This is a genomic window from Thalassococcus halodurans (assembly GCF_900108225.1).
Taxonomy (GTDB): Bacteria; Pseudomonadota; Alphaproteobacteria; order Rhodobacterales; family Rhodobacteraceae; genus Thalassococcus; species Thalassococcus halodurans.
In genome coordinates this window covers 1-56592 of sequence record NZ_FNUZ01000008.1, presented here as the reverse complement: position 1 = coordinate 56592, position 56592 = coordinate 1, and the positions used below count along the sequence as shown (strand labels likewise).

58 protein-coding genes (1 of these 58 only partly in view) are annotated in these 56592 nt (G+C 57.7%); 27 read left to right on the top strand and 31 right to left on the bottom strand.

Going from position 1 to position 56592, the window contains the following annotated elements:
- On the top strand, positions 1–865 hold the 3' portion of the coding sequence (gene purU, locus C4S59_RS18315; RefSeq protein WP_103911849.1) for a formyltetrahydrofolate deformylase. It extends 20 nt beyond the left edge of the window; the window shows 865 of its 885 coding nt (coding positions 21–885); its start codon lies off the left edge, out of view; its stop codon occupies positions 863–865.
- Between the two features lie 41 nt (positions 866–906).
- Here purU and C4S59_RS18310 read toward each other — a convergent pair whose 3' ends face one another.
- The 6 genes from C4S59_RS18310 to C4S59_RS18290 all read right to left on the bottom strand — a co-directional run bounded on the left by C4S59_RS18310 (position 907) and on the right by C4S59_RS18290 (position 5017).
- On the bottom strand, positions 907–1440 hold the full coding sequence (locus C4S59_RS18310; protein ID WP_103911848.1) for a DUF1007 family protein: 534 nt from the start codon (positions 1438–1440) through the stop codon (positions 907–909).
- Positions 1437–2534, bottom strand: a complete 1098-nt coding sequence (locus C4S59_RS18305) for a DUF3500 domain-containing protein (protein ID WP_103911847.1) — start codon at positions 2532–2534, stop codon at positions 1437–1439. The genes C4S59_RS18310 and C4S59_RS18305 overlap by 4 nt, the downstream gene beginning before the upstream one ends.
- Before the next feature lie 22 nt (positions 2535–2556).
- Entirely contained in the window at positions 2557–2691 is a 135-nt protein-coding gene (locus C4S59_RS19875) for a hypothetical protein (protein WP_268810638.1), read from the bottom strand.
- Between the two features lie 11 nt (positions 2692–2702).
- Positions 2703–2924, bottom strand: a complete 222-nt coding sequence (locus C4S59_RS18300; RefSeq protein ID WP_103911846.1) for a hypothetical protein — start codon at positions 2922–2924, stop codon at positions 2703–2705.
- Between the two features lie 100 nt (positions 2925–3024).
- Positions 3025–4356, bottom strand: a complete 1332-nt coding sequence (locus C4S59_RS18295; RefSeq protein ID WP_103911845.1) for a sensor histidine kinase — start codon at positions 4354–4356, stop codon at positions 3025–3027.
- Positions 4337–5017: a response regulator transcription factor gene (locus tag C4S59_RS18290; protein WP_103911844.1), complete on the bottom strand. Its 681-nt coding sequence runs from the start codon at positions 5015–5017 to the stop codon at positions 4337–4339. Before C4S59_RS18290 ends, C4S59_RS18295 begins: the two co-directional genes overlap by 20 nt.
- A gap of 353 nt (positions 5018–5370) precedes the next feature.
- Here C4S59_RS18290 and C4S59_RS18285 point away from each other — a divergent pair, with 353 nt between their 5' ends.
- From C4S59_RS18285 to C4S59_RS18190, 20 genes are all read left to right on the top strand, one after another.
- Positions 5371–5895 carry a tetratricopeptide repeat protein gene (locus C4S59_RS18285; RefSeq protein WP_103911886.1) on the top strand — a complete coding sequence of 175 codons (525 nt, stop codon included), beginning with the start codon at positions 5371–5373 and terminating at the stop codon, positions 5893–5895.
- 10 nt (positions 5896–5905) lie between these two features.
- The gene (locus C4S59_RS18280; protein ID WP_160006953.1) at positions 5906–6376 is read left to right on the top strand and encodes a prepilin peptidase; all 471 of its coding nucleotides are present in this window, start codon (positions 5906–5908) and stop codon (positions 6374–6376) included.
- A 93-nt stretch (positions 6377–6469) separates the two neighbouring features.
- Positions 6470–8143 carry a TadE/TadG family type IV pilus assembly protein gene (locus tag C4S59_RS18275; protein WP_103911842.1) on the top strand — a complete coding sequence of 558 codons (1674 nt, stop codon included), beginning with the start codon at positions 6470–6472 and terminating at the stop codon, positions 8141–8143.
- Between the two features lie 323 nt (positions 8144–8466).
- Positions 8467–8781 carry a Flp family type IVb pilin gene (locus C4S59_RS18270; protein WP_103911841.1) on the top strand — a complete coding sequence of 105 codons (315 nt, stop codon included), beginning with the start codon at positions 8467–8469 and terminating at the stop codon, positions 8779–8781.
- Between the two features lie 207 nt (positions 8782–8988).
- The gene (gene cpaB / locus C4S59_RS18265) at positions 8989–10113 is read left to right on the top strand and encodes a Flp pilus assembly protein CpaB (protein WP_103911840.1); all 1125 of its coding nucleotides are present in this window, start codon (positions 8989–8991) and stop codon (positions 10111–10113) included.
- Positions 10114–10134: 21 nt separating this feature from the next.
- Positions 10135–11583, top strand: a complete 1449-nt coding sequence (locus C4S59_RS18260; protein WP_103911839.1) for a type II and III secretion system protein family protein — start codon at positions 10135–10137, stop codon at positions 11581–11583.
- A 292-nt stretch (positions 11584–11875) separates the two neighbouring features.
- Positions 11876–12346, top strand: coding sequence for a TadE/TadG family type IV pilus assembly protein (locus C4S59_RS18255; RefSeq protein ID WP_103911838.1), 471 nt, complete (start codon positions 11876–11878; stop codon positions 12344–12346).
- Positions 12340–12972, top strand: a complete 633-nt coding sequence (locus C4S59_RS18250; protein WP_103911837.1) for a TadE/TadG family type IV pilus assembly protein — start codon at positions 12340–12342, stop codon at positions 12970–12972. The genes C4S59_RS18255 and C4S59_RS18250 overlap by 7 nt, the downstream gene beginning before the upstream one ends.
- A gap of 30 nt (positions 12973–13002) precedes the next feature.
- The gene (locus C4S59_RS18245; RefSeq protein ID WP_103911836.1) at positions 13003–14148 is read left to right on the top strand and encodes an AAA family ATPase; all 1146 of its coding nucleotides are present in this window, start codon (positions 13003–13005) and stop codon (positions 14146–14148) included.
- Positions 14145–14720 carry a L,D-transpeptidase gene (locus C4S59_RS18240; protein WP_103911835.1) on the top strand — a complete coding sequence of 192 codons (576 nt, stop codon included), beginning with the start codon at positions 14145–14147 and terminating at the stop codon, positions 14718–14720. Before C4S59_RS18245 ends, C4S59_RS18240 begins: the two co-directional genes overlap by 4 nt.
- Positions 14721–14736: 16 nt before the next feature.
- Positions 14737–16149 (top strand): CpaF family protein, encoded by a 1413-nt coding sequence (locus tag C4S59_RS18235; protein WP_103911834.1) that lies wholly within the window; start codon positions 14737–14739, stop codon positions 16147–16149.
- A 3-nt stretch (positions 16150–16152) separates the two neighbouring features.
- Complete coding sequence (locus C4S59_RS18230; RefSeq protein WP_103911833.1) at positions 16153–17115, top strand: type II secretion system F family protein; 963 nt, start codon at positions 16153–16155, stop codon at positions 17113–17115.
- Between the two features lie 30 nt (positions 17116–17145).
- Entirely contained in the window at positions 17146–18069 is a 924-nt protein-coding gene (locus tag C4S59_RS18225; protein WP_103911832.1) for a type II secretion system F family protein, read from the top strand.
- Positions 18070–18348: 279 nt separating this feature from the next.
- Positions 18349–19620 carry a P-loop NTPase family protein gene (locus C4S59_RS18220; protein WP_103911831.1) on the top strand — a complete coding sequence of 424 codons (1272 nt, stop codon included), beginning with the start codon at positions 18349–18351 and terminating at the stop codon, positions 19618–19620.
- A gap of 273 nt (positions 19621–19893) precedes the next feature.
- On the top strand, positions 19894–21246 hold the full coding sequence (gene hmgA, locus C4S59_RS18215) for a homogentisate 1,2-dioxygenase (protein ID WP_103911885.1): 1353 nt from the start codon (positions 19894–19896) through the stop codon (positions 21244–21246).
- Positions 21246–21875: a maleylacetoacetate isomerase gene (maiA, locus tag C4S59_RS18210; protein ID WP_103911830.1), complete on the top strand. Its 630-nt coding sequence runs from the start codon at positions 21246–21248 to the stop codon at positions 21873–21875. Before hmgA ends, maiA begins: the two co-directional genes overlap by 1 nt.
- 9 nt (positions 21876–21884) lie before the next feature.
- Entirely contained in the window at positions 21885–23144 is a 1260-nt protein-coding gene (gene fahA / locus C4S59_RS18205; protein WP_103911829.1) for a fumarylacetoacetase, read from the top strand.
- A 77-nt stretch (positions 23145–23221) separates the two neighbouring features.
- Positions 23222–24172, top strand: a complete 951-nt coding sequence (locus tag C4S59_RS18200; RefSeq protein WP_103911828.1) for an MBL fold metallo-hydrolase — start codon at positions 23222–23224, stop codon at positions 24170–24172.
- An 88-nt stretch (positions 24173–24260) separates the two neighbouring features.
- Positions 24261–25883 (top strand): FAD-dependent oxidoreductase, encoded by a 1623-nt coding sequence (locus tag C4S59_RS18195; protein ID WP_103911827.1) that lies wholly within the window; start codon positions 24261–24263, stop codon positions 25881–25883.
- Positions 25884–25887: 4 nt separating this feature from the next.
- Positions 25888–26079 carry a DUF2783 domain-containing protein gene (locus tag C4S59_RS18190; protein ID WP_103911826.1) on the top strand — a complete coding sequence of 64 codons (192 nt, stop codon included), beginning with the start codon at positions 25888–25890 and terminating at the stop codon, positions 26077–26079.
- On the opposite strand, the gene C4S59_RS18185 is transcribed toward C4S59_RS18190, so the two are convergent.
- Complete coding sequence (locus C4S59_RS18185) at positions 26076–26996, bottom strand: LysR family transcriptional regulator (protein WP_103911825.1); 921 nt, start codon at positions 26994–26996, stop codon at positions 26076–26078. The two genes, C4S59_RS18190 and C4S59_RS18185, sit on opposite strands and share 4 nt — an antisense overlap.
- A gap of 101 nt (positions 26997–27097) precedes the next feature.
- On the opposite strand from C4S59_RS18185, the gene C4S59_RS18180 reads away from it, so the two are divergent.
- The 5 genes from C4S59_RS18180 (at position 27098) to C4S59_RS18160 (ending at position 33483) form a co-directional block, all read left to right on the top strand.
- A complete protein-coding gene (locus tag C4S59_RS18180) occupies positions 27098–28747 on the top strand; it encodes an ABC transporter substrate-binding protein (RefSeq protein WP_103911824.1) in 1650 nt (549 codons plus the stop codon).
- Positions 28748–28786: 39 nt separating this feature from the next.
- Positions 28787–30307, top strand: coding sequence for a choline-sulfatase (gene betC, locus C4S59_RS18175; protein ID WP_103911823.1), 1521 nt, complete (start codon positions 28787–28789; stop codon positions 30305–30307).
- 45 nt (positions 30308–30352) lie between these two features.
- On the top strand, positions 30353–31321 hold the full coding sequence (locus tag C4S59_RS18170; protein ID WP_103911822.1) for an ABC transporter substrate-binding protein: 969 nt from the start codon (positions 30353–30355) through the stop codon (positions 31319–31321).
- Between the two features lie 69 nt (positions 31322–31390).
- Positions 31391–32425, top strand: a complete 1035-nt coding sequence (locus C4S59_RS18165) for an ABC transporter permease (RefSeq protein ID WP_103911821.1) — start codon at positions 31391–31393, stop codon at positions 32423–32425.
- Entirely contained in the window at positions 32422–33483 is a 1062-nt protein-coding gene (locus tag C4S59_RS18160) for a quaternary amine ABC transporter ATP-binding protein (protein ID WP_103911820.1), read from the top strand. Before C4S59_RS18165 ends, C4S59_RS18160 begins: the two co-directional genes overlap by 4 nt.
- A gap of 139 nt (positions 33484–33622) precedes the next feature.
- On the opposite strand, the gene C4S59_RS18155 is transcribed toward C4S59_RS18160, so the two are convergent.
- From C4S59_RS18155 to C4S59_RS18040, 24 genes are all read right to left on the bottom strand, one after another.
- Entirely contained in the window at positions 33623–34066 is a 444-nt protein-coding gene (locus C4S59_RS18155; protein ID WP_103911819.1) for a hypothetical protein, read from the bottom strand.
- Positions 34067–34118: 52 nt separating this feature from the next.
- Complete coding sequence (locus C4S59_RS18150) at positions 34119–34526, bottom strand: hypothetical protein (protein ID WP_103911818.1); 408 nt, start codon at positions 34524–34526, stop codon at positions 34119–34121.
- Between the two features lie 163 nt (positions 34527–34689).
- Positions 34690–35706, bottom strand: a complete 1017-nt coding sequence (hypE, locus tag C4S59_RS18145; RefSeq protein ID WP_103911817.1) for a hydrogenase expression/formation protein HypE — start codon at positions 35704–35706, stop codon at positions 34690–34692.
- 24 nt (positions 35707–35730) lie between these two features.
- Positions 35731–36873, bottom strand: coding sequence for a hydrogenase formation protein HypD (gene hypD / locus C4S59_RS18140; protein WP_103911816.1), 1143 nt, complete (start codon positions 36871–36873; stop codon positions 35731–35733).
- A complete protein-coding gene (hypC, locus tag C4S59_RS18135; RefSeq protein ID WP_103911815.1) occupies positions 36870–37160 on the bottom strand; it encodes a HypC/HybG/HupF family hydrogenase formation chaperone in 291 nt (96 codons plus the stop codon). Before hypC ends, hypD begins: the two co-directional genes overlap by 4 nt.
- 3 nt (positions 37161–37163) lie before the next feature.
- A complete protein-coding gene (locus C4S59_RS18130; RefSeq protein ID WP_103911814.1) occupies positions 37164–38648 on the bottom strand; it encodes a sigma-54-dependent transcriptional regulator in 1485 nt (494 codons plus the stop codon).
- 4 nt (positions 38649–38652) lie between these two features.
- Positions 38653–39561, bottom strand: coding sequence for a hydrogenase nickel incorporation protein HypB (hypB, locus tag C4S59_RS18125; RefSeq protein WP_103911813.1), 909 nt, complete (start codon positions 39559–39561; stop codon positions 38653–38655).
- Positions 39561–39902, bottom strand: a complete 342-nt coding sequence (gene hypA, locus C4S59_RS18120) for a hydrogenase maturation nickel metallochaperone HypA (RefSeq protein ID WP_103911812.1) — start codon at positions 39900–39902, stop codon at positions 39561–39563. Before hypA ends, hypB begins: the two co-directional genes overlap by 1 nt.
- Positions 39895–40776: a hydrogenase expression/formation protein HupK gene (locus C4S59_RS18115; protein ID WP_103911811.1), complete on the bottom strand. Its 882-nt coding sequence runs from the start codon at positions 40774–40776 to the stop codon at positions 39895–39897. Before C4S59_RS18115 ends, hypA begins: the two co-directional genes overlap by 8 nt.
- Positions 40777–40778: 2 nt before the next feature.
- Positions 40779–41591: a [NiFe]-hydrogenase assembly chaperone HybE gene (locus C4S59_RS18110; protein WP_103911810.1), complete on the bottom strand. Its 813-nt coding sequence runs from the start codon at positions 41589–41591 to the stop codon at positions 40779–40781.
- Positions 41588–42427 carry a hydrogenase expression/formation protein gene (locus C4S59_RS18105; RefSeq protein ID WP_103911809.1) on the bottom strand — a complete coding sequence of 280 codons (840 nt, stop codon included), beginning with the start codon at positions 42425–42427 and terminating at the stop codon, positions 41588–41590. The genes C4S59_RS18110 and C4S59_RS18105 overlap by 4 nt, the downstream gene beginning before the upstream one ends.
- 11 nt (positions 42428–42438) lie before the next feature.
- Complete coding sequence (locus C4S59_RS18100) at positions 42439–42822, bottom strand: thioredoxin domain-containing protein (RefSeq protein ID WP_103911808.1); 384 nt, start codon at positions 42820–42822, stop codon at positions 42439–42441.
- Between the two features lie 16 nt (positions 42823–42838).
- Positions 42839–43159: a HypC/HybG/HupF family hydrogenase formation chaperone gene (locus C4S59_RS18095; protein WP_103911807.1), complete on the bottom strand. Its 321-nt coding sequence runs from the start codon at positions 43157–43159 to the stop codon at positions 42839–42841.
- 4 nt (positions 43160–43163) lie between these two features.
- Positions 43164–43772 (bottom strand): HyaD/HybD family hydrogenase maturation endopeptidase, encoded by a 609-nt coding sequence (locus tag C4S59_RS18090; protein WP_103911806.1) that lies wholly within the window; start codon positions 43770–43772, stop codon positions 43164–43166.
- Positions 43773–44071: 299 nt separating this feature from the next.
- Positions 44072–44812, bottom strand: a complete 741-nt coding sequence (gene cybH / locus C4S59_RS18085; RefSeq protein ID WP_103911805.1) for a Ni/Fe-hydrogenase, b-type cytochrome subunit — start codon at positions 44810–44812, stop codon at positions 44072–44074.
- Between the two features lie 11 nt (positions 44813–44823).
- A complete protein-coding gene (locus C4S59_RS18080) occupies positions 44824–45027 on the bottom strand; it encodes a hypothetical protein (protein WP_103911804.1) in 204 nt (67 codons plus the stop codon).
- Between the two features lie 13 nt (positions 45028–45040).
- Positions 45041–46831 carry a nickel-dependent hydrogenase large subunit gene (locus C4S59_RS18075; RefSeq protein ID WP_103911803.1) on the bottom strand — a complete coding sequence of 597 codons (1791 nt, stop codon included), beginning with the start codon at positions 46829–46831 and terminating at the stop codon, positions 45041–45043.
- Positions 46832–46834: 3 nt separating this feature from the next.
- Positions 46835–47923 (bottom strand): hydrogenase small subunit, encoded by a 1089-nt coding sequence (locus C4S59_RS18070; RefSeq protein ID WP_103911802.1) that lies wholly within the window; start codon positions 47921–47923, stop codon positions 46835–46837.
- Between the two features lie 223 nt (positions 47924–48146).
- Positions 48147–50396 (bottom strand): carbamoyltransferase HypF, encoded by a 2250-nt coding sequence (gene hypF / locus C4S59_RS18065; RefSeq protein ID WP_103911801.1) that lies wholly within the window; start codon positions 50394–50396, stop codon positions 48147–48149.
- Entirely contained in the window at positions 50393–51823 is a 1431-nt protein-coding gene (locus C4S59_RS18060; RefSeq protein ID WP_103911800.1) for a nickel-dependent hydrogenase large subunit, read from the bottom strand. Before C4S59_RS18060 ends, hypF begins: the two co-directional genes overlap by 4 nt.
- Positions 51820–52812: an NADH-quinone oxidoreductase subunit B family protein gene (locus C4S59_RS18055; RefSeq protein ID WP_103911799.1), complete on the bottom strand. Its 993-nt coding sequence runs from the start codon at positions 52810–52812 to the stop codon at positions 51820–51822. The genes C4S59_RS18060 and C4S59_RS18055 overlap by 4 nt, the downstream gene beginning before the upstream one ends.
- Positions 52809–54122, bottom strand: a complete 1314-nt coding sequence (locus C4S59_RS18050) for a PAS domain-containing sensor histidine kinase (RefSeq protein WP_103911798.1) — start codon at positions 54120–54122, stop codon at positions 52809–52811. Before C4S59_RS18050 ends, C4S59_RS18055 begins: the two co-directional genes overlap by 4 nt.
- Before the next feature lie 78 nt (positions 54123–54200).
- A complete protein-coding gene (locus tag C4S59_RS18045) occupies positions 54201–54521 on the bottom strand; it encodes a type II toxin-antitoxin system RelE/ParE family toxin (protein ID WP_103911797.1) in 321 nt (106 codons plus the stop codon).
- Positions 54518–54775, bottom strand: a complete 258-nt coding sequence (locus tag C4S59_RS18040) for a type II toxin-antitoxin system ParD family antitoxin (RefSeq protein WP_103911796.1) — start codon at positions 54773–54775, stop codon at positions 54518–54520. The genes C4S59_RS18045 and C4S59_RS18040 overlap by 4 nt, the downstream gene beginning before the upstream one ends.
- Positions 54776–54920: 145 nt before the next feature.
- Here C4S59_RS18040 and C4S59_RS18035 point away from each other — a divergent pair.
- Positions 54921–56592 (top strand): 4Fe-4S binding protein (locus C4S59_RS18035; protein ID WP_103911795.1); only part of this gene is annotated, 1672 nt, incomplete at its 3' end.

Here is a 56592-nt window from a genome sequence, read left to right as displayed (position 1 = left end):
CGTCACCTGTAATTCCACCCGCGGGATCGTTGCAGCGATCTCGGGCTTTCTGACCGATCACGGCTGCAACATCACCGATAGCGCCCAGTTCGACGACCCAGAAACGGGCAAGTTCTTTATGCGCGTCAGTTTCGTATCCGAAGAGGGCGCGACGCTGGATGCGCTTCAGGCCGATTTCACGCCTGTCGCTTCGCCTTTCGGCATGGACTATGCGTTCCACGACGAAGCGGTGAAGATGAAGGTCGTGATCATGGTGTCGCGCTTTGGCCACTGCCTGAACGATCTGCTGTATCGCTGGCGCATTGGTGCCCTGCCGATTGATATCGTTGCGGTCATCTCGAACCACACCGAATATCAGAAGGTCGTCGAAAACCACGATCTGCCGTTCCACCACATCCCCGTGACCAAGGAAAACAAACCTGTGGCCGAGGGCGAGATCATGGACGTGGTGCGCGACACCGGTGCCGAACTGATCGTGCTGGCGCGGTACATGCAGATCCTGTCGGATGAGATGTGCCAGAAGATGTCGGGCCGGATCATCAACATCCACCATTCCTTCTTGCCGTCGTTCAAGGGCGCGAACCCCTACAAGCAGGCGTTCCAGCGTGGTGTGAAACTGATCGGTGCGACAGCGCATTACGTGACCGCCGATCTGGACGAAGGCCCGATCATCGAACAGGACATCGTGCGCATCACCCACGCGCAAAGCGCGGCGGATTACGTGTCGCTGGGCCGTGATGTCGAAGCACAGGTATTCGCCCGCGCAATCCACGCGCACATCCACCACCGGGTATTCCAGAACGGGAACAAGACCATCGTCTTCCCGGCCAGCCCCGGTGGCTTTGCGTCCGAGCGTATGGGCTAACGATTTGCCCCCGGCCTCCACATCGGACGCCGGGGGTTTTCTTATAAACCGGCCAGAGTGACGGTGATTTCCGTGTCACTGATCCGGTCGATGCTCGGCTGTTGATCCATCGGGAAATCCGCTGGGTTCAGCCAAGGTTGCACGAACCAGTCATGTGAAATCGCGTCATAGCCGATAGCGAACTGAACGGGCGTTTCCGTGGTCAGGTTTGCATCCGTGCTGGCCGCGATGATGATCTGGCCACCACCGGCCGCCATCGTCTCTCGGTCCGGCACACTTGCGTTGATCTGATCCCAAACCTGCGTGGTTGTGCCGTCTTTCAGAATGGCAGTTTGCAGGACGTCGTTCGCGAAGTGGTTGGCTTCGGTATCAGAGACTGTTCCGTCCTGATCGCGATCAATCATGTCGAAGATATCCGCGCCCGACACGTAGGACGGCACGATAGTGATCGCCATATCCACATGATCCGGCGCGACGGTCAGCGCCACTTGTTGGTCGACATCCTTATGGGGATGGGCGGCCAGTGGGGCAGCGGCCAAGGCGGCGATGGTGGTCAGGATAACGATGCGTTTCATTGGCCCGCCAACCATGCTGCGCCGTAGTCATTGGTCGGATCGCGATACATGTTGTGCGCGTGGTCCGTCGGGTCGCCATCAAGGTCCTGCGGCGCGTATTCCAGAATAAGGTTGGGACCCGTGATCCGGAAATAGGCCGCGCCCATCGGTGCCTCGGGGCCCCACCAACCAAAGTACGTGTCGTCCAGCGCCGCGCGGATCGGCGCCATGTTGGCGGCAAAATCATCGTCATTGATAAAGCCCAATCGTGCCGCGATCACATCCAGCAACAGCGCCTGCTGCGCGTCGGACAGATCGCTGCCCTTGATGCCTTCATTGGCTGGAACCACGCCGTTTTCACCCGGGCCAGTCAAAAGCTGGATCGCTTTGCTGCCGCGAATGGCGGTGGTCAGCTGGTCGTCGCTCAGGCTGTCCATCAAGGTCGCCGCTGCGGTCAGTTCCTTTTCGGTGATGAACACCTGATCGCCGTCATAGTCGATCTTCAAAGGCTCACCCCCCGTCAGCATGGGCGAGAACGCGGCATCGTCGCCATAGAACGTCACGTTGATCGCCAGATGGTGCCCACCGAATTGCAGCATCCACGGCTGGGTTTCAGACGGGGTGCCGACAAAGGACAGAAAATAATATTCGTCACCAAACAACGCCCGCCCGCTTGTTCCGCGATCCAGCGTTTCTTCAGCGGCAAGCTGGTACTTGATGTTGTTGTAACCGTCCGCGCTCATGACCTCGGCCAACAGGGCGTCCATCGCGGCGTTCTGATCATCGGTCAGATTGCCCCGCATGACACCGCCCCGCTGTACGGGACCGGTGGGAAAATTCGACCAGTTGGCACGCTGTGTGTTGTCGGTCAGATCGTAAACGGTCAGGGCGCGTTCTTCGTCGCTTAGCGTGGCTAGAAACGCATTTGCAGCGGCGACGATGGCCTGTGTCTTGGCATCGGTTGCCGCGTCTTCAAAGCTGTCGCTGACGGCAATGTCGACGGCGGGTGTTTGCAGGCTGCCTTGGGCAAACCCCATCGAGCCAAGCGCGTTGTAGCCTGCAGTGGCGGCACCCAAAACAGCAAGGGCGGTGCCCCCCAAAACAGTGCGGTTCATATCAGTGGTCCTTTAGTGAAATCTAGGTGATCGGGGCGGCCTGTGTGGCCGTCCCCGTGCCGATGGTTTGGTCGCTGTGCGCCGTGACCAAGGCCAGGGCGATCAATGTCAGCATGACCGCGCCAAATCCGGCTGGTATCAGCGTGCTTTCCGTCATCGGTCCGCTGGTTATGCAGGTTGCGCTTCTGCGGTGGCGTCCGTGTCGACCGGCTGCTCTTCTGTGTCGCGGCTCTGGCTCCAGACGCGGGCGGCGACACCGCCGGTGACCAGCGCGGCCAGACCGATAGACAGGCCAAGGATGGTCAGGCCGAACAGCGCGATGACAGGCGTCAGGACCAGCGCCACCAAAGCGCCGCCGACCAGTTTCAGGGTGTCTTGGAAATTCTTCATTTTACGTGCCTTTCGCATCAAGTGATGAGACACATGTGAGCCGCCGGATTTACGCCTGCTTGGCGCTAAACTTACACTTTTGTCAGTTTGGGATTGTGCGTTATTTCGCAGGCCAGACCATGCGCACGAACAGGCCATGATCGCCAGTATCAGGCTCTGATAAACGCAATTCGGCCTTGTGGCGCTGCGCAATCGTCCGCGCCAGCGCAAGGCCAAGACCCGCGCCTTCGGTACTGCGGCTGCGATCCAGCCGGTACATCGGTTTCACCACGTTATCGCGCTGGTCTTCGGGAACGCCGGGGCCAGTGTCGGCCAGCCCGAAAACTCCCTTTCGCACGACGATTGTCAGCGCCGTTCCCTTGGGCGTATGGCGCAGGGCGTTCTGGATCAGGTTGGTCAGGAACTGGCCCAGCAGCACCGGATCACCGTTTAGCGTCGCGTCCGAGATGTCGGTCGTCAGGCTACGACCGCTGTCTTCAATCACAGGGCCATAGGTTTCTGCAATGTCATTGGCCAAGGCGGCCAGATCGACAGGTTCAAACCGCCGCTCCAACGCGCCGCTTTCCAGTTTGGACAGGCGCAGGAAGGCATCAAAAATGGCGATGGCCTTGTCCACCTCTTCCAGCGCCGCGCCGATTTCCTCTTCACGGTCGCCGTCTGACATCAACGCGCTTTCCAGACGTATGCGCAGACGGGTGAGGGGGGTTTTCAGATCATGCGCGATGCTGGCCGAAAAACCCTTTGCCTGATCCAGCGCGGCGGCAATCCGGCCGATAGCGTCGTTAACCTGATGGCCAAGCTGATCAAGGTCATCGCGGTCCTGATCCTGTGCAACGCGCGCGGACAGATCGCCACTGGCGGCGCGGTCTAGAACGGCGGTGACCCTGGATAACCGCAACTGCGTGCGCCACCCCAGAAACAGACCGACCGCCAAAGCCACCAAAAGCGTGATCCAGCCGATGCTGACCAGCGCTTCCATCAGGACGTCATCAAAGATCGACAGCTCGCCCACGTTCTGACCGACGATCAGCCAGCCATCCCCCGCAGGGCCTCCCAGAAACAGCCAGGGTTCGTCCGGGTATCTACCGCGAAACAGGCGGTCCGGTGCCAGATCATCATCCAGAAAGGTGCCGCGCCTGCCAAAAAGCGGAGAGTCCTTTTCATCGGGGGCCAGATAGATCACCTGTTCCAGCCCGACGTATTGCGGTGCGTTGGTGTCGAATGTGCCGTTGGCGATGTCGGCACGGATCATTTCGAACCGTGCTTCCAGCCGGTTGTCGACACGCCGGTCAATGGCGTCGCGCATTTCGAAAACGGCATAAACAGCAGAGCCGATGACCGCGATCCAGAACAGCGCTGTCAGCAACAGCGCCTGCCGCAACGCCGACATACGCCACAGCCGTTTGGGTAGGCTAAGAAGCGTCGACAACATAGCCGGCCCCGCGAATGGTGCGGATGAACGTATCGCCAAAGGGTTTTTCGATCTTCGACCGCAGGCGGCTCATGTGCGTTTCAACGACGCTGGTGGTCGGGTCAAAGTTCATATCCCAGACCTTTTCCAACAGCATGTTGCGGGTCTGGATACGGCCCTTGGCCCGCATCAGCGCCTCAAGCAGGCGGAATTCCTTGCCGTTCAGTTCAATGGGCTGGCCACGACGGGTGCAGGTCTGTTTCAGCAGATCCAGCGTCACATCGCCGACCGTCAGCTTGGTCACCTCCGGCGTCGCGCTGGGGGTCGCACGGCGGCCAAGGGCGGCAACGCGTGCCTCAAGTTCAGTCATGGCAAAGGGTTTCGATAGGTAATCATCCGCGCCCGATTGCAGCCCTTCAACGCGATCATCGATATCGGAAAGCGCCGTCAGGAAAATCACGGGCGTGGTGTTCTGCGCGGCGCGGATGGCTTTCAGAACGGACAGGCCATCAAGTTCGGGCACCATGCGATCAAGGATCAACACATCAAAGTCGCGCGTCGTGGCTGCGACCAGCGCGTCTTTGCCATTGGTGACCAAATCCACCGTATGGCCCGCGCGGGTCAATCCGTCGCGCACCCATTCCCCGATGTCCTTGTCGTCTTCCAGCACCAAAAGCTTCATGGGGTTATCCTATCGACCTCACTGCCATTTTGACCAGCAGGGTTCTGCCGCCAGACCGTTAGATATGCGCCGAAACCCGTCACCCGGTTTCCCGTAGCTTAAATCTTTGTAAGGTTGGCTGAGTTGCTAGGCTATGAAATCGGTCTTCATTAAGTCATCGCTTGCGGTCGCCAGAGCTCTTAGCAACCGCGTTGTTCTAATGCTCTCAATTTACCCAAGTGTATCAAAATGATCGCATCTGCTGTCCGGCATGTGTTTTTGGGTCTTCAAATGACCTCTTGGTTGTGCGATTTGTGTCAGGACTAAGAAATTTGATCGTTTTAATTCAGGCGTTTTGCCAGTTTGAGGTTCACATGCTTAGATACGTGACCGCTGCAGTAATTACTTTGACCCTAACGGGTTGCGAAGCCGTGCCGATCGGAGAGTTTTCTGCGTTCTCCAACAGTGCAGCGTCGGCTAGCGACACTTCCAATCGTGAATATTACAAAAGCGATGACCCGATTATCGTAGGTCAGCTTCTGTTCAAGGACCAAGCCTATGGCCGGTCCTACAACAAGTTCAAAGCCGCGCTGAACGCGACACCGGAAGATCCGGTTGCGCTTCTGGGGTTTGCTGCGTCTGCAGACATGCTTGGTCGCTTTGACCAGTCGAACCCGGCCTACGCCAAGCTGCGCCGGATTATCGGAAACCGGATCGAGTATCACAACAACCGCGGTTATTCGCTGTTGCTTCAGGGTGATCTGATCGGTGCGCGTTCGCATTTCCTGAAAGCGTATGAAATCGATCCGTCGAACGAATGGGCAGCTAACAACCTCGAGTTGCTGCGTAACTCGGTCAACTATCCGCGTCGTGCGTCCGGCGATCTGAAATCTTTGTGATCTGCCGCCCGTGCTGAATAGTCTTTCCGCGCTGGTTATCATCAGCGTTGTCGCTGTTTTGGTATGGGTTGTGCGGATCGATTACAGATCGCTTCGGATTCCCAATAAGATGGTTTTGCTGCTTTTGGCGCAATACTTTGTCTGGGCATCTCTGACGGGTTTTGCGACCATCATCGGCGATTTGGTCGCAGGAACCGTTCTCTTTCTTATAGCTCTTATTTCATGGCTTTTCAGAATGATGGGGGCTGGGGACGTCAAGCTTTATGTCGCTTTGGGGATGTTCATTGGATTTGATCACTTGTCTCTTTATGTCGTTCTTCTGTTTTTGATTTCGGTGGTTTTTGTTGTACTTATTCGACTGAGCAAGTTTGTTAACTTGGGTCCTCGTATGAATGAGATCAGGACAAGCGGGAAAGCCCCTTATGCGGTTCCTATGTGCTTTGCGGCTATTCCGGCGATCCTTGTTCGGACTTTTGCCTAAGCTTGCAATTTAACATGACCTATGGGACGATTTTGCAGGGTTGACTAAATTTTACACCCTTCGATTTGTTAAACTTTGATTTGAGGTGGTGGGATGAAACGCTTGTTTCGCTCGGAAAAAGGTTACGTTCTGGTTTTTTCCCTACTGGTGTTGCCAGTGTTCGTGGGCTTCGGGCTTTTGATTATCGATGCTGGTCGCGGGAACAACGCGCATGGCGATCTTCAAGCCGCTGTAGACTCAGTTGCACTTGCTGGTGCGCGGGAACTTGATGGGGGATACAATGCCATCGCCCGTGCCAAAGTTGCGATGGGCCGGGTCGAGAATACTGTAGGGATGTTGTCGCCTAGTGGCGGAAACGCCGACCGGCTGATCTACCAAGATGCAACAGGCAATGAATACAAGGTTATCTTCCTGACAGAAATTCCGGACAGCGACTCCACTCTGATCGATACTGAGTGGGTGACCGCCAATCAAACGACAGATGATGCTGACGCGCAGTATGTTTATGTGCGCGGTCAGTCCCGTGATCTTCTAACGACCTTCTTCAATCCGGTGAACTACCTAAGGGAGTCGGTGCCCATTGCTGCTGTTGCGGTTGCCAAAAGCGTGGCGGCAGCCTGCGATATCACTCCGCTCTATATCTGTAATCCGTTCGAATATGACGCCAGCGGCAACTATGTCGGCGACCAGCTCCAGCAAGAATTCAACGCAGGCAGCCTGCATGGTCGCATGATCCGCCTTCATCCGCCGGGCAACGAGACCGAGGCTCCTGGCAACTTCGGGTTCCTGAGGGTTGATAAGCCAGGCACGAAAGAGTTGAACGATTATTTTGCCGGTGCTCGGACCGCGGCATGCTATTCGTCCGAGCGTGTGCAAACCCAGACGGGCGCTGCGACGTCGCTGCAAGCTGGGATTAACACGCGCTTTGATATTTATGAAGGCAACTACGCGAACTCCTCTGATTTTGAGCCGCTGCCGGCGGAGAATGTTCGCAAGGGGGCAATTCCGAAAGCTCCCGGCAACGGCAACGGCAACGGCGCGATCGATCATTGCGTCAAAACCGTCGCACCAACTGGAAATGCACCCCACGTAAGTTTGGGGGATGACCATGTGTATGACATTGCGACCGGCACGTGGAACTATAATGGAGAAGATGACTTCGCCTACGGCTTCCCTGATAACACCACAATGTCGACCCCAGTGCGTGGTGGATTGGGCGCGTCGATTGGAGGGAGTTCGGATTGGGATATTAACCGGTATTTCCAAGTCAACTACGGCGCGGATACATCTGAAGAATCCCCACCGGCCGGTACCGCGCATCCTCGAAATGTCACCACCTCGTTCCCTGGCCTGACACCGTCACGGTACGATGTATATCGTGCGGAGATTGAGAATAACTGGCATCTTTTGCAAGCTCCGGGTGGGACCGACGCAGATGGTAATCCGGTTCTGGGTGAATATGGTTCGGCTCAGTGTGGCGAAGAGATGGGCCGCACTGCACTCCCAACAACTGGTGAGAATCCCAATCCAGACCGTCGCATCATTATGGGCGCTGTAATTGACTGCGGCGAGCAGGAGTCAGAAGGGGGCGGTACGAACTCATATACGGTGAATTCCTATGTGTCGATGTTCCTGACGCGTCCGGTTTTCCCGTATCGGTCTGGCGGCGATTTGACGATTGATGTCGAGATTGTCGATGTCACCGGACCCGGCGGGAACGGCACGTTGGATGAGTTTATTCGCGCCGAAGCGATTCTGGTTCGATAATAACATCATTAAATCAGTATGTTTGCCTGCGAATCGCATGCCGAATCGCGGCAAAAGCTGGGCAGGCATACAACCCGAAGTTTAATTGATTTTTTTGGAAAATTCTTAAGGCGTGTGTTGTGATTGGATAATATCCGTTTTTTCAAATGATTGTGCTCAAAAAGCTTACGAATTGGTAAAAAAATCTAAGATGATTTTGACTCGTGGTATCTTTGTGGCAAAAGTATGAACCGTTAGATCACTGAATATATCTTAAGTTTTTGACCAATTAAAAAAGCTGCCGGATTTCAGTGTGAGTTTTTGACAAGCATTTGGAGCTTAAAATGTACAAGATCGCACTAAACTATATTTTCAATGTCAAGCGTCGCCTCGTCCGCGAAGAAGATGGTCTGGCTTTGACCGAATACCTGATCCTCTTGGCCCTCTTGACTGGTGCAGTCGTTGGATCTGTCCTTGCTTTCGGTGACACATTGGACGCGGGTTGGAGTACATGGTCCACTTGGCTGGAAGGCCTGCCTGAGCCGGATCCGATCGTGGACGGTGGCGGCACCACTGATGGTGGCACCACTGATGGTGGTACCACTGATGGCGGCACCACTGATGGCGGCACAACCGATGGCGGCACCACTGCTGGGTAACTCCAAGCCGTTGGATCGAATGGCTTGATAAAAAAGCTACAAATGATCCAACCTTATCGGTTGGGTCATTTTTTTTGCATTTGGAATATGTTAACTAACTATGGACACGCGCAGAACATACGTTTGCCAGATTTCCAGAGGCGGCGGGGTTGGGTCCAAATTCGGGCCTTTGTGTCACTAAATGTTTGAATTTGAAGGAATGTTATAATGCGATTTTCGACGATTCTCAGTTTGTTGATCGCACTTCTACTTGCTGGTGCGGCGGTAATTGGGACGCGCACTTACCTGTCGTCCGAGCGTCAGGACCTATTGGCGTCTTTCCAGCAACAGGCGGCCGAGCAGGCTGCCGCGGCAGCTGCGGCTGCTGCAGAAGCGGCGGCGAAGGCTGAACAGGAACCTAAAGAGACAATTGTTGTTGCGGCAGAAGCGATCCAGTTCGGTGAATTGATTTCGAAATCCACCGTCCGTGAAATCGAGTGGTCCGCTTCGGTTCGTCCCGAAGGGAGTTACCGCACAATCGAAGACCTTGTCGTTGGAGAAGGCGAGCAAGAGGCGCGCTATGCCCTGACGACGGTCGCGGTCGGCGAGCCGATTTTGAAAACCAAGGTGACCGAACCCGGTCAGCGGGCGAAACTTTCGACGGCCCTGATGCCGGGCATGAAAGCGGTTTCTATCCGTGTGAACGATGTTTTGGGTGTGGCCGGTTTCGTTTTGCCTGGCGACCGTGTGGACGTCATGCTGACGCGCAGCAATGTGGTCGACGTTTTGCTTCAGGGCGTCAAAGTCCTTGCGATCGACCAAATCGCCGATCAACGTCAGGATAATCCCAGTGTTGTGCGTACGGTGACATTCGAAGTGAGCACTCTGGAGGCACAGAAGCTGGTTCTTGGTGGAACCGTCGGTACATTGTCTTTGGCCCTTCGTAACGTTGCCTCGACCGATATCGAACCCAACGAACGCGTCACGATTAACGATCTGAACGAACTGGACGTGGCCGAAGATATTCTTAAGGCGAACGCGGCCAAGCAAGCCGCCGAACCGGACCCCACGCTGACGCGTATTGAAGGCATCGAACAAATGGTGCGTGAACTTTCCACCGGTGTTTCCGAAAAGCTGGAAGGCGTCGAAGCCAAGCTGGAACAAGAACCGGTCATTCAGGAAGTCGTGGTCGAAAAGATCGTCCAAGTGGCACCGCCAGTTCCTGTTCGTAGCACTGTCGGTGTGATCCGGAACGGCCAGAGAAATGAATACAAAGTTGATAAATCTGAAGAAGACGGAGGGGCCGAAGAAGCCTCTTTGGACCAAGAAATTGAAGTTCAAGTAAGCCAGTAGGCATTTGAAATAGGTGGAACAATGATAAAAACACAAGGGGCAGAGGCAGCATTGGTTCCCGGTGTGCCCATCATCAGGCAAAATCTATGGACAGCGCTTTGTCTGGCCTTCTTTGCACTTTTCACGACAACCTTGGTGCACGCGCAAGAGCGTAGCATCATTGTTGATGATGGGATCGTGTCGAAGATCCAGATGAACCCGCGCACGACAATTACTGTCATCACAAACCAGCCGTTTGCGGACATTCTGATCGGGAATACAGACCTGATCGACGTGTTCCCGCTGACGGACACGTCGCTTTATATTCAGGCCAAAGGTACGGGTCTGACAAACGTGACTTTGTACAACATAGACAAGCGCTTGATCGAAGTTATTGATGTACGGGTACGCAGCGATTTCTCGGAACTGGAAGGCACTCTGCGTCGCGCGGTTCCTAGCGCGAATGTGTCGGTAACCAACGTCAATGACCGCATCCGCCTGTCTGGTTCGGTCAAAGACAACAAAGACCTGCAAACAGTTCTTGAGATCGCGCAGAAGTTCTCGGCCGAGCCGGTGATCAACTCTGTGCGCGTCGAGTCACCTCAGCAGGTTGAACTGGATGTTCGCATTCTGGAAGTCGAACGCAATTCGGGCCGGGCCCTTGGTGTCGGTTTGGCTGGCTCTGATGGCGAAGGTTTTGTGTTTGAGACGGGCCGTGGTGGATCGTCTAGCACTGGATTGCCATTTGGGTCGTTCATCGGTGAATTGCTGACAGTCGGCGGCGTCGAAATCGATTTCATTATCAACGCGTTGGAAGACAAAGGTCTGGCGCGTCGTCTGGCGAACCCGAAGTTGGTCACAACCAGCGGGGTTGAAGCGAACTTCGTCGTCGGTGGTGAGGTTCCGATCGGACGCACTGTGATCGCCGACAACGGCTCTGCGGCCAGTGAAACAGCCTATCGTGAATACGGTGTGAAACTTAATTTCGTGCCCACCGTTCTGGACGATGGTCTGATCCGCCTGCGGGTCACGCCGGAAGTCTCGGACGTGGACTTCTCGAACACCGTCAACGGCAATCCGTCCTTCTTTACTCGCCGCGCAGATACAACTGTGTCGCTGCGGGATGGGCAAAGCTTCTCGATCGCGGGCCTTTTGCAGACAGATAACGCGCGCAATATCGAACAGCTTCCGTGGCTGGGTCAGTTGCCGGTTCTGGGTGCGCTGTTCCGTTCGACCGAGTTCCAGAAAAGCGAAACCGATCTGGTGATCCTTGTGACACCGCGTCTGGTGTCGCCGGTTGGTCCGGACACGAAACTGGCGTCGCCGCTGGATAACACACGGTCATCTAACGACGTCGAGCTGTTCCTGTATGGCATGCTCGAAGTTGATCGCCCGCTGCTGCGCAAGTTCCGCGAAGGCGAAGGCGTTGTAGGTCCCTATGGTCACATAATTGAATTGGATTTTGATGATGCCATTATCAACAAGAAGTAAGCTTTCGACACTGGCAGTCGTTGCGGCATTCCTTCTGGGTGGATGCGGCGATTATCTGAGCAATCGTGACCGGATTTCCGTTTACTCCGGGGATTCCACGGCCGCAAATACCGCGATTCAAACAATCGATCCGTGGCCGCCGTCGTCTTACGACACGGACATTCCAGGCGGACGTTAAACAAAGTGCGCCGCCCGCATTTTCGGGCGGCGTCGTGACCCTGTGATTTGGTGGAATTTTCCCCGCCAAATGAGCGTTTGAATAAGTTTTTTAGAGTGAAGGGACAGGTGCAGAATGATGCGCTGGTTTCGACAATTTGCAAAAGATGAACGGGGCGTCGTGTTGATCGAAACACTTCTGGCGATCCCTGTGCTGACCTTGCTTGCTCTGGGAATTCTGGAGTTCGGCAACATGATGTGGCAGCGCCAGCAGCTGCAATCGGGCGTCAAGGATGCAGCCCGTTACTGGGCGCGCTGCCGTCCGCTTACGGCCGATGAAACGGCGTTCATGCCCTGCGATATCGGCACCGCGCGTTTGATTGCCTTTACCGGTCACCCCGCTGGAGGATCTGCGCGTGTTCCAGGTTGGGATGACGCGTCCGAGCTGACGATCTCACCCGAAAGCCCACCGACCGTTCCGGATGACACATCCTTGGTCACAGTCACAGGTACGGTCGTCTATAATCCGTCGCCTTTCTTTGGCGCGTTCTACCGTGCGCCGATCACCATGAGTTACTGGTACCAGACGAGGTATCTGGGATGGTAAATGTCAGCCGCACAATCCGCCGCCTTCTGGATGGTGAAGACGGTGTCACCTTGGTTGAGGCTCTGATGGTGATGCCAATCGTTTTGATTGCGATTACAACAATGGTCGAACTGGGTGTGGCCGTGTTTTACTGGAACCAGACCGTCAAGGCGGTTCAGATCGGCGCGCGTCATGCGTCTGTGTCTTCACCAATGATGACAATGGAGACGTACGACACCTTTATGGAGGCCGAGCTATCCACTTTGGAAGAAGGTGTCGCCCTTCCCAACAACCGGATTTCCACAAGCTGCGGGCAGGGGTCGGCGCCGTGCGATGGCGTGGCGATGAACAGGTTGTTGACCGGTGGTGACGGTATCTGCGGTCGCAGGTCGCCCCGTATCGGGGTGTGCGATGTCGCGCCCTGGATCGATGCCGACAACATCCTGATCACCTACACGCGGTCTGGTTTGGGGTATGTCGGGCGCCCCTATGGTCAGGTCAGCACGATCACAGTCGAAACCGTCGATCTGACCTTCGACTTTATGATCCTTGATAGCCTTTTGCCGGTGCTTGGCACCATCGCCATGCCACCGAACAGTGTCAGCGTAACCAGCGAAGATCTGAGCAGTTGTAATACGCGGTGTTGAAAAGAAAATGAAAAAATCAGGTAAGAATAAATGAATTCCGGGGCACTCACACGGGTAACGCTTATTTTGGGCAAAAGCCTGAATAACAGCGAAGCCGCAACCATTCTGGAGGACGAAAGGCGTTTTCTGGTCACGACGCTGCGCGTGGAAGACGTGGCGCGGTCGATGGACGTTCCGATGACCGATGTGGTCATCGCCGAGATCGAGGACATGACCGAAGAAGAGCTTCAGATTTTCTCTGAAGTGCGCGCAATTGCGCCCGACATTCCGTTGATCCTGCTGTCCAACGCGCTTGATCACGACGCGATGCAAAAGCTGCTGCGCTATCATGTGCAGGACTGGCTTCTGAAGCCGGTTGATAAACCTAAGCTGTTGACATCACTGCGCAGTTCCGTTCGGACAAACCGCAACAGCCACAATACGGTAAACGCCATCATCTCTTGTGTCGGCGGGGCAGGTGCGACAACTGTGGCTATCAACATGGCCGATATCGCCAGCCGCAAACTGGCAAAAAAAGACCCGAACATTGCCCTGGTCGATCTTGATTTCTCGATCGGTAACTGTGGCTATGTGCTGAATATGGTCAGCTCTTTGAACCTCGGATCGGTCAAGAACGCCCACCGCCGGATCGACAGCGAATTCATCAGTGTCATCCAACAAAAGCACGACGCGGGCTTTTACCTCTATTCGTTCAAGCGTCCTGACGTGAACACGGAGATGAACGGTCAGGAACTGATCCTGCGCTTGCTTGATGCGATCAGTTTGGAACATTCGCTGCTGTTTCTGGACATCCCCTATTATGCCACCGAATGGCGCGATGATGTTTTGGCGGGCGTCAATTCCTGCACGCTGGTCAGCGAGGTCAATCTGCCCGCGATCAAGCACACGTTGGACTTGCTTGAACATATCCGCTCGATCCGTGGCGACGATTTTCCGGTGCATGTTCTGTTCAACAAGCATGCGAACCAACTGTTCGGCCAACGCATTTCCAAAAGCAAAATCGAAGAACTTCTGGGCGACACCCCGTTCACCTTCCTGCCTGTCGACAGCTCGACAATCGGCGAAGCGATGGATCGCGGCGTTCTGGCCAGCGAGATTTCGACACGCTCGGCCTTCCTGAAAAAGCTGACCGCATACATGGAATCCATGAACCTTTTGGGGACGAAAAAGAAATGAACCTGACCCGTCAAAACCGAAGACAAATCCTGCGTCTGGGATTGGGCGCGGTGGCGACGGCTGTGGTGCATTCGGGCGATGCAGCGTTCGCAGAAACGCGAAAGTTGCCGCGCGATCATGGCGAGAGTACAATGACCATTGTGCCCTACAAAACGTCAGAGCGCCCGGGAACGATTATCATTTCGAATAAGGAGCGTGTATTGTGGCGCGTTCTGGGGCAGGGCAAAGCAGAACAGTATCGGGTGTCCATTGGACGTCCGGGTTTTGAGTGGACAGGAACAACTGTGGTCCAACGCAAAGCCGAATGGCCGGCTTGGCGTCCGCCAAGCGACATGCGCAAACGCGACCCCAGCCTGCCAGACTATGTGCCTCCGGGACCCTACAACCCTTTGGGCGCGCGTGCCCTCTACCTTTATGCGAATGGTCGGGACACGCTGTACCGTATTCATGGAACCAACAGTTCCGGTTCTATCGGTAGTTACGAGACTTCAGGCTGTTTTCGCCTGACCAACAAAGACGTGATGGACCTGTACCGTAAGGTGGGCAACGGCACGAAGGTCATCGTTTATTAAATTTAGGAGAGGCACTATGGCCGGCCGATTTTTTAGAAATACACAGCGTAAAGTCGAAGAACCTTCTGAAGAAAAAGACGTAATCAAGCTGCACGAGTATGCGTTGCAGGATCGCGAAATCCCTAGCGATCCAGAGCCTCAGCACTCGGGCGCCCACAGCATGGATTTCGTCGAAGAGCGCGTCGCGCTGCACCGTTACCTGTTGGACAAGATCAACCTGTCCATCCTCGATACGATGGAGCAGGACGAAATCCACGACGAGCTAAAGCCGCTGGTGCGGGCCTATGCCAAGGATCACAACCTGCCGCTCAGCTCGAAAGAGTTGGACAAGCTGATCACCGACATCGGCGACGAAATGCTGGGCCTTGGCCCGCTTGAACCGCTGCTGGCAGACGAAACCATCGCCGATATTCTGATCGTTGGCGCAGGCACCGTGTTTGTCGAACGTCGGGGCAAAATCGAACGTACGACTGTCCGCTTCAAAGACGAAGCGCACCTGATGCGGATCGTGAACAAGATCGTTGCGGCCGTCGGCCGCCGTGTCGACGAAAGTTCGCCCTTGGTGGATGCGCGTTTGCAGGACGGGTCGCGTGTGAACGTGGCGATCCGCCCGATCGCGGTGGATGGCCCTCAGGTCTCTATCCGTAAGTTCACCAAGAAACCGCTGTCGTTGTCCAAACTGGTCGATGCGAATGCGCTGGCGAAAGGCATGGCGGAACTGCTGGCTGCTGCGGTCGAGGCCAAGGTTTCGATCGTCGTGTCCGGTGGTACCGGTTCCGGTAAAACAACAATGCTGAACGCGCTTTCCAGCTACATCCCGCATGACGAACGCCTTGTGACCATCGAAGACGCGGCCGAACTTCAGCTGCAACAGCCGCATGTGGTGCGTCTTGAAACACGTCCGCCCACCGTGGATGGCCGGCATGAAATCATGCAGCGCGATCTTGTGAAAAACGCGCTCCGGATGCGTCCCGACCGCGTTATCATCGGCGAGGTCAGGGGCCCTGAAGCCTTTGACATGTTGCAGGCTATGAACACCGGTCACGAAGGGTCGATGTCGACCATTCACGCCAACAACCCGCGCGATGCGATTTCGCGTATCGAACAGATGGTTGGTATGGCGGGCATGCCGATGACCCAGATGGCGATCCGGTCCCAGATCAGCTCGGCGGTTCACATGATCGTACAGCTGTCACGTCTGCGCGACGGGTCGCGTCGTGTGACCTCGATTTCCGAGATCACGGGCATGGAAGGGGACATCATCCAGCTTCAGGAACTGATGTACTTCAAAAAGTTGGGCGTCGAAGAAAACGGCACGATCCGCGGCGAATACAAAGCCACCGGTATCCGCCCGTCGTTCATGGACGATCTCGAAACCATGAACATTTTCCTTGATCCACAGATGTTTAACCCCTCGAAGGCCCTGTAGTTTATGTTTGATAATCCGATTGTTTTATATGGTCTGATCTTCGCGGCAGCGCTGCTTTTGGTGGACACGGTGCTGCGGATGCTGACGTCGTTCCGGAAGGCTAAAAGCCAGGTGTCGAACCGGATCGAAACGCTTCGCCATACGAAGGGGGCCGAAAACGCCTATGGTGAGCTGCTGAAGCGTCGGGGCATGTCCGGGCGCGATGGCGAACAGACAATCGGTGGATGGATCAACAAAATGATCGTCCAGACCGGCAAGGAAATCAGTCAGGTCCGGCGCGTTGGCTATTTCATCGCGTTGTGCCTGTTGGGCTATGTGGTTGGCCTGATCTTTGTCACGACAACATTTCCCTACACGGTCCTTTTTGCGGTGTTTTTCGGGGTCGTCGCGTCGATCCTGATCATCAAATTCCTGCGTGACCGCCGGATCAAGGCCTATACGGCTCAGCTGGCCCCTGCGCTGGATATCATCGTTCGAAGCCTGAGCGCAGGTCACCCTTTGGGGACCTCTATTGCGCTTGTGTCCCGCGAAATGCCTGACCCCATCGGATCCGAGTTTGGCATCCTCAGCGATCAGCTGACGTTTGGCTCGGAACTCGAACAGGCGATGCTGAACATGTACGATCGTGTGGGCGCGCCCGAGTTGAACATGGTCACGGTTAGCGTCAGCGTTCAGCGTGGCACCGGTGGTAATCTGGCGGAAATCCTTGAAAACCTTGCGCAAATGATCCGTGACCGTCTGATGGTCAAGGCAAAGATCAAGGCGATTTCGGCAGAAGGCCGGATCACTGCGTGGATCATGCTGCTTTTCCCATTTGGCCTATATTATATGCTAAAAACAATCGTTCCTGACTATTTTGACCTAGTATGGGAAAGTGGCTACGGCGGCTTGATCGTTGGTATCTGCCTGACGCTTCTATTCTTTGGCATGATCGTGATCAGAAGGTTGGTGAACTTTGATTACTAATTTTTTGTTTTTTAAGGCGGAGCCGCGCGTATGAACGAAACGCTTGTGCTTATCAGCATCTTTTTTGCGGTGCTTTTAGTTGCCTTCGCGATTAGTAATTACTTTTTGCGCCGAGGGGAAATCGCACGGAACATCAGTTCGACGCGTGCCAAACGCACTCAGACGGATGAAGAGATTGACCGGATACTGGGCAATGAAAACGAGGAAATCCGGTATTATCTGGATGTTGTAAAGTCGCATCCTCCGAACTCTCTGCCCATGCGGTTGGTTCAAGCTGGCTTTTTCTCGAAAAAAGCGGTTGGACGTTTCAATCTAATTCGAGTCACGGTGGCGGCAGTCATATTTGTGATGGCTCAGATTTTGGGCGACATATTTTTTGAAAATGTCGGTGGCACGGTCATTTTGTTTTTCGGTGCGATCCTTGCGGCTTTATCCTTCATTCTTTGTTCGATGGTGCTTGAAAATATTGGTTTACGCCGCACGAGAGAGTTCCGAAAATTATTTCCAGATTTCATGGACCTCTTGTTGGTCTGCGTTGACTCCGGCCTTGGTATTGAAGCGGCGCTTCAGCGTGTGACGCGCGAGTTCCTTCTGACAACGCGGGATTTTGGCGTTCAGCTGTCCATCATGAACCTTGAGGTACGCGCAGGCCGGTCTTTGCACGAAGCGCTACAAAACTTTGCCCTGCGCGTAAATCTGGAAGAGGCGAGGACGCTGGCGGTTCTTTTCAAACAAAGTCAGGAACTGGGGACGAGCGTTGGTAAAACCTTGCGGGTCTATGCCCGCGAACTTCGTCAAATGCGCCTTGTGCGCGCCGAAGAAAAGGCGAACGCGCTACCGGTGAAAATGCTGTTCCCGATGGCTGCTTTCATGTTCCCGGTGAACCTGATCATCGTGCTTATCCCTGTCCTGTTGGTCATTGTCGAAATGCTGCAAACCCTGACGCCGTCGTGATTTTTGTGCGTTTAAATCGGAACATTAATGATCCCGAACGGGATCGGCTATTTAATGTATAGGTTGGTATGCCGAACTGTATTCCCGATATCCAGTTTCGCCGGTTTCTGGCTCTGGTGGTCTTTGCAATAATCGGTTTGACGGGCCGTATTTCGATCTTCGCCGGCCTTATATTGTCTGGCGTCGCTTGCAGCAGCCACGATCAGAAGGGCTTAGTATTTTATAGTTTTAAACGTGTGCCGCGCGCTGCTGGCCACAAGACCACATTGGAGACAGTTCGTGGCAATTTTTGAATGCGATGTTCCAACGCGTACTATTGAAGAAACCGGACTGACCGAAAGCTTTCTGATAGGTTTGACGGCCAAGGTTATCAACGAAATCGACACGATGACGCCCGCAGATATTGCCGAAGTGATCAAGCTTCCCAAACTGGTGTGTCGACAGATCATAGATGTAATGGTCAAGCAGAGCCTTGTGGAATCCCAGGGTCTTGAGACACAAGATATCAAATCGGATATTCGGTATTCATTGACAGACGCTGGCCGCAGATGGGCGGCGGAGGCGATGTTGGCCTCGCAATACGTCGGACCTGCACCGGTCATGTTCGAAGCCTTCTGCAAACAGATCCGACGCCAATCCATCGCAAACGAAGAAGTTCATCGCACCGAACTAGATCGCGCGCTGTCTCATCTCGTGATTCCGCCTGAACTTATCCCACAACTTGGCCCTGCGGCGAACTCGGCTCGCTCTGCTTTGCTTTACGGTGAACCGGGCAACGGCAAAACCTCGATTGCCGAGGCACTGGGCCGGTGTTTTCAGGACACCATCTTTTTGCCTTACGCCATGATGGTGGGAAACCAGATCATCCGGTTCTACGACGAAACCCTGCACGAACCCGCGGTTCTGCCCGAAGACGCGCCGCGTTACGACCAGCGGTGGGTGCCGTGTAAGCGGCCTGTCGTTGTGGCGGGTGGCGAACTGACACTGGATAAGCTGGATCTGTCCTTTGAGGAGAAATCCCGCTTTTACGAAGCGCCGATGCACCTCAAGGCGCTTGGTGGCGTGTTCATTCTGGATGACTTTGGGCGTCAGGCGTCACCTCCGCAAGAGTTTCTGAATCGCTGGATCATCCCGTTGGAAAAGAACGTCGACTACATGTCGCTGCATACGGGAAAAACCTTTGCCATTCCGTTCGATCAGCTGGTGGTCTTTTCGTCCAACATGATGCCCGAAGACCTGGGCGATGACGCGGCTCAGCGGCGGATTTACTTCAAAATTCAGGTGCCCAGCCCGACTCGCGAAGAATACTTGCGTATTTTCTCGGAAGCCTGTGACCGAACCGGCATCCAATACCGCCCCGACGTGGTCGAACCTTTCTTTGCACAGCACTACGAAAGCGAAGGCATCGCCACCTCGGGTGCACATCCCGGCTTTCTTTTGCAACACGTCAAAGCGATCTGCCGCTACATGGACCGTCCAATTGCGCTGTCCCCAGACGTGATGGAAATCGCTTGGAAAAACGTGACAAAGTCCAAGCGCCGTGGCGCGTAATCTACAAACAATGTACGAAGACTGCTTTTTGATAGGCTGGAAAGCTTTGCGTTCTTCTTGGACTGCGTTGTCAGCCCCGTAAAGGGCATGGTTTTCCCGGCTTTAGCGGCTCGTCTGGGGGGGCGCGAACTATCGTGTACTAAGAATACCTTTATCGTTGCAATTGCAACGAACTTGACATCATTGCATCTGCAACGTTTAATGCCGCGAAAGATTTTCCATGGATGCCAGCACACGGAGGGGCGGCATCCATGTCGATCATGGGAGATGACGATGACACGCCACGAATTGCCTGTCGGCATGATCCGCGCGCCGCATGTTGTTGGCACGCACGACGGCTATATGCCGGGTTTTGGAAACGATTTTGAAACCGAGGCTCTGCCCGGTGCGTTGCCGCAGGGCATGAACAGCCCGCAGAAGTGTAACTATGGTCTTTATGGTGAACAGCTGTCGGGCACGGCCTTTACCGCGAACCCGCCAGAGCGCACGTGGACCTATCGCATCCGCCCGTCGGTCAAGCACTCGGCGCGCTATACCAAGATCGATCTGCCTTACTGGAAATCCGCGCCATGCGTTGATCCCGATGTGATCAGCCTTGGTCAGTATCGCTGGGATCCGGTCGAGGCGACCGGCGAAACCACGTGGCTGACAGGCATGCGCACCATGACGACAGCGGGCGATGTGAACACGCAGGTCGGCATGGCCAGCCATATCTACCTTGTGACCGAAAGCATGGTGGACAGCTATTTCTACAGCGCCGACAGCGAATTGCTGGTGGTGCCGCAAGAGGGCAGGCTGCGGTTCTGCACCGAATTGGGTGTGATCGACCTTGCTCCTCAGGAAATCGCGATCATCCCCCGTGGTCTGGTCTATCGCGTCGAGGTGCTGGAAGGCCCGTGCCGTGGCTTTGTCTGTGAAAACTACGGGCAGAAATTCGAACTGCCGGGTCGCGGCCCGATCGGGGCGAACTGCCTCGCTAACCCGCGTGACTTCAAAGCGCCCGTTGCGGCCTATGAGGACCGCGAGGTGCCGTCGACCCTGACCATCAAATGGTGTGGTCAGTTCCACGAAACGCAGATCGCGCAAAGCCCGCTGGACGTGGTCGCATGGCATGGCAACTACGCGCCCTACAAATACGATCTGTCGACCTATTGTCCGGTTGGTGCGGTTCTATTCGACCACCCCGATCCGTCGATCTTTACGGTTCTGACCGCGCCCAGCGGTGTGCCGGGCACCGCGAATATCGACTTTGTTCTTTTCCGCGAACGCTGGATGGTGGCGGAAAACACCTTCCGTCCGCCGTGGTACCACAAGAACATCATGTCCGAGCTGATGGGCAACATTTACGGCCAGTACGATGCCAAACCGCAGGGCTTTGTCCCCGGTGGTATGAGCCTGCACAACATGATGCTGCCGCATGGTCCCGACCGGAACGCCTTTGAAGGAGCGTCGAATGCCGAACTGAAAGCCGAAAAGCTGGACAACACAATGTCCTTCATGTTCGAGACACGGTTCCCCCAGCACCTGACCGAGTTCGCCGCGAAAGAGGCCCCTCTGCAGGACGACTACATTGACTGCTGGGAAAGCCTTGAGAAAAAGTTCGACGGGACGCCGGGCAAAAAGTGATGATGCTCTACAGCTATTGGCGGTCCACCACATCGTTGCGGGTCCGTGCGGCGCTGAACCTTAAGGGGGTGCCGTACGATATCCGTTGCGTGAACCTGACGGACGGGGCGCAGCATAGGTCTGACTATACCGCGCTGAATCCTGCGCGGGGAGTGCCGACACTGGTGCTGGATGATGGCACTGTGCTGACGCAGTCGATGGCCATTCTGGAATGGCTGGACGACGCTTATCCAAGCACCGCGCTTTTGCCATCCGATCCGGTAGCCCGCGCGCAGGTGCGGGCCGCGGCGCAGATCATTGCGATGGATATCCATCCGATCAACAACCTGAAAGTGACCGAACACCTGAAAGGCATGGGGCATTCAGCGGATGAGGTGTATGACTGGATGCGTCACTGGATGGCGCAGGGGTTTGCGGCTTTCCAAGCTATGATCAGCCCCGAAGGTCCGTTCAGCTTTGGTGATACGCTGACGCAGGCAGACCTGTGCCTTGTGGGGCAGATGGTCAACGCCCGCCGTTGGGGGCTGGATCTAACGCCCTTTGCCCGACTTGTTTCAATAGATAAGGCCGCCCGCGCGATCCCTGCGATTGCTGCGGCGCTGCCCGAAAACCAACCAGATGCACTGTAAGGAGCCGACATGCCCTTAATGAAAAGCTGGGTCGACAGCGCGAATACGCCCGACACAGACTTCCCGTTGAACAACCTGCCATACGGTGCATTCCTGACCGCATCAGGCGAACAGCACTGCGGCGTTGCGATTGGCGACATGATCCTTGATGTCACCGCGCTTGAGGCCGATGGCGTGATCGCGGTCGCGGGCGAAGACGAGGTGTTCGCCGCCGGTGACTGGACCGCGTTCATGGGGCTGGGTGCGCAAATCTGGGCGGACGTCCGCGCGACCCTGACCGCGCTTTTGGCAGAGGGCATGGCAGACGCAGACGGGCTGTCGCGCTATCTGGTGGCGCAGGACGGCACGCAGATGCGTATGCCTTTTACAGTGTCGGAATACACCGATTTCTATGCAGGCAAACATCACGCAACCAACGTGGGCACCATGTTCCGCGGGCCAGAAAATGCGCTGCCGCCGAACTGGCTGTCGATCCCGATCGGCTACAATGGTCGTGCGTCCTCGGTTCAGGTCAGCGGCACGGATGTGCGCCGCCCTTGGGGCCAGCTGAAGGCCCCTGATGCAGAGATGCCGACCTTTGCGCCCTGTAAGCGGTTCGATATCGAGCTTGAGATGGGCGCGATTGTCGGTCAGCCTTCGGACGGTCCTGTCACCGTTGCCGAAGCCGATGACATGATCTTTGGCTATGTGTTGCTGAACGACTGGTCCGCCCGCGATATTCAGGCGTGGGAATACCAGCCGCTGGGGCCGTTTCAGGCGAAGGCGACGGCCACCACAATCAGCCCGTGGATCGTTCCCAAAGCGGCGCTGGAACCCTTCCGCTGCGACACGCCCGAACGCGAACGCCCGTTGTTAGAGTACCTGCAGGCGCCCGGCCCGATGCTTTACGATATCGCGCTTGAGGTCGGTCTTGCGCCAGAAGGTCAGGCCGAAACCGTGATCAGCCGCACGAACTATAACGAGATGTACTATTCGTCCGCGCAGCAGCTTGCGCATCACACCACATCGGGCTGTCCGATGCTGGTCGGTGATCTGTTGGGCTCTGGCACGATTTCCGGCCCCGAAAAACATCAGCGCGGTGCGCTTTTGGAAATCACGTGGGGCGGCAAGGAACCGATCACGCTGGACACCGGCGAAACCCGAAGCTTTGTCGAGGACGGCGATACGCTGACCCTGCGGGGCGCGGCGATGGGCGACGGATATCGCGTGGGATTTGGTGCATGTGCAGCGACGGTTTTGCCCGCGCTGGATGACCCGTACAAAAGATAAACCGTTTCGGGCATCGCCCGGAACACGACACACACCAGAGGCCCCGGATCAGAACAGGGGCGCGAAAGGACCAGACAATGAGCAAGGCGTTTGCCTCCGCTGGCGACATGGCGGAAAAGAAAATCAGCTTCACCCAAGTTGGCGAAGGGCTTTATGCCTTCACTGCCGAAGGTGATCCGAACACCGGCGTTATCATCGGCGACGACAGCGTTATGATCGTCGAGGCGCAGGCGACACCGCGTCTGGCGCGCAAGGTGATCGAATGTGTACGCTCTGTCACGGACAAGCCGATCAGCCATCTGGTGCTGACCCACTATCACGCCGTGCGCGTGCTGGGTGCATCTGCTTATGGTGCGCGTGAAATCATCATGTCCGACACCGCCGCCGCAATGGTCGAAGAGCGTGGTCAGGAAGACTGGGACAGCGAATTCGATCGCTTCCCGCGTCTTTTCCAAGGGCATGAGGAAATCCCGGGTCTGACCCGTCCGACGACCACATTCTCGGATCGGATGACCGTTTATCTGGGCAAACGCCGCGTCGACATCATGCACCTTGGCCGTGCGCACACAGCGGGTGACGCGGTGGTTTGGGTGCCCGATCAGGAAGTCATGTTCACAGGTGACATCGTTGAATACCACTCGGCCTGCTATTGCGGTGACGGCCACTTCGGCGATTGGGAAGAAACCCTGATGAACATCGCAGCCTATGAACCCAAGGCGATTGCGCCGGGTCGTGGTGACGCGCTGGTTGGCGAAGACATGGTTGCCAAGGCGATCGCGGCGACGGCGGATTTCGTGAATTCGACTTACAAGCCCATCGCCCGCGTCGTGGCACGTGGCGGGTCGATGAAAGAGGCATGGGATGCATGCCGCGCCGAATGCGATCCGAAGTTCAAGGACTACGCGATCTACGAACACTGCCTGCCGTTCAACGTGGCCCGTGCCTACGACGAAGCCCGTGGCATCGACACTCCGCGCGTCTGGACCGCCGAGCGCGACAAAGAAATGTGGAACGCGCTGCAGGACTGATCCGGCCGCCTATCGCTTGATCAGAACGACCTCACCCTGCCCGGAAACGGGCAGGGCACAGGATGAGGACCCTAGGGAGGAGACCGACATGCCCTTAGACGATCGCTATAGCCTTGCCTTCAGGCTTTATCCGTATGAGCGCAGCGCCGATCAGGACGCCGCGCAACCGGTGCGCCATCCTGTGGTGATCTTTGGCGGGGGTCCCATTGGCATTGCGACGGCGCTGGATATGGGGCGTCAGGGTGTTCCTTGCGTAGTCCTGGATGACCACGAAGGGATCGGGCAGGGAAGTCGCGCGATCTGCTTTGCCAAGCGGACGCTGGAAATCTGCGACCGCTACGGCTGTGGCGAACCCATGGTCGATAAGGGGGTGGTCTGGAACCTTGGCAAGGTTTTCCACGAGGATCGCAAAATCTATGAGTTCAACCTGCTGCCGGAAGAGGGCCACAAGTACCCCGCCTTTATCAACCTTCAGCAGCCCTATTTTGAAAAGTTTCTGGTCGACTGCGTCCGCGAAGAGCAGGCCGCAGGCGCGCCTATCGATATTCGTGGACGCAACCGTGTGGATGCGGTGCGCACCAATGATGGGTATGTCGAACTGGACATCATGACGCCGGAAGGCCCCTACACCATTCAGGCCGATTGGCTGATCGGGGCTGATGGCGCGTCCTCGCCGCTGCGCAATATGATGGGTCTGGATTTTGAAGGACGCGTGTTCAAGGACAGCTTCCTGATCGCCGACATCAAGATGCACAACGATGACTTCCCGACCGAACGCTGGTTCTGGTTTGAACCGTCGCACGGTGCAGGGGCCTCGACCCTGTTGCACCGCCAGCCGGACGATGTCTGGCGCGTCGATTTCCAGATCGGCTGGGACGTAGACCGCAAGGAAGAGATGAAAGAGGAAAACATCCGCCGTCGTCTGGATGCCTTCCTTGGGCCGGATGTGGGTTATGACATGGTCTGGTCGTCGATCTACACGTTCCAATGCCGCCGGATGGATAAGTTCCGCCATGGTCGCGTGATCTTTGCTGGCGATGCCGCGCATCAGGTGTCGCCGTTCGGCGCGCGTGGCGCGAACTCGGGCATGCAGGACGTGGATAACCTTGGCTGGAAACTGGGCCTTGTTCTGGCAGGCAAAGCGCCTGACAGCCTGCTGGATACCTACTGTTCCGAACGCCGCTACGGGGCGGATGAAAACATCCTGAATTCAACCCGTTCCACGGATTTCATCACGCCGAAGTCCAAGGTCAGCCACATGTTTCGCAATGCGGTTCTGAACCTTGCCGAACACCACGCCTTTGCGCGGCCTTTGGTGAACTCGGGGCGTCTTTCGGTGCCGTGTGTCTATGACGGATCCACCCTGAATTCCGAGGAAGCGCTGGCAAACGGTCCTGAACGCACGCGCCCAGGAAGCCCGTGCCCAGATGCGCCGCTTGGCGAAGGCTTCTTGCTGGGTCAGTTGGGCGGTGACTTCGCGCTTTTGACCATCAATTGCGATGGGCCTGACGCAGGTGTCGAGGCAGACGGCGTGACGGCGCGGCGCGTTGCTATCCGCGATGTTTCCGATGCCTTGGCCGAACGCTATCTGGGACAGGCGGAAAGCGCGGTCTACCTGATCCGGCCTGACCAACACGTTGCCGGTCGTTGGGGCCACTATGACGAAACAGCCGTAAAGGCCGCACTGCGCCGCGCCTGTGGAAAGGACTGAACAGATGGCTTTGAACACCAATCCGAACATTCCGGACCCCGACAGCTTTTACGCCGAACTGATCGCCACCCATGACGGGCTTAGCGAAGAGGAAAGCCATGCGCTGAACGCGCGCCTGATCCTTTTGCTGGCCAACCACATTGGCGACCGCGAGGCACTGACCGAAGCTTTGCAGGCCGCACGCGCCGACGCCTAGGTCGTTGCAAAGGTGTCGGCCAGCCAGTCAAAAACCTTGGCTGTGTTCGCGCCCGCGCGTCCGTCGACGGCGCGCAGAACATAGCCACGGTTGCTTTCCAGAACAGCGGGGATGGCGCGGATCAGGCCTGATGCAGGATCGTCGCTGTTCAGAAGACCTTCCCATCCCAGAGCGATCCCCAATCCGGACCGGGCAGAGCGGATGACGTGATCATAGGAATTGAAGGCAATGAATTCGCGCGCGGTGTCCCGTGTGCCGCCCTGTTCCTTCAGCCATCCCGCCCAAGTGTACCACGGCGCATCGGCCTTGGCCGCAAGGTCGATCAGCGTTTTGTCGGCCAGATCCTTTGCCTCGTGCATCTCGGGGTGGCGGGCTTTGTAGGCGGGGCTGCAAACGGCGGTTACGCGTTCTTTGAACAGCAATGTGGCGTTGTCGTCGCCATCCGGCACAGGCTCCATCAGAATTGTCAGACTGGCCTTTGGGGACACGTCCGCATCGGGCTTCTGTTGCGACAGGACCGAAATGCTTATGTTGGGAAACGCCGCACTAAGCGAGGCGATTTCCGGCAACAGCAGGAATGTGGAAAAGGCGATGTCGGTCATAATGACGACCTCGTCACTTTGGGGTTTGCGCCTGAACGCATCAAACGCCTCGATCGCATCGCCAAGGGGCCTTTGCAGCGCAGCCAAAAGATCCATTCCGTCCGGCGTCAGGGTCACGCCACGCCGTTCGCGCAGAAACAGCGTCTGCCCAAGACTGTCTTCCAGCGCGCGCATCCGCTGGCTGATCCGTGGCTGCGACAGCCCTGCCTCGGTGGCGGCGGCTGAAAGCTGACCGGTCTTTGCAACCAGCAGAAACAGACACAGATCGGCGCTGTAGCGGCTGAACGAGCCATAAGGATTCCGAATGCCAGACATAACCACATTCCCCAGTGAACAAAGGTACTTCGCTGATACGTTGCCTCAATTGCAAGGGTGAATCACGAATAGCAAAAGGCCAAAGGGCATCGCCAAAGGACATGTTGCACACTCCCAGCCTTCATATCGGCGCGATCCGCGATGCTCGGCACCTGCAAACAGGTGAACTGAACCGACGTGAATTCCTTGCTCGGGCGACGTCCCTCGGGGTGTCGGTCGCCGGGGCCTATGCGCTGATGGGGCAGGCGGCGCCCGCGCAAGCCATTGACGGTGCCAGCAGCCAGAAAACCCTGCGGGTGCAAATGGAAGTCAAAGCACTGAAGGCGCCGCGCGTCACTGACTGGAGCTCGATCGCGAACACCATGCGCGGCACGTTCGAACATCTGGTCGAATACAACAACGACGGCAGCTTTCGCGGCATGCTTCTGTCGCATTGGGACGTGAACGCGGATGCAACGGAATACGTTCTGCACATCCGTCCCGATGTGACATGGCACAATGGTCAGCCGCTGACCGCCGAACAGGTCGCGTGGAATATTCAAGGCTGGTGCGACAAAAGCGTGGCGGGCAATTCCATGGCGTCGCGCATGGCCAGCCTGATCGATCCCGAAACGGGGCAGGCGGCGGCAGGGGCGATTGGTGTCGAGGACGGGCTAACCGTGCGCCTCAGCCTGCCGCGGTCCGATATTTCGATTATCCCGAGCATGGCCGACTTCCCTGCAGCGATCGTGCATCCATCCTTTGATGACAAGAATATTCCCGCAAATGTCGGGACGGGCCCGTTCCTGATCGATCAGATCGAGGTCGGGGCAAAGGCCGTTCTGACGCGCAATGCCGATCAGGATTGGTGGGGAACGCAGGTGTATGGCGGGCCATTCGTGGACCGGATCGAATATCTGGATTACGGCACCGATCCTGCGTCATGGGTTGCTGCCATCGAGGCGGGCGAGGTTGACATGCTGTCCGAGTCCGTGGGCGAATTTGTGGGTGTGTTGGACGCGATGGGTTTGGCCCAGTCCAAGGTTGTGACAGCGGCAACTGCTGTTGTCCGCACAAACCAGAAAGCCAAAGTTGGTGACATTGCCCCCTATGCCGACAAACGGGTTCGCCGTGCATTGGCAATGGCGGTCGATCCCGAGATCGTTCTGGAATTGGGGATCAATGATCACGGCATCACGGCCGAAAATCACCATGTGGCGCCGATCCATCCGGACTATGCCCCCTTGCCCAAGCCCAAGGTCGACCCCGAGGCCGCCTATGCCCTTATGGCCGAGGCGGGGATGCTTGATTTTGAACATGAACTGATCTCGCTTGATGATGGATGGCTGCGCAATACTGCGGATGCGGTCGGTGCGCTGCTTCAGGATGCTGGGTTCAAGGTCAAGCGCCGGATCATGCCTGGCGGAACGTATTGGCAGGACTGGGCGACCTACCCGTTCAGCGTGACCAACTGGAACCATCGGGCGCTTGGCGTGCAGATCCTTTCCGTGGCCTACCGATCAGGCGAGCCATGGAACGAAACAGGTTTTGAAAACGCGGAATTCGACGCGCTTCTGGATCAGGCGCTGGCCCTGTCCGATGTCGACGAACGGCGCCAGATTATGGCGCGTATCCAGCAGCTGATGCAGGACGAGGGCGTGATTATCCAGTCTTACTGGCGATCTTTGTACCGCCACGCCCGTCCTGATGTGACCGGCGCCGATATCCACATCACTTTGGACCACCATCATTACAAATGGGGGTTTGCCTGATGCTTAACCCCGTAACACCGCAAGGAAAGTCAAACACCAATGGCTGATGAAAAGCGCCCCAATATTCTGATTTTTATGGTCGATCAGCTGAACGGAACACTGTTTCCTGACGGTCCGGCAGACTTCCTGCATGTTCCCAACATTCGCGCCCTTGCCGAGCAGTCCGCACGGTTCCGCAATTGCTATACCGCGTCGCCGTTGTGCGCGCCGGGGCGGGCGTCTTTCATGTCGGGGCAGTTGCCGTCGGTCACGGGCGTTTACGACAACGCGGCCGAGTTCTGTTCGTCGATCCCCACCTATGCGCACCACTTGCGCCGTGCGGGGTATCACACCTGTCTGTCAGGCAAGATGCACTTTGTCGGCGCGGATCAGCTGCATGGCTTTGAAGAACGTCTGACAACCGATGTGTATCCGCCTGATTTCGGCTGGACGCCGGACTATCGCAAGCCGGGTGAACGGATCGACTGGTGGTATCACAACATGGGGTCCGTCACCGGTTCGGGCGTGGCCGAGATCACCAACCAGATGGAATATGACGACGAGGTCGCCTATCACGCCACCCGCAAGGTCTATGATCTGGGTCGCCGTCACGATGACCGCCCGTGGTGTCTGACAGTCAGCTTTACACACCCGCACGACCCCTATGTCGCGCGCAAGAAGTACTGGGACCTCTACGAAGATTGTGAGCATCTGATGCCGACTGTCGGCGATCTGGGCTACGACAATCAGGACAAACATTCGCAGCGTATTTTCGACGCCAACGACTGGCGCAATTTCAACATCTCCGAAGAGGATGTCCGCCGCTCGCGCCGCGCGTATTTCGCCAACATCTCGTATCTGGATGACAAGATCGGCGACGTGATGGAGGCCCTGCGCGGCACCCGTCAGGAAGAGGATACGATCATCCTTTTCGTGTCCGATCACGGCGACATGCTGGGCGAACGCGGCCTTTGGTTCAAAATGAGCTTTTTCGAGGGGTCGTCCCGCGTTCCGATGATGATCTGCGCGCCGCAGGTGCCTGCGGGGCTGGTGGAAACGCCGGTCAGCAACATCGATGTGTGTCCGACGCTTTGCGATCTGGCGGGTGTGGATATGTCCGAGGTTATGCCTTGGACCGAAGGCCACAGCCTTGTGCCTGTCGCCAATGGCGAGGGCAGGGGGCCGGTGGCGATGGAATACGCCGCTGAGGCATCCTATGCGCCGATGGTTGCGCTGCGCGAAGGACGGTTCAAATACACCCGCTGCGCGCTTGACCCTGATCAGCTGTTCGATCTTGAGGCCGACCCCCATGAGCTGACCAACCTTGTCGATGATCCGGACCATGCCGACACGCTGGCCGATCTGCGTGCCAAGGCGGATGCACGGTGGGATCTGGACCAGTTTGATGCCGATGTCCGCAAAAGTCAGGCCCGTCGCTGGGTCGTCTACGAGGCACTTCGCAACGGCAGCTATTTCCCGTGGGATTACCAGCCGCTCCAGAAAGCCTCGGAACGGTACATGCGCAACCACATGGACCTGAATGTCGTCGAAGAAAACGCCCGCTACCCGCGCGGCGAATAACACCCGAAAACCAAAGCCAAAAAACGTATCAACAAGGAGACTACAATGCGTAAAATTCTACTGACGTCCGCCTTCGCCCTGGCCGCGGCTCCGGCATTTGCCGAAAGCCACGGTAGCTGCGGTGAGGTTAGCATCACCGAAATGAACTGGGCCTCTGCCGCTGTTGTAACAGCCGTGGGCGAATTCATCATGGAACAGGGCTATGGCTGTGATGTCACGCGTATCCCGTCCTCGACCAATCCTGCGCTGACATCGGTCGCAGAAACAGGCGAGCCTGACATTCTGACCGAACTTTGGGTCAACGCAGCCCCCGTTTACGACCGCCTTGCTGCCGAAGGTAAGGTCAAACCGCTGACGGAAGTCCTGTCTGATGGCGGTGTCGAAGCGTGGTGGATTCCGAACTATGTGCTGGAAGAACATCCCGAACTGGCCACCATCGAAGGCGTTCTGGCCAACCCTGATCTGGTCGGCAACCGGTTCCACCAGTGCCCCGATGGCTGGGCATGTAAGACTGTGAACGGCAACAACGCCAAGGCCGCTGGTTTGGAAGCCGCCGGCATCGAAGTTTTCCAGCACGGCTCTGGCGAAACTATGGCAACATCCATCGCGGCGGCCTATCAGGACAAAGAGCCGTGGTTCGGCTACTACTGGGCGCCCACATCGGTTCTGGGCCAGTACCCGATGACTGCAGTCGAGATGGGTGATTTCAACGCGGATGCACATAGCTGTAATGCGAAAGAAGATTGCGCCGATCCGCAACTGTCGCCCTTCCCGAAAGCCAAAGTTCTGACTGTGGTCACAGACAGCTTTGCCACCGAAAATCCGGCGGTCACCGACATGCTGTCCAAGATGCAGTTCACCAACGAACAGATGAACGGCGTCCTGGCGTGGCAGTCGGAAAACAACGCGTCGCCGGACGAGGCGGCAGTGTACTACCTGACCACCTACAAGGATGTCTGGGGCACATGGCTGGATGACGCGGCCAAGGAAAAGCTTTCGGCTCTGCTTCAGTAACAACCGACAAAAACAAAGGCGGGCCGTAAAAAACGCCCGCCTTTCCCCCATCTGACAGGGACAGGAAAAATGGCACAATACGACGGCGTGTTTAACGCGCTCGGGCTGCGCGAATGGTGCGACGCCGACAAGGTCGACGGCCCCATGACCATGGCACAGCTTTTGGCGAAAGCGCAGGGCACAAACCCCGACGAAGCAAGCGGGCCGCTGCCCTTTCCATCGCTGGACGCCCTGCACGAGGCCTGCGGCAGGATCCCCCAAACCCGCGATATGACCGCAGGGCTAGAACGCTTCTTTCTGGATATCAAAGACAATCTGAAACTGGTGCTTGATCCGATCACGCAGCCATTGTCGTGGATGCTGGACGGGGCGCTTTGGCTGTTCACGTCCATCCCGTGGTTCGTTCTGATCCCGATGCTGATCGCGCTGACGTGGTTCGTGTCGCGGTCGCGGCCTGTCACGATTTTTGTGGCCCTGTCCTTCGTGTTCCTCGGCGCTATCGACCATCTCGAGGTTGCGATCCAGACGCTGGCCATCATCTTTGTCTGTACGGGGCTGTGTGTGTTGTTCGGTGTGCCGATCGGTATCGCCATGTCCAAAAACGACCGCTTGCAAAAGGGCGGCATTCCGGTGCTGGACCTGCTGCAAACGCTGCCCACATTCGTTTATCTGATTCCGCTGATCTTCCTGTTTTCTGTAACGGAATCAAAGCTCTACGGTATCGCCATTATCCTTTACGCGATTGTCCCTGTGATCCGACTGACCGATCTGGGCATTCGTCTGGTTGATAAAGACGTCATCGAGGCCGCCGATGCCTTTGGCATGACCTCAAGGCAGAAACTGTTCAAAGTGGAAATCCCGTTGGCGCTGCCGAATATTATGGCCGGTGTGAACCAGACCATCATGATGAGCCTTGCCATGGTTGTCATCGCCTCGCTGGTGTCGGCACCGGGTCTGGGCGTTCTGGTTCTGCGCGGTATCCGCAATCTGGAAATCGGGGTCGGCCTGATCGCCGGTCTGGGCATCGTTCTTCTGGCTGTGATGCTGGATCGCGCCTCAAAGGCGGCTCTGGCCCGCGTAGATGTGTCAAGGAGCAGCCGATGACCAACGTAAACGAACCGCAAATCCGCATTCGTGGCCTGTACAAGATTTTTGGTGCAAGCCCCGAACGCGTGCTGCCCGATGTGCAAAAGGGCATGTCCAAGGCCGATGTCCTGTCCGATCTGCGTCACGTCGTTGGCCTGAGGGACATCAACATCGACATGTATGCCGGCAAAACCACGGTCATCATGGGCCTGTCCGGGTCGGGCAAATCCACCCTGATCCGGCACCTGAACCGGTTGATCGAACCCACCACAGGCGAAATCCTGATCGACGGTCAGGACGTCATGAAGATGGGGCAGGCAGAGCTGCGCGAATTGCGCCAGACTCGCATGTCCATGGTGTTTCAAAAGTTCGCACTGCTGCCCCACCGCTCAGTGATCGACAACGCCGCTATGCCGCTTGAGGTGCGAGGCGTCGATGAAACCGAACGGCTTAATGAGGCCCGCAAATGGCTGGCGCGCGTCGGGCTAGAAGGGTTCGAGGCCAGTTATCCGCACGAACTGTCCGGCGGCATGCAGCAACGTGTGGGCATCGCACGGGCGCTGACGTCGAACTCGGATATCATGCTGATGGACGAGGCGTTTTCCGCGCTTGATCCGTTGATCCGCACCGACATGCAGAACCTGTTGCTAGAACTGCAGGAAGAACTGCACAAAACGATCATCTTCATCACCCACGATCTGGACGAGGCGCTGAAACTGGCGGATCATCTGGTCATCCTGAAGGATGGTGAGATCGTGCAACAAGGCGAACCGCAGCACATCCTGATGCATCCCGAGGACCCGTACATCATCGACTTTATCAGCGACATCAACCGCGCCCGCGTCCTGCGCGCCCGAACGGTGATGAAGGCAGGTGCGGACGGGATACCGGTTGCAGGAGACGTCGATGCGGATGACACCTTGGAACACGTGATCGCCCGTTCCGAAGGCCGAACAGACCAAGCCTTCCGCGTGATGCGCGACGGTGAAACGGTCGGCGTTCTGACCATGACCGACGTTGTTCGCGCATTGGTCCCGGCAGATCCGTCGCAAGAGCGTCAGGCGGTGGCGGTTTAAATGTTAAAGCGGCGCTGGTGTATCAACCCAGCGCCGCTTTATTTGATTTGCTTGCTATAATAATTAACATAACAAACCTTATCAGATTTATGAGTAAGGAAGGCTTCGTTCTCTGCACTTCTCATCTGCGGAAGAAACCTCAATATGGGATGTTACGCCCTCGTCGCGGCTTTTTTTCCGCGATGCGTTCGAGCTCCCGATCTATCTTGTCCGACATCGACCTTACCATGTCATCGACGGGTTTTTCCTCGCCATTGGTGTCGAAAATCTCTGAATGCAAAAGATTTACGAATATCCGCCAACCGGTCTTTGTTTTGGAATAACTGCGCTTATTGGTGGGTTCACTCCCACGTGCCACGTGAAGATCCAATACGATCATGCAGGTGTCTTCATCATTGATATCGGAGTCGGGTGTTCGCCGATCCTGAACTATATCTACGGCTGCACTCATATTCGGAAATTCCCTACGGCAAAACTCCTGAAGGTCCTGCCCGCTTCCGCTCAACAGATCATAGCCCTTCGCCAACAAAGCGTTTTCTATTTGCGAAACATAATGCTCTGTAACGTAAAATCCGATTTTCATCTTGCGCCAACTCCCAAGACACGATGTTCAATTGTAAAAAGACTTGTCCCGCTTAATTTTCCGGAAGCCAAGCAAGCGTGTCATTGACACATATATCCACTCCAATTGACGCCATTGCCAAATACTTTTGGGGAATAAACGACACAATTGTTTCGCCTGTGACATGAACCCAGAACGCGGGCGGTGGACAATCGCCTGAGCCGAAAAAACCGGCTGTTTCAATTTGCGCGACGTTTTCAAACAGGGCGTTATAGGGAGAAAAGCGAAGCCATTTGCCTTCTATTGGATTTTCAGCCGCTGTCGGCGCGATACCATTTGACCTGTTTTCGATACGTGTGGTCACATATGTGAAAAACGGCCCGTAATCGACGTGGCCCGTTTTTGATTTGCTCGTTTCATAAAAATCCCAAACGATGCTTCGTTTGCTTCCCTCCCAAAGTTTCGGAAACGGAATGTTCAAATCAATTGAAGAAAGCGAATTGGTTTTATGCCCTGTCGGTATCTCGGTTCTCCTGAGGCAATTGCAATCAATACATAGAAACGTTGTTTCTATGTATTTGGCGCGTGCCCTACAGGAAAGTAAAGGCAGACGTCGTCTGAACCCGCCGAAATATCTGCCCCGATCAGCAAATCCGCGGCAGTTGCTCGCCCACCAGCATATCGACAATCCGAGCGCCGCCGAAAAGGGTGCGCATGGTGACGCGGCCGGCTTGGCCAGTGCCGACTGTGCCGATCTTCTTGGCGTTGGCGCCTTCTGGCAGGGTCTTCATCGCGGCGATGGCGGCGTCGGCCTGATCTGCTGGCACGACCAGTACCAAGGTGCCTTCATTCGCCAGATAAAGCGGGTCCAGCCCTAGGATTTCGCACACACCGCGTACTTCGGCGCGCAGTGGCAGGTCGGTTTCCTCGACCTCGATCGACACACCCGCTGTGTCCGCGATTTCGTTCAGGACCGAGGCGACCCCGCCCCGTGTGGCATCCCGCGCAGCGCGTGTGTCGGGGGCTGCGGCCAGAACGGCCTCCATCAGGTGGCCTAGACCTGCGCAGTCGGACACCAGATCGGTCGACAGCGCCATGTCACCCCGTGCGGCCATGATGGCGGCGCCGTGATCGCCCAGAAATCCGTTGACCAGAATAACATCGCCCGCGTGTGTCAGGCCTGCCTCAAGCTTACGGCCCGCTGGGATCACCCCGACCCCTGCTGTGGTGATAAACACCTTGTCCGCGCTGCCACGTCCGACGACCTTGGTGTCGCCCGTCACGATGCGCACGCCCGCCTTATCAGCCTCGGCCTTCATCGAGGCCACGATCCGACGCAGAAGCGCGATTTCGGTGCCCTCTTCGATGATGAACGCAGCCGATAGCCACAAGGGCCGCGCGCCGCCCACGGCCAGATCGTTGACCGTGCCGCAGACCGCGATCTTGCCGATATCGCCGCCCGGAAATTCAACCGGATCAACGACAAAGCTGTCGGTGGTGAAGGCCAGACGCGCACCCTGCTCTTGCAGAGCGTCGTCCATCAGGCGGGCCTGATCCTCCATCAGATCGGGCTCGAACACCGAGGTGAACACCTCTTCGATCAGCTCGCGCATGGCTTTGCCACCGCCGCCGTGGGCCAACGTCACAAATTGGTCGCGCATAGGTCTTGCTTTCTGTTCGGGGGATTATTCGGCAGGCTCTGCAGCCCGTGCCCCGCCGTATTGGTAATAGGCCGCGCAGGCGCCCTCGGACGACACCATCAAGGCGCCTAGTGGCATCTCAGGCGTACACCCTTTGCCGAACTGTTCGCATTGGACGGGCTTCATCCGGCCGGTCATCACCGCCCCGCAGGAACAGCCCTCGGGTTCGGCCACAATGCGACGGTCCGCGCCATAGCCGATGCCGAATTTCACCTCGGCGTCGAAGGCCGCGTATGTGTCGCGAATGCGCAGACCGCTGGCGTCAATCTCGCCCAGACCGCGCCATTCGAACGTCGGGCGTTCTTCGTAGACATCGGCGATTGCGGCGATGGAAACAGGGTTTCCGTCGTCCGGCACCACGCGGGAATACTGGTTTTCGATCTCGGCGCGGCCATCGCGGATCTGTTCCAGAACCATCAGAACGGATTGCAACAGATCAAGCGGTTCAAAACCAGCCACGACAAGCGGTTTGCCGTAGTCTTCCGCAATGAAATCATAGGGATGGATGCCGATTACCATCGACACGTGGCCGGGCCCGACAAAACCGTCCAGCACCATATGCGGGTCGTCCAGCAGCGCCTTGATGGGCGGCGGGACGGTGATGTGGTTGCAGAAGACGGTGAAATTTTCCAGCCCTTCGCGCGCCGCCTGCTGGATCGACAGCGCCGTAGAGGGCGTGGTGGTTTCAAAGCCCAAGCCGAAGAACACGACCTCGCGGTCGGGGTTGCGGCGGGCTATTTCAAGCGCGTCCAGCGGCGAATACACCATGCGGATATCCGCGCCTTCTGCCTTGGCCTGAAGCAGGGATTTGCGGGTGCCGGGCACACGCATCGCATCGCCGAAGGTGGTGAAGATTACCTCGGGGCGTTCGGCCAGTTCCACGCATTCGTCAACGCGGCTCATGGGTAGGACGCAGACGGGGCAACCGGGACCATGGATAAATTCGATGCCCGCAGGCGTCAGTTTATCCAGCCCGTAGCGAAAGATCGCATGGGTGTGGCCACCGCAAATTTCCATGATGTGAACGGGTTTTTCCGCCGTTGCGCCGATCTGGTCGACGACCTGCTGAATTTTGTCCAGCACCGCACGCGCGGCGATCGGATCGCGGAATTCCTCAGCGTATTTCATGCCCGTCCCTCCAATGCGGCGTCGCCTGCGGCCATCGCCTCTAGGGTTTCCTCTGCCTCGCCCAAGCCGCGCAGCGCCTCGAGCGTTTTGGCGGCTTCGTCTTCGTCAATCTCGCTCATGGCGAAACCCACGTGGATCAGGGCCCATTTGCCCACCACGTCACCAATCGGGCCTGTCGCGATGCACGACACGTTGACCTCGCGTTTGACGCCGGACACTTCGGCCATGGCCATCATCCGCGCTTCGTCGGTGATCTCGATAATCTGCCCTGGAATGCCCAGACACATGGCTTAGTCCTCCTGATGTTCGGTGGCGTTGGCTTTGTTCGGTTCGGTGATGCCGTAGCGGTCGATCTTGGCGCGCAGGCCCACACGGCTCAGGCCCAGTTCGGCGGCCGCACGGCTTTTATTCCACTTCAGACGCGTCAGCGTTTCACGCAGAATGCGCATTTCGATCTGTTCAACGCGGTCTTTTAGCGTGCCATCCGATACCAGCACGTGATCGATGCGATCATCGGCGTCGGTGTCATCGGGGCTGGCCTGAAGGATGTGGCGGCTGATCAGTTCGGGACCAAGCACGCTGTCTTGGGAAAAGATCAGCATACGGACCATTTCGTTTTCCAATTCACGCAAGTTACCCGGCCAGCTGTAGCGTTCCAGAAAGCGGATCGCATCGTCGGACAGGCCATGCACCGGTTTGCCGTGTTTAGCGGCTGCATCGAACAGTTGGTTCTGCGCCAGAATGGGCAGATCGACAATGCGCGCGCGCAGCGGCGGAACAGTCAGCGTGGTCTGACTAAGCGCAAAGAACAGATCGGCGCGGAACCGGCCTGCCGATACCTCGGCCATCAGATCGCCGTTGCTAGACGCCAACAGACGCACGTCGCTGCGTTCCAGTTCGGAAGCGCCGATGGGGCGGAATGTGCCTTCGGTTGCAAACCGTGCCATGGCCCGTTGCAGGCGGGGCGACAGATCGCCCACATTGCGCAGAAACACAGTCCCCTTTTCGGCTTTGCGCAGCAAGCCAAGGTTCCGTTTCTGACGCCCATGCGCCGCAGAGGGTTTCGCGCCGAACAGTTCGGCTTCGATCAGGTCCTCGTCCGCGCCAGCGCAGTTGATTTCGAAAAACCCCTTGTCAGACCGCAGCGACGCATAATGCATCGCGCGGGCCAGCGTGGCCTTGTCGGTGCCGTCTTCGCCGTTGATCATGACCGATACGTCGAAGCTGGCGAACTGGCGGGCCTGTTCGACCACGTTGTTCATCGGCGAATTGGGCGCGCGCAGGACCTTTTCAAAACCCAGTCCTTCACGCAGCGCCTTGCGCTGTTCTTCGACCTTGGATTCCGCGCTGCGGGACAGATAACGCATTTCCAGTGCCATCTGGTCGTGTTCGCGGCTTAGGCGGAACAGATCGGCGGCGTTCTTGGCGCTCATCAGCAGTTGGTCGGGGTGCCATGGCTTGGTCAGGAACTGATAGATGCCGGCCTCGTTGATCGCGGCGATCATATCGTTGGTTTCTGTGTAACCGGTGATGATGATCCGCACTGTATCGGGCCAGCGATCGCGGACCTCGACCAGAAACTCGACCCCTGTTTTGCCTGGCATGCGCTGGTCACAGAAAATGACCTGCACAAAGTTGTCTTCCATCAGTTTTTCGGCCTCTGCCGCGTTGGACGCGGTCAGGCAGTCAAAGTCATCCTCAAGCGCCATTCGCATGGACGCCAGAGAATGCTCTTCGTCATCAACCAAAAGAACTGTCGGAAGCGCGTCAGTCATCTGCTTATTCCGCTGCCAATGTGCCGCGTTTGCGCTGAAGGCTGCCTTTGAGCCAGTTCAGCCAGTTGTCCATGCCTTCGCCAGTGCGGGCGGACACGCGGATGATTTCAATGCCGGGGTTCACGCGACGCAGGTTCTTTTCGTACAGGTCCAGGTCCACATCACAATGCGGCGCCAGATCGACCTTGTTCAAAAGCGCGATGCGCGATGCGGTGAACATATCAGGGTATTTCAAAGGCTTATCTTCGCCTTCAGTCACCGAAAGGATCGCAACCTTACAGTCTTCCCCCAGATCAAAGCCCGCCGGACAGACCAGATTGCCGACGTTTTCGATAAACAGCATTGAACCTTCGACAAGGTTCAGATGCTCCATCGCGTGGCCCACCATGTGGCCATCCAGATGGCAGCCCTTGCCGGTGTTGACCTGCACAGCAGGCGCGCCTGTCGCGCGGATGCGTTCAGCGTCGTTCGCGGTTTGCTGATCGCCTTCGATCACCGCCAGAGGTTGGTCGCCCAGCATTTCGATGGTCTTGCAAAGCAGCGTCGTCTTGCCCGATCCCGGCGAGGAGACGAGGTTGATCGCAAAGGTGTTCAGCCCGCGAAGCGTGGCGCGATTGACGTCGGCATAGCGGTCGTTCTTGGCCAGAATGTCCGTTTCGATCTCGATCAGGCGTTCTTGGGTCATGCCAGGCACTTCGACGCCTGCCGGGCCTTTGCCAAAGTGGATGTCGTGGCTGTGTCCGTGGTCATGGCTGTGGTCGTGATCATGATGGTGGTGATGACCATGAGAGTGATCATGAGAGTGCCCATGGTCGTGCCCGTGTTCATGACTGTGATCATGACCGTGGGAATGGTCGTGGCTATGGCTTTGGCCTTCAACTGATCCGGTCCCGCATCCGCATACTGTGCACATCAGACCACCTCCAAATCTTTGATTTTCATTTCGTCGCCCGACACGGGCATCAACTTGCCGCCCCCGCAGTCGGGGCATGGATCAAGCCGGTTGTCGATTTCGACCTCGTGCATGCAATCGTAGCACATGGCCTTTCCCGGCAGATCGATCATTTCCAGTACCGCGCCCTCGGCGACCGAGCCGCGCATCACAACCTCGAACGCGAATTCCAAGGCGGGCTTTTCCACGCCCGAAAACTTGCCGATTTCCAGCCGAACCCGTTTCACCGCCTGAATGGCGTGTTGGTCGGCCTGGGCCTCGATCACTTGGCGGATGCCTTCGCAAAGCGACATCTCATGCATCTTGCTTGCCCCCCGTGATCGTGACCTGAACACATGGATCAAGGATATCCACCAACAGCGGCGCCATGCGCTGTTTGTCTTCGGGCAGCCGTGCCAGCGATTGTTCCATGATCCCGCCTTTGGCCAACATGTGATCAGTCGGGGTGATCCGCGTGAACGACGTCACAAGCCCGTCACGGGAAGACCCCTGAACAAAGTAACTGCCCCGCGCGGCTGGCACCATAACCCAATCGTCCTGTTTGACGGGAATCGGAAGGTTACCTTCCAGCGCGGCCAACATATCCAGAACACGCGCCACGATCCGCCACAAGGGCCCCTGCCCCCGCGTTTCAGCGACATGCAACATAACCGGATGGCTAAGGTGCCTTGCTGCAACGGAATTTTCCAGCGCCGCGGTGGCATCCGGCGTTGCGGCCTCTGGCAATGCCAAACCCTGAACAGATGCTTCTTTGGGTGCAAAGCAGGCATCCACCGCTTGCATCATCTCTGCCAGCGGACTGGCAGAGGTCAGGAAGGTTTCAAACCCGTCGCCCGTCTTGGGAAAGGGATCATCACCAACCAACGACGCCGCCATTTCAGCCAGATCAGGCGATGGCACGACACACGGCGCAAGGCCCAGTCGCTGTGGCAGGATCACGCCCAGTTTCAGCAGGTGATCACGTGCGATGTCTTGCGACAGCGCTGCTTCCCAACCGTCCGCCAATGGCAGATCAAAGGCCATGCGCACGGCGACGTCCTGCGATGCGCGACACAGGTTGAACAGACGCGGCAAAAGATCCGCCGCGTCCTGAACCGGACGGCCCAGCACCATGGCAGCAACCGGTGGCGTGGCCACAGGTTCAACTGTCAGGGGGGATTGCGTCCGGTCCAGCATGGTTACTCGGCCTCGCTTGCCATGCCTGCGGTCAGCACCTGACGACGTGTCGGCGCTTCGGGCAGGTCCGATCCTGTTTCCGCTTCCTCGGCAGCGGCCTTTTCGGCCTCTTCCTGTGCGGCGATCTCGGCTTCACGGCTGGCGCGAATGTCGGCAGAGCGATCCGTTTCGGCGCGGTGTTCTTCCATGAACAACGCCTGCATCACGGCCTCGGCCACATCGACGGCCTGCTGCTGGGTCTTGAATTCACCCATCGGCGAAAACAGCGAACAGGCCTTATAGCCGCCGGTCATTTCGCGGACGTTGTGAATGAATTCATACTCGCCCGACGGAAAACCGATGACTTCCTTGGTGCCCGCCAGCAGATCGGACCAATCCTCGCCCTCGGCAGGCAGCTGGATCAGGTTCATGAACCACGGCGAAATCAGAACGCCCAGCGGACGACCCTGATGGATGCCCCAGCCAACGGCCTGCACGTGCAGCAGTTTGTTGACCATCGGCACATCACGCATTTTCGCGTGCCAGACTTCGGTGAAATCGGTCTCCAGCGCCTTGGTCTTTTCTGCCAGAACCTCGGCTTCGCGCATGGCGTCCGAACCGGGGTCTTCGCTGACAAGGAACTGTTCCTTGGGCGCGTCGCAGTTCGGGCAACCCCAATCGTCGGGCAGTGCGATGAACGGCGTGCCGGGCAGGATGGATCGTGTGTCATCGCCCTCTGCCGGATCGTAAGGCGTCCAGCAGATTTTGCATTCCATGATCGCCTGGGGGCTGATCTTGTCGTTTGCGCCCAGATAGGACCCTTCGAAACCGCTCATCGGATGGCCTCCAGAACCTCGATGATGCGTTCACCGCTCTCGATCAGGTCCTCGGATGCGGCGATGGCAACCTCGGGCATGGAGGTGACTTCGAAGCTGTCCAGAATAAGCGTGTCCATCGAGTTGAAGAACTGAACGCGCCAGACGTGCGGCAGCGCCGTCGCCGTGATGCGGCAGTTGCCATACCCGCGGGACAGGATGTCGACCGACCCTTTACCAAGCGCCGCGTCCAGCCACAGAAGGTCTTCTTCTGTGTGGGGCAGCAGCGTCAGGTTGACGACGTGGGTTTCCGTTTCTGGCGTGTAAGTCGCTGATTTATCCTGCAACTCCACCAGTAGCGGAGGCGCGTTCACAACGCCCGGCTGGCGCGGTGTCTGGTTGCCTGTCGCCGCTTTACGCGGGTTGAAGGCGCGGGTCAGGCTGGCCTTGGGAACCGGCCCGACCTCGATCGCATCAACGCCGACGCCCTTCAGAACCCAGACGCCTGCAAACACGCTTTCCTGCGCCGCAATGGCGGGGATGTCGTGGATTTTGACCGCAACTTCGCCTTCGCCCATGGTTTCGGCGATCAGGGCGCGGTTTTCTTTGTCCAACTCCTTCAGGTCGAAAATGACGTTCTCGCCACCGTTGCCCGCCGCGACAGAGGCCTCTGCCACTTTGGTCATCAGGGTCATCGCGGGCTCAAGCCCTTTGAGATCGTCGATATAGGGGATGTGTGCGGAATAGGCCCGCATGTCCTGCGGAAGCTGCATATACTCCAGCTCTTTGCCATCCTCTTCCGGCGGTTGAGAGCCCGGGCCGTAGCCTGTCGGCGGCAGGTGAAAATTGCTAACCATCTTTACTCTCCTTATTCCGCAGGCACTGGCTGAGCGAGGATCTGTGTGATCCGCGCCATGTATTCATCCCAATCCCGCACCTTGGGGATGCCGCCGATCATGTGACCGTCGCGATAAAAGATCAGGCTGGGCGTTTTCAGAACGCCGGTTTCCTGCCGCAGGTCGGTTTCGATATCGGTGCCCACAACGGCGCAGTCGAATTTGCCCTGAAAGGCCATTTTCAACTCGGGCAGGATCACCGCCACGTCGGCGGATTCCAGATTGCGCTTGGGGTCGCCCGGAACGAACAGCACATGGGTGCCGGCCCGTTCGGTGAATTCGATCAAAGACGACTTGTCGTTCAGGAACGGCCAGCTGAATTCATCAGTCAGGCGCGTGATCAGAGGGTGTGTCATTGTGTGTCTCCTGAGGTCAGGCTACCGGTTTTCCGGCATTCATGGCTGCTTGCAGATGGGGCGGCAGGCTTGGGCTGCTTCGTTCGAGATCGGCAAAGGCATCGCCCAGATCGCCGCCCTGCATGAGCGATCGCAATCCATCCAGCGCACTGGAAATCTTTTGTGCTTCGTCTTCGGTGATGACCTCGCGGGCGGCGCCCAGAAAGGTCAGAACCCAGTCGCCGATGTTGACCGGCCCCGTCAGGGACAAATCAATCAGCTCTTCCTGACGGCCGTCGGTCGCACGGGCAGCGATGCCGTCAACCGACAGAATTTGCATGGGAACGCCAACGCACATCGGCTTATTCGCCTACAGGGAAAAAGCGGTCGTCACCGATCCGGCAGGCATCATCTGCATCGGGGCGGCCGCCTTCATAGGCGTCGCGCAGGATCGATGCATCGGCCAGAAGGCTTTGATCGCTTTGGCCTTCGTTTGCGCGGATGTCCCACTTGGCCAGATAATCCATCGCGATGTCGATCGCCGGATCGATTTGCGCGGCCACAACGTCACGCAGACCGCCGCCGTAATCTTCCAGCTCTTCAGGCTGGCAACCGATCAGCAGCAGCGTTTCAGGGCAGTAGCCCATCAGCTGGGCTGTGGCGATCACGTCCTGAAAGCCGGTCTGATGCAGGCTCATTTTCTTGGCGCCCATGAACTGGGGTACTTCATCGTTTTCAACGATTTTCATGGTGCCGGGTTCAAGACCGTAATCGACGGCGTCAAACACGATCAGCGTGTCGGCCTCTTCCAGAAACGGCAGCAGGTACAGGCCCTGTGTGCCGCCGTCCAGAATACGGACATTGTCATCAAAAGCATACTTCGATGCCAGCCGTTCAACACAGCGAACGCCAAAGCCTTCGTCCGCCCACAATACATTGCCGATGCCCAGGATAAGCACTTTCGCTGGCATACCGGATCCTCCCCAAAACCACGATGCTGGCTGTTTTCTTTCCGATTTCTCGGTTTCATGGAAAGTAGGACGGCAAATGGGGGGTGTACCAACTTTTTCCGCATACAGTGGGATGCGAAGTAACCGACTGATTTTGCAGCATAACATTTCATAAAATTTGGATATTCATTATGAATTGTGCAAAGTAACTATCCGAAAAAGATAAAAACTGGCTATTACCCTAACAAAATTACAGTGCTCCAAACAAAAATGGGGCGCAGCCAAAGCTACGCCCCATCGATTCGCGCCTTACTCGTTACTTAGTCAGGCTTGTCATCCTTGAACGTCCGGTGACCAGAGATCATCGTCGAAACGATGGACTGGCGGCTCATGATATCTTCGCGGATGGCCACGTAGATGTGGATCATCATGAAGACCACAATCCACCACATGCCCAGATGATGGAACGTATGGACGATGTGCGGATTGTTACCGAACAGGGTGAACACCCAACCGAACAGCGCATAAAGCGTGCTGTCGATACCCAGACCTTCTGCATAAAGCGCAAGGCCGGTGACGATCATAAAGCTGACACCGAGCGTGAAGAAAAAGAACATAGCCAACTGAGCCAGCGGGTTATGCCCGATGTATTTCTTCGGTTCGGACGTCAAGAACAGGTACCATTTGATCTCGTGCCAGACTTCTACCCAGAAGCTGCCACTGAGGATCGGAACATAGAACAACTGACGTGCATGGTGGTTGCCGAAGATCGCCCAATAGATGCGACCCAGGAAACCGATGGTCAAAATCCATCCCGCCGCAAAGTGGGCGAAGCGGATGTAGCCAAAGACAAACTGGTGTGTCGCTTCGGCGATTTGCATGGACGGCGGGGGCGACCCGATCAGATAGCCCGTGCCGAACAGGACCAGAATGGCCAGGGCGTTCACCCAATGCCAAATCCGGACCGGCGCTTCGTAGACGTAGACCGAGGTCTGGCGCGATGCGCCAGAGGACTCAGTCGTGGTGCCATGTGCACCGATTGGGGGGGCCGTGTCTTTCATGACAGCCTCCCTTACGCCTGTTGGCGTGCGCTGCGACGTACCGCAAAGACGTGACGAACTGCCATGCCGGCGGCCACAATCGCCAACCCGACCACCACAAGGTGATCCGGCTGCGACAGCCAGTGCGCGTCGCCTTGGGCGACGGCAGCTGAGTGGCCCGTGTGGGCCAGTGCGGCCCCTGCGCTCAGAATATAAGCGGGAATTGCATATTTCATGTTATCGCCCTCCTCAGCGCACTTTGACGGTGGTCAGTTCGTCGCCATCAGGCGACATGACGTGTGTCGAACATGCCAGACAGGGGTCGAAGCTGTGCAGTGTGCGCAGGATTTCGACGGGTTCGTCCGGACGCTCCATCGGTGTGTTCATCAAGCTGGCCTCGAACGCGCCGATGTTACCGGCAGTGTCACGCGGCGAGCCGTTCCAAGTTGTCGGAACAACGCACTGATAGTTTTCGATACGACCGTCTTTGATCTTGATCCAGTGACCAAGCGCACCACGGGGTGCTTCGGTCATGCCCACGCCTTTGGCCTCTTTCGGCCATGTGGACGGATCCCACTTTTCGATGTTCGCTGTGCTTTCGTCGCCGTTTTTGATGTTGGCAACCAGCTTGTCGAAGAAGTGGCGCTGCAGACGTCCGCAATACTCGGATTCCAAGGCACGTGCCGCAGTCCGACCCAGGGTCGAGAACAGCGCCTCGACTGGCAGGTTCATATCGCGCAAGAAGCCATCGACCTGGTTCTTGATGTCTTCGTGACCCTTGGCGTAGCCCACGATGTAGCGGGCCAGCGGGCCAACTTCCATCGCGTTGCCGCGCCAACGAGGCGCTTTGATCCAAGAATACTTGGCCGCTTCGTCCAGCTCTTTGATGTTGGTCTTGGTGCCTTTTGCGTTCGGACCCAGTTCGTACTTGGGCTCGGTGACACCATCCCACGGGTGCAGGCCTTTGCCGGGCTCGCCGTAGTCGTACCAAGAGTGATCGACGAATTCCTGAACCTGTTCCGGATCGCGCGGATCGACATCGTGAACTTCGTTCAGGTTGCCATTGATGATCGCGCCACGCGGCAGGTGCAGCTGTTCCGGTGAGAAGTCGTTCGGGTTTTCCGGAATATCGCCGTAAGCAAGACATGCTTTGGACGACAGACCGCCACCGTACAGCCAGTTCTTATAGAAGCTGCCGATTGCCTTCACGTCGGGCAGGTAAACGTTCTTGTTGAACTCGTCACATTTGTCGATGATCGAGCTGACAAGGTTCAGACGTTCCATGTTGATCGCACCGACCGCGCCGGTCGAGTGTACGTTGATCGGGCACGGAACACCGCCCACCAGCCAGTTCGGGTGCGGGTTCTTACCACCAAAGATCGTGTGAACTTTGACGATCTCTTTCTGCAGATCCAACGCTTCCAGATAGTGCGTTGTCGCCATCAGGTCGGCTTCTGGCGGCAGAAGGTACGCGGGGTTGTCCCAGTAACCGTTCTTGAACAGACCCAGCTGGCCGCTTTCGACGAATTTCTTCAGACGGTTCTGAACATCGCGGAAATAACCGGGGCTGGACAGCGGGTGAGACGGGCTGACCTTTTGCTGCAGTTCGCTGGTGGCCTTGGGATCCGCGCGCAGGGCGTTGATCGGGTTGACCCAATCCAGCGCGTGCAGGTGATAGAAGTGCACGACGTGGTCGTGAATTTCCAGGTTCAGCTGCATCATGTTCCGGATCGAGTTCGCGTTGTCCGGAATCGAGATGTTCAAGGCATCTTCCACGGCGCGAACCGATGTCAGGGCGTGTGTACCTGTGCAAACACCACAGATGCGTTCCGTGAACGCCCACGCATCGCGCGGGTCACGGCCCTTCAGGATCACTTCCAGACCACGCCACATTGTGCCTGTGGATACCGCGTTGCGGATAACGCCTTCGTCATCCACGTTCACTTCGCAGCGCATGTGACCTTCGATACGTGTAACCGGGTCAACAACGATACGTCGGCCGGAATTATCGAGGTCGAAACCGTTCGGAGTCGTTACCATCTATCAGGCCTCCTCTTTAGTAGATTGTGTTTTCTTTTGTGCAGCTTTCAGCGCGGTGACAGCGGCATGCGCAGCAACACCGGCACCGACGACACCCGCAGCAGCCATACCGACCTTGTCGGCATTCGCTTCGACGCCGAACTGGGTCAGATCGGTGACGCGGTCATAGAAGCTGCCCTGATCCCAGAAACCGTCTTCGGAACAGCCGATACAGCCGTGACCGGATTGGATCGGGAAGCTGACGCCTTCGTTCCAGCGGATTGTGGAACATGCGTTGTACGTGGTCGGGCCCTTACAGCCCATCTTGTACAGGCAGTAGCCTTTGCGCGCGTTTTCGTCGTCCCATGCTTCGACAAACTGACCGGCGTCAAAGTGCGGACGGCGATAGCATTTGTCGTGGATACGCTGCGAATAGAACATCGCAGGGCGACCCTGACGGTCCAGTTCCGGCATACGGTCGAACGTCAGCATGTAGGTGATAACGCCGGTCATTACCTCGGCGATCGGCGGACAGCCGGGAACCTTGATGATCGGCTTGTCCATGATGACCTTGTGCACAGGTGTGGCCTGTGTCGGGTTCGGCTTGGCGGCCTGAACACAGCCGTAGGACGCACAGGCACCCCAGCTGATGATCGCCTTGGCGTCTTTCGCCGCGTGACGCAGCTTTTCGACGAACGGCTTACCGCCGGTGATGCAGAACATGCCATCTTCGTTCAGGGGCGGGTTGCCCTCGACCGCGAGGATGTAGTTGCCTTTGTATTTCTCGATGGTCTCTTCGAACGCGGCTTCCGCCGCGTGGCCCGCAGCCGCCATCAGAGTGTCGTCATAGTCCAGAGAGATCATGGACAGAACAACGTCTTTGGCCAGCGGGTGCGCCGAACGGATAAAGCTTTCCGAACAGCAGGTACATTCCAGACCGTGAACCCAGATAACCGGCGTACGCGGCTTGGTTTCCATCGCATGCGCGATTTTGGGAACCATAGCAGGCGACAAACCAAGGGCAGCAGCCGTCAAGGAACAGTACTTCATGAAGCTACGCCGGGTAATCCCTTGGCGACGCATCACGTCATAAAAGGTTTCAATTTCGCTCATTGGTCCTCCCGCACACGATGTGATTCTGGCGGAGTGCAAATGCATACACTTCGCGTCACCCTATCAGTCACACGGGGCTGTCAGCGGTGCCAAAGAAATGTGCAGAGAGCGGGGTATCAAAAATTTTTATTATTTTTCAATGCATTATATGGATTAATGCATATGGCTGCGCGCACCCTGCCGGATGCGTGGTAACCGGATAATCGGCGCTTCGGTAAGGTGGTTACCGGTTGGTCAGATGCCGCGCCGCGGCAATCACCGCCTGCCCCAATGCCAGCCCGCCATCGTTTGCGGGCGTGGTTTTGTGGGCCAGAACACGCACGTCGATCTTCATCGCGGTCAACCATTCGCAGGTCAAGCGATGAAGCAGCGCGTTCTGGAAGCATCCACCGGACAGGACGACCGCCTTTGCCTGTTTAACTGACACCAAATCCCCCGCGGCCTGCGCGAACACGCGCGCCAGAGCAGAATGGAACCGAAGCGCGATGATCTCTGCCGAAACACCGTTACTCAGATCATAACGGATCGTGGCCCACATCTCGCTTGGATCAATGTTCGGACCGGTGGCGGTGATGTCGTAATAAAATGAAATCTCATCCGGCGGGGCCTTTTGCGCCAAGGCCTCAAGCCGCATGGCGGCCTCGCCTTCGTAACTCTGACGCTTGGGGCAAATCCCCAAACAAGCCGCGACTGCATCAAACAGACGTCCCGCGCTGGAACACAGGGGCGCGTTCAGACCCTTGTCCATCGCCATCCGCGCCATCGCCAGCGGCTGATCCCCAAACAACGCGTCCGCCCAATCGTGCAGACCCGCCTGATCCAACCGCGCAAGCGCGTTCCGCCAGGGTTCACGCGACGCCATATCGCCTCCGATCAACGGCGCGGGTTTCAGCCAAGCATGGCGTTCGAACCCGTGGTAATCGCCCAACAGCACCTCGCCCCCCCAAACGGTGCCATCAGCCCCAAGGCCCGTCCCGTCCAGAATGATCCCCGCCACTTCGCCGCCATCGAGCGGCCAGCCGTTTTCCGCAAGACAAGACGCCAGATGCGCGTGGTGATGCTGTACCTCAACCACCGGCAGGCCCTTGCCCCGCGCATGGACCGAAGCGCGGAAGTCAGGGTGCAAATCGCAGGCGACCAGTTCGGGTTTGTGATCGAAAAGATCTGCGTAATCGGCATCGGCCTGTAGGAACGCATCATAGGTCAGGGCCTCGTCCAACTCGCCCAGATGATGCCCCAACAGGGCCTGACCGTTCTTGATCAGGCAAATCGCCGATTTCATCTGCCCGCCATAGGCCGCAACCTGTGGCGCATCGTCGAACCCTTCTGGCAGGGGCAAGGTCCCCGGCACGCGCCCCCGCGCGCGACGCAGGATCATCGGCGGATCGGCGCGTTCCACGCTATCGTCCAGACGGCGGGCGATCTCGCGGTCGTGCATCACAAAAGCGTCGGCAAACGCCCCCAGCTTATCCCGCGCTTCCTGATTGCCGATGACCTGCGGTTCGCCAGACAGGTTGCCGCTGGTCATAACAAGCGGGCGGTTCACAGCGGTCAGCAACAGGTGATGCAAAGGCGTATAGGGCAGCATCCAGCCCAGCGTGATCTGATCAGGTGCGATCCCGTCAGGCAGGCTGTCGCCTGTAGCTTCCAACAGCACAACAGGCGCCGCCGCGTCCGCCAACAACGCCTCGTCCGCCGGGCCAACCGACGCATACCGCCGAATCATGTCCAACGTGCCCATCAAGGCAAAGGGTTTTGCAGGCCTACGCTTCCGTTCTCGCAACGTGGCGATGGTCTTGGCATTCGTTGCGTCACATGCCAGATGAAACCCGCCCAGACCCTTGATCGCCAGCACCTGACCGTTCAGCAAACGATCCGCCGCATCGGTAATCGGGTCTCCGTCGCTTTCCGGCTCGACCCAAACACGCGGGCCGCAGTCAGCACAGGCCACCGGTTGCGCGTGAAAGCGGCGGTCGGCGGGGTTTTCGTATTCCGCGCGGCAGGCATCGCACATGTTGAACGGGGCCATAGTGGTCTGGCCACGGTCATAGGGCAGCGCGCGTAAGATCGTGAACCGCGGTCCGCAGTGGGTGCAGTTGGCAAAAGCATAGCCAAACCGCCTGTCCGCCGGATCCCGAATTTCCGCCAGACAATCCCCGCAGGTCGCGGCATCCGGTGTCACCCGCGTTTCGGCCCCCGCCCCTGTCGAGGCGACGATGTCAAAGCTATCGGTCCCTAACGCCTCGCACGGCGCGCTTTCCACCGCATCCACGCGCGCCAAGGGCGGCGCGTCTGTGCGGATAGCAGTGGTAAAAGCGTCAAGCGCCACGCCTTGGGCAAAGATCAAAACCCCTTCGGGATCGTTCAGAACCTGACCGGTGATGTCAAAGCGCTGCGCCAACTGCCAGATGAAGGGCCGGAACCCGACCCCCTGCACCTGCCCCCGCACACGGATACGGCGCGCCTCGGTCAATGGACTGTGCAGACCATACAGGGATCAAAGCTGCGCACGATATGCTGGACAGACAGCGGCGTTTCCTCGCCCTCGCGCACGGGCGCGCCGACAAGCGCGGCCTCGACCGGACCGGGGGTGCCGCCTGCGTCGCGGGGCGAAAAGTTCCACGTCGTGGGCGCGATGATCTGGTAGGACGCAATCGCGCCGTTTTCGATCCTGATCCAATGGCCCAGCGACCCGCGCGCAGCTTCGACCAGACCCATGCCTTCGCCATTCGCGGGCAGCTTCGCGCGGTCCATAAAGGGTGCTTTGGGGTCGATATCGGCAAGGATGCTTTCCATCGCGATCTGCGTGCGCGCGATTTCCAACAGACGTCCACCAACACGCGCCAGAACGCCGCCCTGTTTCGCCAGATCACGGGCCAGCGGATGGCCATCCACCACCTGCCGCGCCAAAGCGCCGGTTTCATAGCCCAACCCGTTTAGGCGCGGGGCCTTGCACCAGCTGTAGGCATCGGCGCTCATATCCACGTCGGGCACGGTCATGCCCTGACTGGGGTGCGCGGCATCGCCCAGCATCCACGCATGACTGATGTCTTCTGCAATCCCGCTTGTGTCCAAGGGGCCTTCAATACCGTTTGTCCATGTGCCGGCCTGCCAGATCGGACCGTTGGGCAAGGGGTAGGCACCGAACGACAGATAGCGGCCCGCGCCCTGCCCCGAGTGCGCCAAATCCAGATCGCGGGCGATCTCCATAAACAGGGCCACATCGCCCCTGCCCCAGTCGGCCAGCGCATCGACGGTTGTCAGGGCCTCGAACTCTTCGACCGATCCGCCGAACAGCTGCTGTTCCAGATAGCGGCGGAAGGCGGTCAGGTCGGCGCTGATCCGGACCTTGTCGCGCATGGTGGGGGCACGGGTCACACCGCCGGGTTGGATCGCCAGAGTATGGGGCCATTTCCCGCCCAGCAGACCAACGATGTGCAACAGACGCGCGCGGGCATCCATGGCCACCCGCAGGGCAGATCCTTGGGCCGCCGTAAAGCGGTCAACCGCACGGTCATGCCACGGCTTGCCCGCATAATCGGGACGCGCGAAATCGGGCATGAAGAACATGTTGAAATGCGTGACGTGGTCAGCAAGGTTTTCGACCGCGTGCAGCAAGGCGGCGGTTTTCTCGCCCTCGGGCGCTGGTGTGGCCCCTGCCGCATCGGCCAGCGCACGGGCGGCGGCGGCGGATTGGCTGATCGAACAGATACCGCAAATGCGCGGCGTGATGGTCAGCGCTTCGGTCGGGGGTTTGCCCAGCAGGATACGTTCGAACCCGCGAAACAGGGGCGAGTTCGTGTAGGCTGCAGACACCTTTCCATCCGTCACATCCAGACGGATTTCCAAGTCCCCCTCAACCCTGTTGAACGGACCGACAAGCAAGGATGTTTCGGTCATGATTTGGGGGCTTTCAGGCTGGGTGGCACGGTGATCCTGTCGGATGTGGCGTTAACCTCGATCCGGCGCGGGGTCGCGGCCTTGGAAAGGCTGGCCAGCGCCATGAACCACGCCTTTGGCATGTCAGAGGGCAGGCCCACAGGGATGCCCGCGAACTTGGGCGTTTCGGTAAAGGCGTGGCCGGGTTCTTCGAATTCAGGCGCGGTGCAGTTGATGCAGGGGTATCCGGCTCGCGTACAGCTTCCTTCGCCGTTCCACCCGCGAATATTGCAATCACCCACGGCCTGCGTGCCGACACAGCCCAGATGTTCCATCATACAGCCGATTTCCGACAGCTTGGTCGCGCTGGCTTTGTATTCGTAGAACTCGTTCTTCGGGCAGGCATGGTGGACAAGGTTATCGGCATAGAACTTGGGCCGACCATAGCCATCCAATTGATCCTCGCCCAAGGCATCCTCGGCCAGAAGCAGCAGTGTTTCAGTGACCCAGTCGGGATGCGTCGGGCAGCCCGCCACGTTGATCACCGGCAGGCCCGATACGCTGGTGAAATCCGCAGGCAAGGCCCCACCGCGATGCGCGCCCTCGTACTGCACACCCACCGCATCTGACGGGTTTTCGCCCGCTGACGTCACGCCGCCATAGGTCGCGCAGGTGCCAACCGCCACCACATGCCGCGCCTTTTTCGACAGGCTTTGCACCCAATCCAGCATGGACCGGCCCGTGCCCGCCAGAACGTGGTATTTGCCCGTCCCGTTCGGCCCGCGCACGATCGATCCTTCGATGCACAGAATATCCAGCGGCTGTTCCCCGCTTTCCACGTCATTCAGGATTTTGCGCACCTGCGCACCGCTTTCGATGCTTAGCGACGGATGCCACAGAAACGACAGCCCTGCCCCTTCAAGCAGTTCGATCACATTGGGGTTTTCCGCGCACAAAAGCGACATGGTGCAGCCACCGCAGCCCGCAGATTGAAGCCAGAGAATATTCATCCCGCCTGCCCCTTGCACAGTTCCAACCGGAAACACGCGCCCTTGCCGGGTTCTGAGGGTAGAAGCCTCAGATCGCCGCCGTGTTCCTCGGCAATTTTGTGGGAAATGGACAGGCCCAGACCGGTGCCGTCACCCACCTGTTTGGTCGTAAAGAACGGGTCGAAAATCGCCCCTGCCACATCTTCTGGAATACCGGGGCCGGTATCACAAATGGTCAAAACAGCGCGGTCCCCTTCGTAGGCCAGTGTCACATTGATCGCGGCCTCGTCCTGACCGGCCATGGAGTCCACGGCGTTCTGGACAAGGTTCATGACCACCTGCTGGATATGCCCCGGACGGCCACGGGCCATACAGGTTTCTTCGCCGTCCATATGGATTTCGACAGCGGCCTTGGTGCCGCGTTTGACCCAGTTGGCAGCAATACGGAACGTTTCGCCCAGATCGAACGACACGAAATCACCGGACCCGTCTGCAGACAGGCGGCGCAGATCTTCGACAATACTGCGCACCCGTTCCGACCCGTCGCGCGCGCCTTCGATGGCGGTGCGCAGGTTTTTCAGATCGCGGTCGATCTTCAGCTCTTTGCGCAGTTCCACCAGATCGGCCCGCGGCGCACCGGCCTGGACGCTTTCAAAGTACTTCTCGAACCGGTCGAGGTATTTTTCCAACGCGTGGGTGTTGGCGTAGACAAAGCTGATCGGGTTGTTCAGCTCATGCGCCACGCCAGCCAGCAAACGGCCCAAAGACGCCAGCTTTTCGTTTCGGACCAACTGGCTTTGCGCCTGCTTCAACGTCTCGTGGCTTTCGGCCAGTTCGGAAAACGCACGGCGGAGTTCGCCAAGGGGGCGACCCGTCAGAACGATCCCCGTCACGCGGCGGCGACGGTCAAGCCTTGGGGCGACCTTGAATTCCACGGGATCGTGGCCGGATACGGTCATCAAGTCGGCCTCGAACGTTTCACCCGATTTCATGCCGATGGTGCGGGTGATTGTGCCCAGCAGGCGCTCGCTGTGGGCATCTGCCAGAAATTCACCGATCTCGCGCCCGACCAGATCATCCTTTGCACAGCCCACCGCCTGACAGAACGACGCACTGGCATCGGATATTCGCAGGTCTTTGCCGGTCACCACCAAATAGTCGCTGATCGACGTCATGATCGACGACAGAAACGCCCGAAGCTGCATCAGTTCGGTGTTCCGCGCCTCAAGCTGTTCCTGATAATCGACCAGTTCCGCATAGGTCCGGTCAACGGCGCTAAGAACGTCGCTCCAGGCTTCTTCACCGATGTTATGGGCGTCTTCGGTCCGCATTCAGACAACCTGTTTGTTTCGGGTGGCTTTCAGAACAGCATAGGCGCTTTGAAAAAAGAAGGAAATTCCGTGGGACAGTCACAAAGTCGCCAAGGCGGCGATATGGCGGGGAAGATCACAACGCGAATGCAGTATATCGATGATCGTGACTGTAAGGTTGGTTTCCACATAGACCACAAAGTGTTCACCGGCGCGAATGTAGCGCAGGTCATGGGCCCCATCGACCAGCACCGCGCAACTACGACTGTGGGCGCGTCCGTTGACCAGATCATCGCATCGCGCCAGCAGTTCGGCCTCATAGGCATCGGCCTGAAGCGGTCCGAAACTATCGATGGTCCAAGCGGCGATCTCGGTCAGACTGTTTTCGGCCCGTTTGGTCAGGCGCAGCGATTTGGTCATTCGCCGGTGCGCGCCCGTGCAAAGGCGCGGCGGATCGCGGCCTGACCGGTGCCATCGGCAAAATCACCGCGTTCCGCCTGATCCAACCCTTCCAGCAGCCCTTTGCGGATGCCCGCCAGTTCCGCCTCTTGCTGTTCCAGCAGTCGAAGGCCCGCACGCATGGCTTCGCTGACGTTCTGGTAACGGCCAGAGGCCACCAGCGCCTGAACCAGCTGATCTTGGGTGTCTGTCAGAACAACATTGCGTGTGACCATGGGGCCTCCTATCAGTTGGCAATATATGCCAATGGCAGATTTCGGTCAATGAACTGGGCCCGGGCAGGCGAAAGCACATTGCTGCGATGCGGCTGAGACCTTGGTCGGATTTCGCCGTTTCCGCACGGTTTCTAGTGTGCCCATTATGCGCGCCATAGCCTTAATATTTGCGACTTTCGTCAGCCTGCTTTTGTCGACCATTTCGGGCGGTGCCGAACCCCTGTCGCGTGACGATCTATCGGCCTTTGTCCGCGCACCCTTTTCCATTGGCGAGGCGCTGAATGACAAAGGCGTCTACAGCCTGCTGAATTCCGGCGGGGCCGAGGCGGGTTATGTGTTTGAAACCGAACCTCTTGCCCCCCTACCCGGCTTTTCCGGCGCGCCGATCAATGTGCTGGTTGTCCTGGATCTTGAGGGCAAGTTTCTGGACGTCCAGCTGATCAACCATAACGAACCGATCTTTGTGTCCGGTCTGGGCGAGGCCCCGTTTCGCAAGTTCTTTGAACAATACGGCGGCTTGTCGATTTCGGATTCCATTGTTGTGGGCACGCCTTATGGCGAAGGGGCCACTGGATCGTCGCTGGTCTATCTGGACGGTGTGACCAAGGCGACCGCCAGCGTCCGGATCGCGCATGAATCGGTGATGGGGGCCGCGCTGGCTGTGGCGCGGGAAAAGATGCAGGGCATCGCCACCTCGCCCCCCGCCTATCCGGACCCCGAGTATTCCGAGACCCTGACGTGGGATGATCTGGTGTCCCAAGGCATCGCCACACGCAAACAACTGACCAACGCCGAAATCGACGCGCTGTTCGCAGGCACCCGCTGGGCCGGTGACGACCCCGAGGCCAGTGACTATCCCGACGAGGCCTATCTTGATCTGTGGATCGTCGATCTAGGCCCGCACTCCATCGCCAAGGCCGCCCTGTCCGACGACACCTATGAAGAGCTTCAGCGCTTTATGGAGATCTCGGACAACGACGAACCGCTGCTTCTGATCGAAACCGCGCGGCACGGGTTGGTGAGCGAGGATTTTGTGCGCAACACCTCGCCCGACTGGCTGTCGGCGGAACAGGACGGTCTGCCCGTGGCGCTGCGCGACGCAGACCTGTTCGTGGAACTGGCCGATGGCGCACCGGACGGCACCGCGATGATCCTGCGCACCGACCGTCGGTTGGGCTTTGATCCGTCGCGGGAATGGACGCTAAATGTGCTGGCCGTGCGCGAACACGGGGTGTTCCAACCAGAAATCGGGTCGGTCACCATCGAGGTTGCCCATTCAACGCCGGACCGCTTTTTCACACGTCCCGTTCAGATCAAACCCGCCCCCCCGTGGCTTGAGGCATTGCGCAACCGCCAAACAGACATGATTGTTCTGGCCGTCTTCCTGACCGGCCTGATCGCAGCGCTTTTGTTCAAACAAAGCGCGCTTGCCGCCCTGCCCCGCTTTACTCCTGTTCGGCTGGCCATTCTGGCTGTTGTCACGGGCTTTATCGGCTGGTGGGGGCAAGGCCAACTGTCGATTGTCACCGTCATCGGCACCCTTCGCGCAGCGGTCGAAGGCGGCAGCTTTGCTTTCCTTCTGTACGATCCGTTTTCACTGCTGATCTGGGCGGTGGCCATTGCAGGCTTTGTGGCCTGGGGTCGTGGCCTGTTTTGCGGGTGGCTCTGCCCGTTCGGCGCGTTGCAAGAATTTGCGCATCACTTGGGCCGCTTCCTGCGTGTGCCCCAGATCGACGTACCAGCGGCATGGGACAAGCGGCTCAAGTACCTGAAATACGTGGTGCTGGCGGGTCTGATCGCCATTGCCTTTATCGCGC

What these genes read in the sequence shown, in the direction of transcription:
- C4S59_RS18310 (WP_103911848.1), bottom strand. Translation starts at nt 1,440, where the DNA reads ATGAAACGCATCGTTATCCTGACCACCATCGCCGCCTTGGCCGCTGCC.
- C4S59_RS18305 (WP_103911847.1), bottom strand. Translation starts at nt 2,534, where the DNA reads ATGAACCGCACTGTTTTGGGGGGCACCGCCCTTGCTGTTTTGGGTGCC.
- C4S59_RS19875 (WP_268810638.1), bottom strand. Translation starts at nt 2,691, where the DNA reads ATGACGGAAAGCACGCTGATACCAGCCGGATTTGGCGCGGTCATGCTG.
- C4S59_RS18300 (WP_103911846.1), bottom strand. Translation starts at nt 2,924, where the DNA reads ATGAAGAATTTCCAAGACACCCTGAAACTGGTCGGCGGCGCTTTGGTG.
- C4S59_RS18295 (WP_103911845.1), bottom strand. Translation starts at nt 4,356, where the DNA reads ATGTTGTCGACGCTTCTTAGCCTACCCAAACGGCTGTGGCGTATGTCG.
- C4S59_RS18290 (WP_103911844.1), bottom strand. Translation starts at nt 5,017, where the DNA reads ATGAAGCTTTTGGTGCTGGAAGACGACAAGGACATCGGGGAATGGGTG.
- C4S59_RS18285 (WP_103911886.1), top strand. Translation starts at nt 5,371, where the DNA reads ATGCTTAGATACGTGACCGCTGCAGTAATTACTTTGACCCTAACGGGT.
- C4S59_RS18275 (WP_103911842.1), top strand. Translation starts at nt 6,470, where the DNA reads ATGAAACGCTTGTTTCGCTCGGAAAAAGGTTACGTTCTGGTTTTTTCC.
- C4S59_RS18270 (WP_103911841.1), top strand. Translation starts at nt 8,467, where the DNA reads ATGTACAAGATCGCACTAAACTATATTTTCAATGTCAAGCGTCGCCTC.
- cpaB (WP_103911840.1), top strand. Translation starts at nt 8,989, where the DNA reads ATGCGATTTTCGACGATTCTCAGTTTGTTGATCGCACTTCTACTTGCT.
- C4S59_RS18260 (WP_103911839.1), top strand. Translation starts at nt 10,135, where the DNA reads ATGATAAAAACACAAGGGGCAGAGGCAGCATTGGTTCCCGGTGTGCCC.
- C4S59_RS18255 (WP_103911838.1), top strand. Translation starts at nt 11,876, where the DNA reads ATGATGCGCTGGTTTCGACAATTTGCAAAAGATGAACGGGGCGTCGTG.
- C4S59_RS18250 (WP_103911837.1), top strand. Translation starts at nt 12,340, where the DNA reads ATGGTAAATGTCAGCCGCACAATCCGCCGCCTTCTGGATGGTGAAGAC.
- C4S59_RS18245 (WP_103911836.1), top strand. Translation starts at nt 13,003, where the DNA reads ATGAATTCCGGGGCACTCACACGGGTAACGCTTATTTTGGGCAAAAGC.
- C4S59_RS18240 (WP_103911835.1), top strand. Translation starts at nt 14,145, where the DNA reads ATGAACCTGACCCGTCAAAACCGAAGACAAATCCTGCGTCTGGGATTG.
- C4S59_RS18235 (WP_103911834.1), top strand. Translation starts at nt 14,737, where the DNA reads ATGGCCGGCCGATTTTTTAGAAATACACAGCGTAAAGTCGAAGAACCT.
- C4S59_RS18230 (WP_103911833.1), top strand. Translation starts at nt 16,153, where the DNA reads ATGTTTGATAATCCGATTGTTTTATATGGTCTGATCTTCGCGGCAGCG.
- C4S59_RS18225 (WP_103911832.1), top strand. Translation starts at nt 17,146, where the DNA reads ATGAACGAAACGCTTGTGCTTATCAGCATCTTTTTTGCGGTGCTTTTA.
- hmgA (WP_103911885.1), top strand. Translation starts at nt 19,894, where the DNA reads ATGACACGCCACGAATTGCCTGTCGGCATGATCCGCGCGCCGCATGTT.
- maiA (WP_103911830.1), top strand. Translation starts at nt 21,246, where the DNA reads ATGATGCTCTACAGCTATTGGCGGTCCACCACATCGTTGCGGGTCCGT.
- fahA (WP_103911829.1), top strand. Translation starts at nt 21,885, where the DNA reads ATGCCCTTAATGAAAAGCTGGGTCGACAGCGCGAATACGCCCGACACA.
- C4S59_RS18200 (WP_103911828.1), top strand. Translation starts at nt 23,222, where the DNA reads ATGAGCAAGGCGTTTGCCTCCGCTGGCGACATGGCGGAAAAGAAAATC.
- C4S59_RS18195 (WP_103911827.1), top strand. Translation starts at nt 24,261, where the DNA reads ATGCCCTTAGACGATCGCTATAGCCTTGCCTTCAGGCTTTATCCGTAT.
- C4S59_RS18190 (WP_103911826.1), top strand. Translation starts at nt 25,888, where the DNA reads ATGGCTTTGAACACCAATCCGAACATTCCGGACCCCGACAGCTTTTAC.
- C4S59_RS18185 (WP_103911825.1), bottom strand. Translation starts at nt 26,996, where the DNA reads ATGTCTGGCATTCGGAATCCTTATGGCTCGTTCAGCCGCTACAGCGCC.
- C4S59_RS18180 (WP_103911824.1), top strand. Translation starts at nt 27,098, where the DNA reads ATGTTGCACACTCCCAGCCTTCATATCGGCGCGATCCGCGATGCTCGG.
- betC (WP_103911823.1), top strand. Translation starts at nt 28,787, where the DNA reads ATGGCTGATGAAAAGCGCCCCAATATTCTGATTTTTATGGTCGATCAG.
- C4S59_RS18170 (WP_103911822.1), top strand. Translation starts at nt 30,353, where the DNA reads ATGCGTAAAATTCTACTGACGTCCGCCTTCGCCCTGGCCGCGGCTCCG.
- C4S59_RS18165 (WP_103911821.1), top strand. Translation starts at nt 31,391, where the DNA reads ATGGCACAATACGACGGCGTGTTTAACGCGCTCGGGCTGCGCGAATGG.
- C4S59_RS18160 (WP_103911820.1), top strand. Translation starts at nt 32,422, where the DNA reads ATGACCAACGTAAACGAACCGCAAATCCGCATTCGTGGCCTGTACAAG.
- C4S59_RS18155 (WP_103911819.1), bottom strand. Translation starts at nt 34,066, where the DNA reads ATGAAAATCGGATTTTACGTTACAGAGCATTATGTTTCGCAAATAGAA.
- hypE (WP_103911817.1), bottom strand. Translation starts at nt 35,706, where the DNA reads ATGCGCGACCAATTTGTGACGTTGGCCCACGGCGGCGGTGGCAAAGCC.
- hypD (WP_103911816.1), bottom strand. Translation starts at nt 36,873, where the DNA reads ATGAAATACGCTGAGGAATTCCGCGATCCGATCGCCGCGCGTGCGGTG.
- hypC (WP_103911815.1), bottom strand. Translation starts at nt 37,160, where the DNA reads ATGTGTCTGGGCATTCCAGGGCAGATTATCGAGATCACCGACGAAGCG.
- C4S59_RS18130 (WP_103911814.1), bottom strand. Translation starts at nt 38,648, where the DNA reads ATGACTGACGCGCTTCCGACAGTTCTTTTGGTTGATGACGAAGAGCAT.
- hypB (WP_103911813.1), bottom strand. Translation starts at nt 39,561, where the DNA reads ATGTGCACAGTATGCGGATGCGGGACCGGATCAGTTGAAGGCCAAAGC.
- hypA (WP_103911812.1), bottom strand. Translation starts at nt 39,902, where the DNA reads ATGCATGAGATGTCGCTTTGCGAAGGCATCCGCCAAGTGATCGAGGCC.
- C4S59_RS18115 (WP_103911811.1), bottom strand. Translation starts at nt 40,776, where the DNA reads ATGCTGGACCGGACGCAATCCCCCCTGACAGTTGAACCTGTGGCCACG.
- C4S59_RS18110 (WP_103911810.1), bottom strand. Translation starts at nt 41,591, where the DNA reads ATGAGCGGTTTCGAAGGGTCCTATCTGGGCGCAAACGACAAGATCAGC.
- C4S59_RS18105 (WP_103911809.1), bottom strand. Translation starts at nt 42,427, where the DNA reads ATGGTTAGCAATTTTCACCTGCCGCCGACAGGCTACGGCCCGGGCTCT.
- C4S59_RS18100 (WP_103911808.1), bottom strand. Translation starts at nt 42,822, where the DNA reads ATGACACACCCTCTGATCACGCGCCTGACTGATGAATTCAGCTGGCCG.
- C4S59_RS18095 (WP_103911807.1), bottom strand. Translation starts at nt 43,159, where the DNA reads ATGTGCGTTGGCGTTCCCATGCAAATTCTGTCGGTTGACGGCATCGCT.
- C4S59_RS18090 (WP_103911806.1), bottom strand. Translation starts at nt 43,772, where the DNA reads ATGCCAGCGAAAGTGCTTATCCTGGGCATCGGCAATGTATTGTGGGCG.
- cybH (WP_103911805.1), bottom strand. Translation starts at nt 44,812, where the DNA reads ATGAAAGACACGGCCCCCCCAATCGGTGCACATGGCACCACGACTGAG.
- C4S59_RS18080 (WP_103911804.1), bottom strand. Translation starts at nt 45,027, where the DNA reads ATGAAATATGCAATTCCCGCTTATATTCTGAGCGCAGGGGCCGCACTG.
- C4S59_RS18075 (WP_103911803.1), bottom strand. Translation starts at nt 46,831, where the DNA reads ATGGTAACGACTCCGAACGGTTTCGACCTCGATAATTCCGGCCGACGT.
- C4S59_RS18070 (WP_103911802.1), bottom strand. Translation starts at nt 47,923, where the DNA reads ATGAGCGAAATTGAAACCTTTTATGACGTGATGCGTCGCCAAGGGATT.
- C4S59_RS18060 (WP_103911800.1), bottom strand. Translation starts at nt 51,823, where the DNA reads ATGACCGAAACATCCTTGCTTGTCGGTCCGTTCAACAGGGTTGAGGGG.
- C4S59_RS18055 (WP_103911799.1), bottom strand. Translation starts at nt 52,812, where the DNA reads ATGAATATTCTCTGGCTTCAATCTGCGGGCTGCGGTGGCTGCACCATG.
- C4S59_RS18050 (WP_103911798.1), bottom strand. Translation starts at nt 54,122, where the DNA reads ATGCGGACCGAAGACGCCCATAACATCGGTGAAGAAGCCTGGAGCGAC.
- C4S59_RS18045 (WP_103911797.1), bottom strand. Translation starts at nt 54,521, where the DNA reads ATGACCAAATCGCTGCGCCTGACCAAACGGGCCGAAAACAGTCTGACC.
- C4S59_RS18040 (WP_103911796.1), bottom strand. Translation starts at nt 54,775, where the DNA reads ATGGTCACACGCAATGTTGTTCTGACAGACACCCAAGATCAGCTGGTT.